Origin of the sequence: Castellaniella daejeonensis, assembly GCF_039523555.1 — a bacterium.
Taxonomy (GTDB): Bacteria; Pseudomonadota; Gammaproteobacteria; order Burkholderiales; family Burkholderiaceae_B; genus Castellaniella; species Castellaniella daejeonensis.
This window is the reverse complement of the sequence record NZ_BAAAFN010000007.1, coordinates 55364-111043: the sequence shown is the minus strand read 5'-3', so window position 1 is coordinate 111043 and position 55680 is coordinate 55364. Positions and strand designations below refer to the sequence as shown.

The 55680-nt window shown below is 65.9% G+C and carries 54 protein-coding genes, 2 tRNA genes and 1 riboswitch (2 of these 57 only partly in view); of the genes, 20 read left to right on the top strand and 36 right to left on the bottom strand.

Annotated elements, in window-relative coordinates; translation table 11 throughout:
- The 8 genes from pyk to ABD022_RS04815 form a co-directional block, all read right to left on the bottom strand.
- Positions 1 to 884 carry the 5' portion of a pyruvate kinase gene (gene pyk / locus ABD022_RS04850; RefSeq protein WP_325123679.1) on the bottom strand. It extends 559 nt beyond the left edge of the window, so 884 of the gene's 1443 nt are visible here — the first part of the coding sequence; it begins with the start codon at positions 882 to 884; its stop codon lies beyond the left edge, outside the window.
- Positions 885 to 897: 13 nt separating this feature from the next.
- Entirely contained in the window at positions 898 to 1368 is a 471-nt protein-coding gene (gene rlmH / locus ABD022_RS04845; protein WP_325123678.1) for a 23S rRNA (pseudouridine(1915)-N(3))-methyltransferase RlmH, read from the bottom strand.
- Positions 1365 to 1760 carry a ribosome silencing factor gene (rsfS, locus tag ABD022_RS04840; RefSeq protein ID WP_343820284.1) on the bottom strand — a complete coding sequence of 132 codons (396 nt, stop codon included), beginning with the start codon at positions 1758 to 1760 and terminating at the stop codon, positions 1365 to 1367. Before rsfS ends, rlmH begins: the two co-directional genes overlap by 4 nt.
- Complete coding sequence (gene nadD, locus ABD022_RS04835) at positions 1757 to 2362, bottom strand: nicotinate (nicotinamide) nucleotide adenylyltransferase (RefSeq protein ID WP_325123676.1); 606 nt, start codon at positions 2360 to 2362, stop codon at positions 1757 to 1759. The genes rsfS and nadD overlap by 4 nt, the downstream gene beginning before the upstream one ends.
- On the bottom strand, positions 2353 to 3255 hold the full coding sequence (gene hemF / locus ABD022_RS04830) for an oxygen-dependent coproporphyrinogen oxidase (protein WP_325123675.1): 903 nt from the start codon (positions 3253 to 3255) through the stop codon (positions 2353 to 2355). The genes nadD and hemF overlap by 10 nt, the downstream gene beginning before the upstream one ends.
- Before the next feature lie 23 nt (positions 3256 to 3278).
- Positions 3279 to 4577, bottom strand: a complete 1299-nt coding sequence (gene purD, locus ABD022_RS04825) for a phosphoribosylamine--glycine ligase (RefSeq protein ID WP_343820281.1) — start codon at positions 4575 to 4577, stop codon at positions 3279 to 3281.
- Positions 4574 to 5305: a YebC/PmpR family DNA-binding transcriptional regulator gene (locus ABD022_RS04820; protein WP_325123673.1), complete on the bottom strand. Its 732-nt coding sequence runs from the start codon at positions 5303 to 5305 to the stop codon at positions 4574 to 4576. Before ABD022_RS04820 ends, purD begins: the two co-directional genes overlap by 4 nt.
- A 63-nt stretch (positions 5306 to 5368) precedes the next feature.
- Complete coding sequence (locus ABD022_RS04815) at positions 5369 to 6226, bottom strand: DMT family transporter (protein WP_325123672.1); 858 nt, start codon at positions 6224 to 6226, stop codon at positions 5369 to 5371.
- Positions 6227 to 6280: 54 nt separating this feature from the next.
- On the opposite strand from ABD022_RS04815, the gene ABD022_RS04810 reads away from it, so the two are divergent.
- Entirely contained in the window at positions 6281 to 7273 is a 993-nt protein-coding gene (locus ABD022_RS04810) for a quinone oxidoreductase family protein (RefSeq protein ID WP_325123671.1), read from the top strand.
- 73 nt (positions 7274 to 7346) lie between these two features.
- Here ABD022_RS04810 and ABD022_RS04805 read toward each other — a convergent pair whose 3' ends face one another.
- Positions 7347 to 8357: a class 1 fructose-bisphosphatase gene (locus ABD022_RS04805; RefSeq protein WP_325123670.1), complete on the bottom strand. Its 1011-nt coding sequence runs from the start codon at positions 8355 to 8357 to the stop codon at positions 7347 to 7349.
- Positions 8358 to 8429: 72 nt separating this feature from the next.
- Positions 8430 to 11132 carry an aminopeptidase N gene (pepN, locus tag ABD022_RS04800; RefSeq protein WP_343820278.1) on the bottom strand — a complete coding sequence of 901 codons (2703 nt, stop codon included), beginning with the start codon at positions 11130 to 11132 and terminating at the stop codon, positions 8430 to 8432.
- A 252-nt stretch (positions 11133 to 11384) separates the two neighbouring features.
- Here pepN and ABD022_RS04795 point away from each other — a divergent pair, with 252 nt between their 5' ends.
- A complete protein-coding gene (locus ABD022_RS04795) occupies positions 11385 to 11978 on the top strand; it encodes a DUF4136 domain-containing protein (RefSeq protein WP_325123668.1) in 594 nt (197 codons plus the stop codon).
- 6 nt (positions 11979 to 11984) lie between these two features.
- Here the strand turns inward: ABD022_RS04795 and ABD022_RS04790 are convergent, their stop codons facing one another.
- The gene (locus tag ABD022_RS04790; protein ID WP_325123667.1) at positions 11985 to 12356 is read right to left on the bottom strand and encodes an H-NS histone family protein; all 372 of its coding nucleotides are present in this window, start codon (positions 12354 to 12356) and stop codon (positions 11985 to 11987) included.
- Between the two features lie 168 nt (positions 12357 to 12524).
- Here ABD022_RS04790 and ABD022_RS04785 point away from each other — a divergent pair, with 168 nt between their 5' ends.
- Both ABD022_RS04785 and tldD read left to right on the top strand, forming a co-directional pair.
- On the top strand, positions 12525 to 13346 hold the full coding sequence (locus ABD022_RS04785; RefSeq protein WP_325123666.1) for a carbon-nitrogen hydrolase family protein: 822 nt from the start codon (positions 12525 to 12527) through the stop codon (positions 13344 to 13346).
- A gap of 52 nt (positions 13347 to 13398) precedes the next feature.
- Positions 13399 to 14853 (top strand): metalloprotease TldD, encoded by a 1455-nt coding sequence (tldD, locus tag ABD022_RS04780; RefSeq protein ID WP_325123665.1) that lies wholly within the window; start codon positions 13399 to 13401, stop codon positions 14851 to 14853.
- A gap of 4 nt (positions 14854 to 14857) precedes the next feature.
- On the opposite strand, the gene pncB is transcribed toward tldD, so the two are convergent.
- On the bottom strand, positions 14858 to 16087 hold the full coding sequence (gene pncB, locus ABD022_RS04775; protein WP_325123664.1) for a nicotinate phosphoribosyltransferase: 1230 nt from the start codon (positions 16085 to 16087) through the stop codon (positions 14858 to 14860).
- Positions 16088 to 16319: 232 nt separating this feature from the next.
- A tRNA-Thr gene (locus ABD022_RS04770) sits at positions 16320 to 16395 on the bottom strand.
- Positions 16396 to 16615: 220 nt separating this feature from the next.
- On the opposite strand from ABD022_RS04770, the gene ABD022_RS04765 reads away from it, so the two are divergent.
- Positions 16616 to 16984: an MAPEG family protein gene (locus ABD022_RS04765; protein ID WP_343820275.1), complete on the top strand. Its 369-nt coding sequence runs from the start codon at positions 16616 to 16618 to the stop codon at positions 16982 to 16984.
- Here ABD022_RS04765 and ABD022_RS04760 read toward each other — a convergent pair.
- The 4 genes from ABD022_RS04760 to ABD022_RS04745 form a co-directional block, all read right to left on the bottom strand.
- Entirely contained in the window at positions 16968 to 18083 is a 1116-nt protein-coding gene (locus ABD022_RS04760; protein WP_325123662.1) for an AI-2E family transporter, read from the bottom strand. The genes ABD022_RS04765 and ABD022_RS04760 overlap by 17 nt on opposite strands.
- Positions 18084 to 18107: 24 nt before the next feature.
- Entirely contained in the window at positions 18108 to 19337 is a 1230-nt protein-coding gene (locus ABD022_RS04755) for a DUF3422 domain-containing protein (RefSeq protein ID WP_325123661.1), read from the bottom strand.
- A gap of 211 nt (positions 19338 to 19548) precedes the next feature.
- A complete protein-coding gene (locus tag ABD022_RS04750) occupies positions 19549 to 19770 on the bottom strand; it encodes a hypothetical protein (protein WP_325123660.1) in 222 nt (73 codons plus the stop codon).
- 283 nt (positions 19771 to 20053) lie between these two features.
- Positions 20054 to 20617, bottom strand: a complete 564-nt coding sequence (locus ABD022_RS04745) for a DUF488 domain-containing protein (RefSeq protein ID WP_343820272.1) — start codon at positions 20615 to 20617, stop codon at positions 20054 to 20056.
- Between the two features lie 112 nt (positions 20618 to 20729).
- On the opposite strand from ABD022_RS04745, the gene ABD022_RS04740 reads away from it, so the two are divergent.
- Positions 20730 to 21113, top strand: a complete 384-nt coding sequence (locus tag ABD022_RS04740; protein WP_343820270.1) for an RNA-binding S4 domain-containing protein — start codon at positions 20730 to 20732, stop codon at positions 21111 to 21113.
- A 16-nt stretch (positions 21114 to 21129) separates the two neighbouring features.
- Here ABD022_RS04740 and ABD022_RS04735 read toward each other — a convergent pair whose 3' ends face one another.
- The 6 genes from ABD022_RS04735 to ABD022_RS04710 form a co-directional block, all read right to left on the bottom strand.
- Positions 21130 to 21348 (bottom strand): helix-turn-helix domain-containing protein, encoded by a 219-nt coding sequence (locus ABD022_RS04735; RefSeq protein ID WP_325123683.1) that lies wholly within the window; start codon positions 21346 to 21348, stop codon positions 21130 to 21132.
- Between the two features lie 398 nt (positions 21349 to 21746).
- Positions 21747 to 21822 (bottom strand) — tRNA-Asn (locus ABD022_RS04730).
- Positions 21823 to 21872: 50 nt separating this feature from the next.
- Positions 21873 to 23498, bottom strand: coding sequence for a DHA2 family efflux MFS transporter permease subunit (locus ABD022_RS04725; RefSeq protein WP_325123684.1), 1626 nt, complete (start codon positions 23496 to 23498; stop codon positions 21873 to 21875).
- Positions 23495 to 24772 carry an HlyD family efflux transporter periplasmic adaptor subunit gene (locus ABD022_RS04720; protein WP_325123685.1) on the bottom strand — a complete coding sequence of 426 codons (1278 nt, stop codon included), beginning with the start codon at positions 24770 to 24772 and terminating at the stop codon, positions 23495 to 23497. The genes ABD022_RS04725 and ABD022_RS04720 overlap by 4 nt, the downstream gene beginning before the upstream one ends.
- Positions 24773 to 24791: 19 nt before the next feature.
- Positions 24792 to 26219, bottom strand: coding sequence for an efflux transporter outer membrane subunit (locus tag ABD022_RS04715; protein WP_343820267.1), 1428 nt, complete (start codon positions 26217 to 26219; stop codon positions 24792 to 24794).
- Positions 26220 to 26311: 92 nt separating this feature from the next.
- Positions 26312 to 26851, bottom strand: coding sequence for a MarR family winged helix-turn-helix transcriptional regulator (locus ABD022_RS04710; RefSeq protein WP_325123687.1), 540 nt, complete (start codon positions 26849 to 26851; stop codon positions 26312 to 26314).
- Between the two features lie 43 nt (positions 26852 to 26894).
- Between ABD022_RS04710 and ABD022_RS04705 the strand changes: the two genes are divergently transcribed.
- A complete protein-coding gene (locus ABD022_RS04705; RefSeq protein WP_325123688.1) occupies positions 26895 to 27815 on the top strand; it encodes a DMT family transporter in 921 nt (306 codons plus the stop codon).
- 34 nt (positions 27816 to 27849) lie between these two features.
- On the opposite strand, the gene ABD022_RS04700 is transcribed toward ABD022_RS04705, so the two are convergent.
- From ABD022_RS04700 to norR, 5 genes are all read right to left on the bottom strand, one after another.
- Positions 27850 to 29034 (bottom strand): patatin-like phospholipase family protein, encoded by a 1185-nt coding sequence (locus tag ABD022_RS04700; protein WP_325123689.1) that lies wholly within the window; start codon positions 29032 to 29034, stop codon positions 27850 to 27852.
- Positions 29021 to 29920, bottom strand: coding sequence for a LysR substrate-binding domain-containing protein (locus tag ABD022_RS04695; RefSeq protein ID WP_325123690.1), 900 nt, complete (start codon positions 29918 to 29920; stop codon positions 29021 to 29023). Before ABD022_RS04695 ends, ABD022_RS04700 begins: the two co-directional genes overlap by 14 nt.
- A gap of 108 nt (positions 29921 to 30028) precedes the next feature.
- Entirely contained in the window at positions 30029 to 30406 is a 378-nt protein-coding gene (locus ABD022_RS04690) for a SirB2 family protein (protein ID WP_325123691.1), read from the bottom strand.
- Between the two features lie 94 nt (positions 30407 to 30500).
- Positions 30501 to 32291, bottom strand: a complete 1791-nt coding sequence (locus tag ABD022_RS04685) for an ABC transporter ATP-binding protein/permease (RefSeq protein WP_343820264.1) — start codon at positions 32289 to 32291, stop codon at positions 30501 to 30503.
- Between the two features lie 118 nt (positions 32292 to 32409).
- Positions 32410 to 33987 carry a nitric oxide reductase transcriptional regulator NorR gene (gene norR, locus ABD022_RS04680; protein ID WP_325123693.1) on the bottom strand — a complete coding sequence of 526 codons (1578 nt, stop codon included), beginning with the start codon at positions 33985 to 33987 and terminating at the stop codon, positions 32410 to 32412.
- A gap of 195 nt (positions 33988 to 34182) precedes the next feature.
- Here norR and ABD022_RS04675 point away from each other — a divergent pair, with 195 nt between their 5' ends.
- A complete protein-coding gene (locus ABD022_RS04675) occupies positions 34183 to 36465 on the top strand; it encodes a nitric-oxide reductase large subunit (RefSeq protein ID WP_325123694.1) in 2283 nt (760 codons plus the stop codon).
- Positions 36466 to 36547: 82 nt separating this feature from the next.
- Here the strand turns inward: ABD022_RS04675 and ABD022_RS04670 are convergent, their stop codons facing one another.
- The 3 genes from ABD022_RS04670 to panD form a co-directional block, all read right to left on the bottom strand.
- Positions 36548 to 36988 (bottom strand): nucleoside deaminase, encoded by a 441-nt coding sequence (locus tag ABD022_RS04670; protein WP_325123695.1) that lies wholly within the window; start codon positions 36986 to 36988, stop codon positions 36548 to 36550.
- 101 nt (positions 36989 to 37089) lie between these two features.
- Complete coding sequence (locus ABD022_RS04665; RefSeq protein WP_343820261.1) at positions 37090 to 38355, bottom strand: purine-cytosine permease family protein; 1266 nt, start codon at positions 38353 to 38355, stop codon at positions 37090 to 37092.
- Between the two features lie 48 nt (positions 38356 to 38403).
- Positions 38404 to 38496: riboswitch (TPP riboswitch) on the bottom strand.
- An 80-nt stretch (positions 38497 to 38576) separates the two neighbouring features.
- On the bottom strand, positions 38577 to 38990 hold the full coding sequence (gene panD, locus ABD022_RS04660; protein ID WP_323026068.1) for an aspartate 1-decarboxylase: 414 nt from the start codon (positions 38988 to 38990) through the stop codon (positions 38577 to 38579).
- Between the two features lie 151 nt (positions 38991 to 39141).
- Here panD and ABD022_RS04655 point away from each other — a divergent pair, with 151 nt between their 5' ends.
- Positions 39142 to 40803 carry a SulP family inorganic anion transporter gene (locus tag ABD022_RS04655; protein ID WP_325123697.1) on the top strand — a complete coding sequence of 554 codons (1662 nt, stop codon included), beginning with the start codon at positions 39142 to 39144 and terminating at the stop codon, positions 40801 to 40803.
- A gap of 34 nt (positions 40804 to 40837) precedes the next feature.
- Here the strand turns inward: ABD022_RS04655 and ABD022_RS04650 are convergent, their stop codons facing one another.
- From ABD022_RS04650 to ABD022_RS04630, 5 genes are all read right to left on the bottom strand, one after another.
- The gene (locus ABD022_RS04650) at positions 40838 to 41020 is read right to left on the bottom strand and encodes a ribbon-helix-helix protein, CopG family (protein WP_325123739.1); all 183 of its coding nucleotides are present in this window, start codon (positions 41018 to 41020) and stop codon (positions 40838 to 40840) included.
- A 41-nt stretch (positions 41021 to 41061) separates the two neighbouring features.
- Positions 41062 to 41823 (bottom strand): lipoyl protein ligase domain-containing protein, encoded by a 762-nt coding sequence (locus ABD022_RS04645; protein WP_325123698.1) that lies wholly within the window; start codon positions 41821 to 41823, stop codon positions 41062 to 41064.
- Positions 41824 to 41827: 4 nt separating this feature from the next.
- Positions 41828 to 42298 carry a TM2 domain-containing protein gene (locus ABD022_RS04640; protein ID WP_325123699.1) on the bottom strand — a complete coding sequence of 157 codons (471 nt, stop codon included), beginning with the start codon at positions 42296 to 42298 and terminating at the stop codon, positions 41828 to 41830.
- 77 nt (positions 42299 to 42375) lie between these two features.
- Positions 42376 to 43869, bottom strand: a complete 1494-nt coding sequence (glpK, locus tag ABD022_RS04635; RefSeq protein WP_325123700.1) for a glycerol kinase GlpK — start codon at positions 43867 to 43869, stop codon at positions 42376 to 42378.
- Between the two features lie 10 nt (positions 43870 to 43879).
- Positions 43880 to 44644: a DeoR/GlpR family DNA-binding transcription regulator gene (locus tag ABD022_RS04630; RefSeq protein ID WP_325123701.1), complete on the bottom strand. Its 765-nt coding sequence runs from the start codon at positions 44642 to 44644 to the stop codon at positions 43880 to 43882.
- A gap of 132 nt (positions 44645 to 44776) precedes the next feature.
- Here ABD022_RS04630 and ABD022_RS04625 point away from each other — a divergent pair, with 132 nt between their 5' ends.
- From ABD022_RS04625 to motB, 11 genes are all read left to right on the top strand, one after another.
- Entirely contained in the window at positions 44777 to 45850 is a 1074-nt protein-coding gene (locus ABD022_RS04625; protein ID WP_325123702.1) for an ABC transporter ATP-binding protein, read from the top strand.
- A 1-nt stretch (position 45851) separates the two neighbouring features.
- Positions 45852 to 46931 carry an ABC transporter ATP-binding protein gene (locus ABD022_RS04620; protein ID WP_343820255.1) on the top strand — a complete coding sequence of 360 codons (1080 nt, stop codon included), beginning with the start codon at positions 45852 to 45854 and terminating at the stop codon, positions 46929 to 46931.
- Positions 46928 to 47821 carry a carbohydrate ABC transporter permease gene (locus ABD022_RS04615; RefSeq protein WP_325123704.1) on the top strand — a complete coding sequence of 298 codons (894 nt, stop codon included), beginning with the start codon at positions 46928 to 46930 and terminating at the stop codon, positions 47819 to 47821. The genes ABD022_RS04620 and ABD022_RS04615 overlap by 4 nt, the downstream gene beginning before the upstream one ends.
- On the top strand, positions 47814 to 48632 hold the full coding sequence (locus tag ABD022_RS04610) for a carbohydrate ABC transporter permease (protein WP_325123705.1): 819 nt from the start codon (positions 47814 to 47816) through the stop codon (positions 48630 to 48632). The genes ABD022_RS04615 and ABD022_RS04610 overlap by 8 nt, the downstream gene beginning before the upstream one ends.
- A 28-nt stretch (positions 48633 to 48660) precedes the next feature.
- Positions 48661 to 48969 (top strand): DUF2160 domain-containing protein, encoded by a 309-nt coding sequence (locus ABD022_RS04605; RefSeq protein ID WP_325123706.1) that lies wholly within the window; start codon positions 48661 to 48663, stop codon positions 48967 to 48969.
- Positions 48970 to 49310: 341 nt separating this feature from the next.
- Positions 49311 to 51044, top strand: coding sequence for an ABC transporter substrate-binding protein (locus ABD022_RS04600; protein ID WP_325123707.1), 1734 nt, complete (start codon positions 49311 to 49313; stop codon positions 51042 to 51044).
- 13 nt (positions 51045 to 51057) lie between these two features.
- Positions 51058 to 52668, top strand: coding sequence for a glycerol-3-phosphate dehydrogenase/oxidase (locus ABD022_RS04595; RefSeq protein ID WP_343820252.1), 1611 nt, complete (start codon positions 51058 to 51060; stop codon positions 52666 to 52668).
- Between the two features lie 462 nt (positions 52669 to 53130).
- Positions 53131 to 53451, top strand: a complete 321-nt coding sequence (gene flhD / locus ABD022_RS04590) for a flagellar transcriptional regulator FlhD (protein ID WP_325123709.1) — start codon at positions 53131 to 53133, stop codon at positions 53449 to 53451.
- Positions 53452 to 53454: 3 nt separating this feature from the next.
- On the top strand, positions 53455 to 54015 hold the full coding sequence (flhC, locus tag ABD022_RS04585; RefSeq protein ID WP_325123710.1) for a flagellar transcriptional regulator FlhC: 561 nt from the start codon (positions 53455 to 53457) through the stop codon (positions 54013 to 54015).
- Positions 54016 to 54121: 106 nt separating this feature from the next.
- Complete coding sequence (gene motA, locus ABD022_RS04580; protein WP_325123711.1) at positions 54122 to 54994, top strand: flagellar motor stator protein MotA; 873 nt, start codon at positions 54122 to 54124, stop codon at positions 54992 to 54994.
- A gap of 19 nt (positions 54995 to 55013) precedes the next feature.
- Positions 55014 to 55680 carry the 5' portion of a flagellar motor protein MotB gene (gene motB / locus ABD022_RS04575; protein WP_414647383.1) on the top strand. The gene runs 461 nt beyond the window's last position, so the window shows 667 of its 1128 coding nt (coding positions 1–667); its start codon is at positions 55014 to 55016; the stop codon falls past the right edge of the window.

Here is a 55680-nt window from a genome sequence, read left to right as displayed (position 1 = left end):
GGTATCGGGCTGGCGATCATGGACTCCATCATCTGGGTTGCGGTGATCACCAGCTTGTTCAGGGTGCGGGCATGCTGGATGATCCGCTTCTGGATGCCGGCGAGGCGGGCGTCGCCGATTTCCACGCCCAGGTCGCCCCGGGCCACCATCACGCCGTCGCTGGCGCGGATCAGGTCGTCCAGCGCGGCGTCGTCGGCCACGGCCTCGGCGCGCTCGATCTTGGCGATGATCCAGGCCGGGCTGCCGGCTTCGCGCACCAGCCGACGCGCCTGTTCGATGTCGGCTCCCGCGCGCGGGAAGGACACCGCCACGTAGTCCAGTTCGAGCTCGGCGGCCAGCAGGATGTCCTGGCGGTCCTTGTCGGTCAGGCTGGGGGCCGATATGCCGCCGCCGCGCCGGTTGATGCCTTTGTTGTTGGACAGCGGGCCGCCCACTTCGACCCGTGTGTGGACGGCGTCCGCATCCACGGATTCGACCCTCAGGATCACGCGGCCGTCGTCCAGCAGCAGTTCGTCGCCCGGCGCGCAGTCCTGGACCAGCGGCGGGTATTCGATTCCCACGATCCGGGCGGTGCCGGCGTCCAGGGGATGCCGGATCGACAAGGTAAAGACATCGTCCGGTTTCAGCTCGATGGGTCCGTCGGCGAAACGGCCGATGCGGATCTTCGGTCCCTGGAGATCGCCCATGAGGGCGATGTGGCGGTCGTTTCGCGCGGCGATCTCGCGGACCAGGCGGACCCGTTCGCGGTGGTCGTCGGGCGTGCCATGGGAAAAGTTCAGCCGGGCCACGTCCATGCCGGCCAGGATCAGGGCTTCGATGCGTTCCGGGCTGGAGGATGCGGGCCCCAGCGTGGCAACGATCTTGGTGCGGCGGCGAGTGGTCATGGTGGATGGCTCCTCAGGCACGGTGATAGGGATGGCCTGCCAGGATGGTCCAGGCACGGTAGAGTTGTTCGGCGAGCAGGATGCGGACCATCGGATGGGGCAGGGTCAGCGAAGACAGGCGCAGGGTCTGGCGGGCGGTCTGTTTCAGCGCAGGATCCAGTCCGTCGGGACCACCGATGATGAAGGCGATGTCGGTGCCGCCGGCACGCCAGGTTTCCAGATGGCCCGCCAGATCCCGGGTCGTCAGGTCGCGGCCGTGTTCGTCCAGGATGACGCGCCAGGCCTGCGCGGGCACGGCGGCCTCGATGCGCTGGGCTTCGGCGTGCATCAGCTGCTGGGCCGTCTTGCCACTGGTTCGGGGTTCCGGGCGGATTTCGTGCAGTTCCAGGGCGCAGTCGCGGGGCATGCGCTTGGCAAAGTCCTGCCAGGCTTCCTGGACCCAGGACGGCATGCGGGTGCCGACGGCGTAGACCTGGAGTTTCATTCGTCCTCGTCGAAGTCGGCCGGCTGGCTCGCCTGGGCCGGGCCGGTGGGCAGCAGGCGGACGCGCACCGGCTTGGCACCCCAGATTTCCTCCAGGTTGTAGTAGGCGCGGATGGCCGGCTGCATGCAGTGCACCACGATGTCGCCCAGGTCGATCAGCAGCCATTCCCCGGTATCCTCGCCTTCGTAGGCGATGACTTCCAGGCCGTGCTTCTTGGCCTGCTCGGCCACATGGCTGGCGACGGCGCGTGTATGGCGGTTGGACGTGCCGCTGGCGATGACGACGCGGTCGAACAGGCCGGTCAGGCCTGTGGTGTTGAAGACTTTGATGTCCTGGGCCTTGGTGTCTTCGAGCGCGTCGATGACGAGGCGTTGCTGTTTTTGCAGGTTCATGATGTTTCGGGGTCCAGGTAGAGGCGGTGGGCGCGGATGTAGTCCAGCACGCGCGGATCCAGCATCGTGTCGACGGGCCGCCCGGCCGCCAGATCCTGTCGGATCGCGGTGGCGGAAACCGGCTGCGGGGTGAAGGGGATCCGGACCAGGCCGCCGGGTGTCAGAGCCTGGGCCAGTTCGGCCGGTGGCGTGGCGGGCGTGCCGGGGCGTTCGGCCACCGCCAGCCGGACGTACTGCAGCAGATCGTGCCAGCGGTGCCAGGTGCAGAAGTTGGCCAGTTGGTCCGAGCCCAGGATCCAGGTGTAGCGGGCCGTGGGGGGCAGGGCGGCCAGCGTGTCGATGGTATAGGTATTGCCGGCGCGCTGCAGTTCGATGGGGTTGACGCGCAGGCGGGGGTCGCCGCTGCAGGCCAGTTCCAGCATGCGCAGCCGGTGTTCCGCGGCGGCACCCAGGCGGCCGCGCTGCCAGGGGCGCGCGGCCGGCAGCAGTTCGACGTGTTCCAGCCCCAGCGCGTCGCAGGCGGCCCGGGCCAGCGCGATATGGGCCCGATGAACCGGGTCGAAGCTGCCGCCCAGCAGCCCGACCTGGGGCGTCACAGCCATGCGCGGGGCCGCAGGTAGTCGGCCAGCACCGATTCGGGGGATCCGGGCTCGGGCGTCCAGTCGTAGCGCCATTGGGCGACGGGCGGCATGGACAGCAGGATGGATTCCGTACGGCCGCCCGATTGCAGGCCGAACAGCGTGCCCCGGTCGTAGACCAGGTTGAATTCCACGTAGCGTCCGCGCCGATAGGCCTGGAAGGCGCGCTCGCGCTCGCCGTAGGGCGTGTCCCGGCGGGCCCGGACGATGGGCGCATAGGCAGGAACGAAGCAGTCGCCCACCGCGCGGGTCAGCGCGAAGCAGGTGTCGAAGTCCGGCTCGTTCAGGTCGTCGAAGAACAGGCCGCCGACGCCACGCGTCTCGCCCCGGTGGCGCAGCAGGAAATAGTCGTCGCACCAGGCCTTGTAGCGGGGGTACTTGTCTTCGCCGAAGGGCGCGACGGCATCGTGGCACACCTGGTGGAAATGGCGCACGTCGTCATCCACCGGATAGTAGGGCGTCAGGTCCAGGCCTCCGCCGAACCAGAAGACATCGTCGGTGCCGCCCTGGCCGTGGGCGACGAACAGGCGCACGTTCATGTGCGTGGTCGGCACATGGGGGTTGCGCGGGTGCAGCACCATCGACACGCCCATGGCTTCCCAGCTGCGGCCTGCCAGTTCGGGGCGGTGGGCGCTGGCCGAAGGTGGCAGGGTGTCGCCGCGCACGTGGCTGAACAGCACGCCGGCGCGTTCGAAAACCGTACCGTTTTCGCAGTACCGGGCCAGGCCGCCGCCGCCTTCCGGGCGTGTCCAGGGGTCGCGGCCGAACGAAGCGCCTTCGAGATCCTCGAGGGCACGGACGATGCGCTCCTGCAGACCGGAGAATGTGTCGTGGACCAGGGAGATGGGAACGTGCATGTCGGGGCCCGCGCGAAGTCAGGTCAATCGTGCCGCTTGCCGGCGGCCAGGGCGCGCCAGCCGATGTCCCGGCGGAACTGGCGGCCTTCGAACTGGGTCTGGTTGACGGCTTCGTAGGCGGCCTGCTGGGCGCGGCGGATGGAGTCGGCCAGCGCCGTGACGCACAGGACGCGGCCGCCGCTGGTGCGCAGCGTGCCGTCTTCGGCCGAGGTGCCGGCGTGGAAAGTGACGCAATCGGCGGTGTCCGGTGCCAGCGCGGTGATCGGATCCCCCTTGCGGGGAGCGTCCGGGTAGCCGGCTGCCGCCAGCACGACGCCCACGGCGGTGCGCCTGTCCCAGTCGATCTCGGCCTGGTCCAGCGTGCCGTCCAGGGCGTGTTCCAGGGTTTCGGAAAAATCGCTCTTCATGCGCAGCATGATGGGCTGGGTTTCCGGGTCGCCCAGGCGGCAGTTGAATTCCAGGACCTTCAGGCTGCGGGTGGCATCGGGACCGGGACCGATCATCAGGCCGGCGTAGAGGAACCCGGTGTAGGGGATGCCGTCGCGCGCCATGCCCTGGATCGCCGGCTGGATGATCTCGCGCATGATGCGGTTGTGCAGCGCCGGGCTGACGATGGGCGCGGGCGAATAGGCGCCCATGCCGCCGGTATTGGGGCCGGTGTCTCCGTCCTGCAGGCGTTTGTGGTCCTGGCTGGTGGCCAGGGGCAGGACGTGCTGGCCGTCGCACATGACGATGAAGCTGGCTTCTTCGCCCTGAAGGAATTCCTCGATCACCACGCGTGCGCCCGCCGCGCCGAAGGCACCGTGTTCGCCCAGCATGTGATCGATGGCGCCCAGTGCTTCGTCGAGGTTCTGCGCCACGACCACGCCCTTGCCGGCGGCCAGGCCGTCGGCCTTGACGACGATGGGGGCGCCTTGGGCCCGGATGTAGTCACGGGCCTGGCCGGCGTCGGTGAAGGTGCCGTACGCCGCGGTGGGAATGCCGTGGCGCACCATGAAGTCTTTGGCATAGTCCTTCGAGCTTTCGAGCTGGGCGGCTGCCCGGGTCGGCCCGAAGATGCGCAGCCCGGCGGCGCGGAAGGCGTCCACGATCCCGGCGGCCAGCGGGGCCTCAGGTCCGACGACGGTGAAGGCGATCTTTTCCCGGCGGGCGAATTCGATCAGGGCGCTGGTGTCCTGCAGGGGCAGGTTTTCCAGGTTCGGCGTGCGGCCGGTGCCGCCGTTGCCCGGGGCCACGTAGACTTTGTGCACCCGGGGCGATTGCGCCAGGCGCCAGGCCAGGGCGTGTTCGCGGCCGCCGGAGCCGATGACGAGCAGTTTCATTCGGCCTCGTCCAGGACGGCGGTGGTATAGACTTCCTGGACATCGTCCAGGTCTTCCAGCAGATCGATGATCTTCTGCATCCGCTCGGCATCTTCGCCGGACAGTTCGACCTTGGACAGGGCCTTCATGATCACGCCGTGGATCTCGGCCTCCAGGCCTGCGGCGTCGAAGGCCTGCTTCAGGGCGGTATAGCCGCCGGGTTCGCAGGTGACTTCGATCACGCCTTCCTCGTCCGTCTGGACGTCGTCGGCGCCGTTTTCCAGGGCGATTTCCATGACCTGCTCTTCCGAGGTGCCCGGAGCGAAGATGAACTGGCCGCAGTGCTTGAACATGAACACCACGCTGCCGTCCTGGCCCAGGTTGCCGCCGTGCTTGGTCAGCGTGTGGCGCACTTCGGATACGGTGCGCTGGCGGTTGTCGGTCATGCAGTCGATGATCAGGGCGGCGCCGCCCACGCCATAACCCTCGTAGCGGATTTCCTCGTAGTTGACGCCTTCTTCGGTGCCGGCCCCGCGCTGGATGGCGCGCAGGATGTTGTCCTTGGGCATGTTGGCCGATGTGGCCTTGTCCCAGGCCAGGCGCAGCGCGGGATTGGCGTCGGGATCGGGCCCACCGGCACGGGCGGCCACGGTGATTTCACGGATGATCTTTGTCCAGAGCTTGCCGCGCTTGGCGTCTTGGCGCCCTTTGCGGTGCTGGATGTTTGCCCATTTGCTGTGTCCGGCCATGATTGTGTCGAGTTCAATAGGGGTGCATTCAACGAACCCTGGATTTTAACGCCTTGGGCCGATTCAGTCTGCGGCGGCGCGCCGCCAGCCCGACCAGACGATCGCCCCGATGATCAGGGTGCCGCCCGCCAGCGCGCGCACCGATGGGTATTGCGCGAACAGAAGGGCCGCGAAGAGAATGGCATAGACCGGTTCCAGTGCGATGACGATCCCGGCGGTGCGGGCATTGAGCCTGGCCAGGCTGGCGACCAGCAGTGCATGGGACAGCGCAGTGCAGAACACGCCCAGCATGAACAGCCAGACCCAGTCCACGGCCCGCAGCCCGGTGAATTCGGCCAGGCACCAGGGCAGGGTCAGCAGGACGACGACGCCGTTTTCCCAGCAGGCCAGTTCGCGGGCGGGCACGAGGCCGACGGCCTTGCGGTTGGCCAGGGTGAACAGGGCGAACGACAGGCCCGATGCCACTCCCCAGCCCAGGCCGGCAGCGGCCCGATCGCTGAAATCGAAGGATGGCGCGACCAGGGCGAGGCCGGCGGTCACCAGGGCGACCACGGCCCATTCCGCAATCCGGGTGCGCTCCTTGAACAGAAAGCCTTCGAACAGGGTGATGAAGGCGGGAAAGCTGGCAAAGCCCAGCGTGGCAACGGCGATGCCGCCGGTCTTCACCGCGACGAAGAAGGTCGTCCAGTGGATCGCCAGCAGGACGCCGGCTGCCAGCAGCACCGGCAGGGCGCGGCGTGCGGGACGCACGGGGCGATGACCCGTGCGGGCCATGAAAAGCAGCAGGGCGACCGTGGCAAAGGCGGCCCGGCCCGCCGTGATCAGGGTGGCGCTGGCCTGGATCAGTTCGCCGAAAATGCCCGTCAGCCCGAACAGGACGGCGGTGATGTGAATGGCCGTCGTGGCCTGGCGGGAATTCATGCTAGTCTGATCCGGTTCTGAACTTTAGGTCCGACGGGGCCGGAGGTATCTACGGTGGAAAAAGAAGAAAAGGCACGGGCGATCCGTGTTCATGAGCATGGCGGGCCGGATCGGATGCGGCTGGAAGAAGTGGTGGTGCCGCCCCCCGCGCCGCACGAGGTCCGCATCCGCCAGAAGGCGGTCGGCCTGAATTTCATCGATATCTATTGTCGCACGGGGCTGTATCCGCATCCCTTGCCGCATGGCCTGGGATTCGAGGCTTCGGGCCTGGTCGAATCGGTTGGCGCCGAGGTGACCCACCTGCGTCCCGGCGACCGCGTGGCCTACGGGCAGAGCCCGATTGGCGCCTATGCCGATCTGCGCAATGTGCCCGCCGACCGGGTCGTGCGGATCCCCGACGGCGTCAGTTTCGAGCAGGCCGCCGCGCTGATGCTCAAGGGCCTGACGGTGCAATACCTGTTTCGCCAGACCTACAGGCTGCAGGGTAACGAGACGATCCTGTTCCATGCCGCCGCGGGCGGTGTCGGGCTCATCGCCTGCCAATGGGCCAGGGCCCTGGGCGTGCGCCTGATCGGGACCGCGTCCACCCCGGAAAAGGCCGCGCTGGCGCGCCGCCACGGTGCCTGGGAAGTGATCGATACCAGCCGCGAGGACATCGTCGCCCGGGTCAGGGAACTGACCGAGGGGCGCAAGGTTCCGGTGGTCTACGACGGCGTGGGCAAGAGCACCTGGGAAATCTCGCTGGACTGTCTCCAGCCGCGCGGCCTGATGGTCAGCTTCGGCAATGCGTCGGGCCCGGTCGAGGGCGTGAACCTGGGCGTGCTGGCGGCCAAGGGTTCGCTGTACGTCACCCGCCCGACGCTCGCCGCCCACGTGCCCACCGCGCAGGCCATGCAGGCGGCCGCCGACGAGGTGTTCGACCTGGTGACGAGCGGCAAGCTGGACATCGTCATCGGCCAGCGGTTTGCTCTGGCGGATGCCGCGAAGGCGCATGAGGCGCTGGGTTCGCGCGGCACGACCGGCGCGACTGTGCTGACCCTGGACTGAGCCGCGGCCCCTGGCCCATCGCCGGTCGCGGCGCGTGCGGGGCTGGCCGGCCAGGGCCGGCCGGCCCGCAGGCTCAGGCTTCCTGGTGGTATCGCTGCAGGCGCTCGACTTCCTCGCGCGAACCCAGGATCACGCCGATGCGCTGGTGCAGGGCATCGGGCTGGATGTCCAGGATGCGGTTGGCGCCGTCGATGGCCAGCCCGCCCGCCTGTTCCACGAGAAAGCTCATGGGGTTGGCTTCGTACATCAGGCGCAGCTTGCCCTTGCGGCCGGATGCTCGGGCGTCACGCGGGTACATGAAGATCCCGCCGCGCGTCAGGATGCGGTGCACGTCGGCCACCATGGATGCGATCCAGCGCATGTTGTAGTTCTTGCCCAGAGGGCCGGTCTCGCCTTGCAGGCATTCGTCGATGTAGCGGCGCACGGGGGCTTCCCAGTGCCGCATATTGGACATGTTGATGGCGAATTCCGCGGTCTGCTCGGGCAGGCGGATGTCTTCGTGCGTCAGCAGCCACGACCCCATTTCGCGGTCCAGCGTGAAACCCATGACGCCAGCGCCCACGGTCAGCACCAGCATGGTCTGCGGACCGTAGATGGCATAGCCGGCGGCGACCTGGCGGGTGCCGGGCTGCAGGAAATCCTCTTCGGCGATTTCCCGTCCGGCGGCTTCGACGGGGGCCTGCAGCACGGAAAAGATCGTGCCGATGGACACGTTCACGTCGATGTTCGATGAGCCATCCAGGGGATCGAACAGCAGCAGGTTCTGGCCCTTGGGGTAGTGGGTTGGGATGCGGTGAATGGTCTGCATTTCCTCGGAGGCCATGGCCGCCAGGTTGCCGCCCCATTCGTTCGCTTCCAGCAGGATCTCGTTGGACAGCACGTCGAGTTTCTTCTGGACTTCGCCCTGGACGTTTTCCGTGCCCAGGCTGCCGAGCACGCCGCCCAGGGCGCCCTTGCTGACGGCGTGGCTGATCGCCTTGCAGGCGCGCGATACGGTTTCGATCAGCAGGCGGACGTCGGCCGACACGGCCTTGTGTTCACGCTGCTGTTCGACCAGGTATTGAGTCAAGGTCTTGTATTTCAAGTGAATCCCCCGAGAAAAAAGAAAGGGTGGCCGGGTGCATCCCACGGTGCGGCCCGGCGGCATGAAGAGGCATCAGGCGCCGAGCGCCTTCGAGACGATCTCGCGGACGTTGCGTGACAGGCCGGGCGCATCCAGCACGCGCTGCAGGGCGGCCTGCATGCCGGCCCGGGCGACGGGCTCGTAGCGCGCCCAGTTGTCGAAGGCGCGCGACAGCCGTGCTGCGATTTCCGGATTCAGGGCGTCGAGCGCCAGCACTTGCTCGGCCCAGAAGTCGTAGCCTTCCAGGGTGTGCAGGTTGCCGGGATTGTCCATGCAGAAGCGGAAGACGACGGCGCGCGCGCGATTGGGGTTGCGCAGCGAGAAATCCGGCAGGGCCATCAGGGCGCGCACGCCGGACACTGTGCAGCCCGGCGCGCTGGCCTGGGCGCCGAACCAGCGGTCCAGCACCAGGGGGTCGTCGCGCCAGCGCTCGTGGAAGTCGGCCAGCGGCCCGGAGGCATCCTGCGGGGCATGTTGCAGCAGGGCGGTGAGTGCGCCCAGGCCCTCGGTCATGTTGCGAGCCTGGCGGTATTGCGCCAGGGCCAGCTCGGCTGCGCCGGATGCCTGGCCGGCCAGCAGGTTGTCCAGGGCCAGGTTGCGCAGGGCGCGGCGGCCGGACGAGACCGGATCGGGCGAATAGGGGCCGCCGTCGTCTGCCATGGCGTCGTAGAGGGTACGCCAGGCATCGGCCAGCTGCGCGCCCAGGGTTTGCCGGGTGCGGGTCCAGGCCGCCACGGCGGCCCGGGGATCCATGGGATCGCCTCGGTCGATGACCTCGCGCAGGGCTGGCAGGGCCAGCAGCCGCGCCCTGTACGCGGGCGACAGCGTTGGGTCGATCAGTGCAGTACGCCAGATCTCCAGCAGGTCGTCCAGCGCCGGTTGGGGATTGCCGTCGCGGTCGGCCTGCATGCAGGCCTGCAGGTGCCGGTGGGCCGTTTCCTGGACAGCGTCCCAGCGGGCGAAAGGGTCGGGATCGTGGCGCGCCAGCAGGGCCAGGTCGTCGGCCGTGCGGTCGGTTTCCAGGATGACGGGCGCTGAAAAATCGCGCAGCAGCGACAGGACGGGCGGGCGCGGGATATCCGTCAGGGTCCAGGTCTGGCTGGCCTCGCGCAGTTCCAGAACGACGGTATCGCGGGTTTCGTCTTCCCAATGGATAGGCAGGGAGCGGCCGTCCGCATCGATCAGGCCGATGGCAAAGGGGATGTGCAGGGGGGGCTTTTGGGGCGGAGGAGTCTGCCGGGCTTCCAGGCCCGCTGGTGCGCAGCGTTGTTCCAGCGTGATGCGGCAGGTGCGGTTTTCGGGATCGTAATGCGAGCGTACTCGCACGCGCGGGGTGCCTGCCTGCTGGTACCAGCGCCGGAAGATGGAGAAATCCTTGCCGGGGTGCCGTTGCACGTAGACGGATTCCATGGCGTCGACGAAATCGTCGCAGGTGACGGCCTGGCCATCGTAGCGACGGAAATACTCGTCCATGCCGGCGCGGAACCCGTCTTCGCCCAGCAGGGTGTGCTGCATGCGGATGACTTCCGCGCCCTTTTCATAGACCGTGGCGGTGTAGAAATTGCCGATTTCCTGGTAGCTGTCGGGCCGGATGGGGTGGGCCATGGGGCCGGCGTCTTCGGGGAACTGCGCCAGCCGCAGGGTGTGCACGTCGTCGATGCGCTTGACGGCCCGGGCGCTGGCGGCCTCGGCGGGCGGCAGGCCCTCGGCCAGCATGTCGGCGGAGAATTCCTGGTCGCGGAAGACCGTCAGTCCTTCTTTCAGGGACAACTGGAACCAGTCGCGGCAGGTGACGCGGTTGCCGGTCCAGTTGTGGAAGTATTCGTGGCCGATCACGGCTTCGATGCCGCGGTAGGCGGCGTCCGTGGCTGTGTCGGGGTCGGCCAGGACGTAGGCGGCATTGAAGATGTTCAGGCCCTTGTTTTCCATCGCCCCCATGTTGAAGTCGCGCGCCGCCACCACCATGAAGCGATCCAGGTCCAGTTCCAGGCCGAAGCGCCGTTCGTCCCAGTGCAGGGCGCGTGCCAGGCAGTCCAGCGCCCAGCGGGTCTGTTCGCGGCAGCCCTTGTCGCTGTAGACCTGCAGCAACACTTCGCGGCCGCTGCGGGTGGTCTCGGTGCGCTCGATGCAATCGAAATCGCCGGCCACCAGGGCGAACAGGTAGCAGGGCTTGGGATGCGGATCGCGCCACAGCGCCTGGTGACGGCCATCGGGCAGTCCGGCCTGTTCGATCAGGTTGCCGTTGGACAGCAGCAGCGGATAGACGGCGGGATCGGCGCGCAGCAGGACCTCGAAGCGCGCCATCACGTCGGGCCGGTCCGGAAACCAGGTGATGCGGCGAAAACCCTGGGCTTCGCACTGGGTGAAGAGCTTGTCGCCCGAGACGTACAGGCCCATCAGCGTGGTGTTGACGGCCGGGTGGCACAGGCTGACGATTCCAATGGAAAAAGGTTTGCCGTGTCCGGGCGGAACCAGGCTGAGCGTGTCGTCGGTCAGCTGGTATTCATCGGCCGCCAGCGGCCGGCCATCCAGACGGACCTCGACCAGTTCGAGGTCTTCGCCCTGCAGCACCAGCGGTGTGCCCGGCGCGGTGCCGGGCGCGGGTTCGAAGCGCAGTTCGGATCGCACCTGGGTTGATTCCGCCGCCAGGTCGAATTCCAGCCGGACTTGCGGCAAGCGGTAGGGGTAGGGGGTGTAGTCCTGGCGGAAAATGGTGGGGGCGGTATCCGTGCGCATGAGTCTGTTTCCGAAAAGCGTTCCGTGCGTCTCCATTGTAGTCGGCCCGACGGCCCGTGGCCGGGCTGTATCGGAGTGCAACGGGCGGCTGTTCGGGGGGCGCGGCAACGCCTATGATGGCTGGTGAGGCCGGATGCGCCATGGCCCTCGGGGGTGGTGCGGCATCCGGTGGTTGCTGGAATCGTTTTATGGATCGGTATGCGTGCGATGAAGGGTGGTGGTAGGTTGGGTGCGCAAATCGGGCGTGCGTGGATGCGGTTGTTTTCCGGCTTGTGCCTGGCGCTGATGCTGGGCGGGTGCGCCTCGGTGTTTTCCGCGCAGGTCACCCGGTATCAGCAGTGGCCGGAAAATACCCTGGGCGCCACCTACTGGATCGAGGCAGACGAATCCCAGCGCAATAATCTGCAGTTCCAGAATTATGCCGATACGGTGCGCGCCGCATTGGGGCCGACCGGGCTGGTGGAAGCCAGTTCGGCGGGTGCGGCGCGTTTTGCGGTGCATATTGAATATGCCAGTTCACGCGAACGCGAATGGCGCCAGGAATTCGTCGATCCCTACATGTATCCCGGTTTCTACGGGCCGTATGTTGGTTTTCATCATCCCCACTGGGCCTGGGGAATGGGGCCGGCGATCCAGACGGTCGCAGTGGACGTCTATCGCCTGACTTTGTCGGTCAGGATCGACGACCGGACTCACCAGGGGCGCGAGGTCTATCGCGCCACGGCGGTGGCGTCCAGCCGCGAGGACCAATTGGGCGCGGCCATGCCGTATCTGGCGCGCGCCCTGTTCGACCGGTTTCCTGGCCGGAACGGCCAGGTGGTCGAGGTGCGGTATCCTGTGAAATGAATCCGATCAGGCGGATTCTGCGGCAATCAGGAAGGCATCACGCGAGGTGCCGGCCGCTTCGGCATCGGTGATCCAGCGCGGCGCCTTGCCGCGGCCCGTCCAGGTGGCCTGGGTTTCGGGGTGGCGGTATTTCGGGGCGATCACGCGTTTCGTCGTGGCGGCGGCCTTGCGGGGCGCAGAGGGTGCCCGGCCGGCCGTCTTGCGGTTGAATGCAGCGGCGATCTCTTCCGGGCTGATATCGTATTCGCGCATCGCCCGCACAATCTCGGCGACCTTTGGTTTGCGCTCTTTTGCCTGCAGCGTCTGGATTTTTTTCTGGAGCTTGGCCATTTCTTTTTCGAGACGGGATTTTTCGGTGTTATAGCTGGTACGGGTCATTCATGGCTCCGTTTGGGTTCTGTCGATTGGCTGGATTCATATACGAGGGTATTGGAAGAGGCTTGAATCCAGGAAGCGATTTTAAACTGGTTTCTGAAACCATGTGCAATATCCGTCATTTCCACATGTGACGATGCTGCGACATACATTCGATAATCGGGAGCATACATGAGCAATGAGGACCGTTCGATGCGGGTTGCAGCCGTGCAGATGGTATCCGGCATGACGGTGGAAGATAATCTGGCACAGGCTGCCGGGGAAATAGAAACCGCAGTTTCCTCGGGGGCAGGGCTGGTGGCGTTGCCTGAATATTTTTGTTTCATGGGAAAACGCGACTCGGATAAACTGCCGCTTGCTGAAACGCCGGGAAACGGGCCGATCCAGGCGTTTCTTTCCGATCAGGCACGCAGCCACGGGATTTGGCTGGTGGGCGGCACGCTGCCATTGCGCAGCCCGGATGCCGATCGCGTCTATAACACATGCCTGGTTTACGATCCGCAGGGCCGATTGTGCGCCCGTTATGACAAGATTCATTTGTTCAGTTTCCAGCGCGGTCAGGAATCCTATGATGAATCCCGGGCCATCCGCCCGGGGGATGAGTCGCCCCAGGTATTCGACATGCCGTTCGGGCGCACGGCATTGGGCATCTGCTACGACCTGCGTTTTCCCGAGTTCTTCCGCGCCCAGGGCGACGTGAGGCTGATGGTGCTGCCGGCGGCTTTTACCTGGACCACGGGTTCGGTACACTGGGAAGTGCTGCTGCGCGCACGCGCCATCGAGAACCAGTGCTATGTGCTGGCCAGTGCCCAAGGAGGCACGCACGCCAATGGCAGGCGCACCTGGGGTCATTCGATGCTGGTCGATCCTTGGGGCGAGATTCTCGATTGCCTGCCCGAAGGCCCGGGTGTGGTTGCTGGCACGCTGGACGCGGATCGCTTGTCGGCGGTGCGGGAATCCCTGCCCGCGTTGCGGCATCGGGTGCTGCGGTAAGTCACAAGCCCGCGCGGGCGCGGCACGAAGATTGATGGATGAATGGTGTCAGATGAAACTTGTTGAACCGGGCCTGGATGCCCTGAATACCGCCCGCACGCTGCTGCTGGAACCTTGGGGTCTCGACGAATCCCATTTGGCGCGTGCGCTGTCCGATATTCACAGCCACCGTGTCGATTATGCCGACCTGTATTTCCAATACAGTTGCTCCGAAGGCTGGAGCCTCGAGGAAGGCATCGTCAAGACCGGCAGTTTCTCCATCGACCAGGGCGTGGGGGTGCGGGCCGTCAGTGGCGAAAAGACCGCCTTTGCCTATTCCGACAGCCTGTCGCCCCAGGCCCTGATGTCCTCCGCTCGTGCGGTGCGCACCATTGCGCGCCAGGGTGCGGGCCGGCGCCGCGTCGACGGCGGCGTCGATCGGCCACATGAGCTGTATGCGGCGGTCAACCCGGTGGACTCGCTGTCCGCTCCGGACAAGGTTGCCTTGCTGGAACGGGTCGAACGCATGGCGCGTGCCGCCGATCCGGAAATCATTCAGGTCATGGCCGGCCTGGCGGCCGAATACGACGTGATCCTGGTGGCCGGCAGCGATGGCCGCCTGGTGGCCGACGTGCGCCCCCTGGTGCGCCTGTCCCTGACCGTCATTGCCGAACGCAAGGGCCGGCGGGAAATGGGCCACGGTGGTGGGGGCGGGCGTACCGGCCTGGCCTATTTCACCGACGAGGTCCTGCGCGGCTACGTAGAGCGTGCGGTTCACGAGGCGCGCGTCAATCTCGAGGCCCGGCCGGCCCCGGCAGGGCAGATGGCCGTGGTGCTGGGCTCGGGCTGGCCGGGCATCCTGCTGCACGAAGCGGTCGGCCACGGCCTGGAAGGCGACTTCAACCGCAAGGGTTCCAGCGTGTTCTCCGGCCGTATCGGCGAACGCGTGGCGTCGCGCGGCGTCACGGTCGTGGATGACGGCACCCTGGCCGATCGGCGCGGTTCGTTGAACGTGGATGACGAGGGTCATCCCACCCAGCGCACCGTCCTGATCGAAGACGGCATCCTGCGCGGCTACATGCAGGATTCCATGAACGCTCGCCTGATGAAGCAGGCGGTCACCGGCAACGGGCGGCGCGAGTCCTATGCCCATCTGCCCATGCCGCGCATGACCAACACCTACATGCTGGCCGGCCGCGACGATCCCGAGGACATCATTGCCTCGGTGGATCGTGGCCTCTATGCCGTCAATTTCGGTGGCGGCCAGGTGGACATCACCAGCGGCAAGTTCGTTTTCTCTGCCTCCGAGGCCTACATGATCGAGAACGGCCGCGTCACCTACCCCGTCAAGGGCGCCACACTGATCGGCAGCGGCCCCGAGGCCATGGGCCGGATTAGCATGATCGGCAACGACCTGGCCCTGGATTCAGGGGTGGGCACGTGCGGCAAGGAAGGTCAGAGTGTCCCTGTGGGAGTCGGCATGCCGACCTTGCGCATCGACGGCCTGACCGTCGGGGGCACGGCCTGAAGCTTCAGGCGCCGGCCACGCCGGCGCGCGGGGCGTCGCGGCCGAACACCTGACGCAGATAGGCCAGGAATGTCTCGTCGGTGCAATGGACCTTGCCGGGGCTGTCGGGCAGCTTGGCGGTCGGCATTCCATTGCACTGGAACAGCTTCATGACGATGTTCAGCGGCCGGGGGCCCAGGTCGTTGGTCAGGTTGGTTCCGATCCCGAAGGCGGGCTGCACCCGGTCGGCGAAGTGGCGATACAGGGCCAGTGCGCGCGGGATATCCAGTCCGTCGGAAAAGACGAAGCGCTTGCTGGCCGGGTCCACGCGCAGCGACCGGTAGTGGGCGATCGCCTGTTCGCCCCAGGCAAACGGATCGCCCGAGTCATGGCGCAACCCGTCGAAGAGCTTGGCGAAATACAGATCGAAATCCGCCAGGAAGGCATCCATGCCCACCACGTCGGTCAGGGCGATGCCCAGGTCGCCCCGGTATTCCTGCACCCAGTCTTCCAGTGCGGCTCTTTGGAAATCGCGCAGCCGCACCTTGCCGAAGGCCTGGTAGGACTGCAGGTATTCATGTGCCATGGTGCCCACCGGCGTCAGGTCGTATTTCCGTGCCAGGCATACGTTCGAGGTTCCGGTGATGTATTGCGGTGCTTCCCGGCGCAGGGTCTGCAGGACTTCTTCCTGCCAGGTGCGTGAAAACCTCCGCCGCAGGCCGAAATCCGAGATCAGCAGGGGGAAGCGCCGCGCAGGTTCGCGGCCGAAATCCCGCAGCAGGGCGATCTTGTCCGTCAGCCGGCGCCGGCCTTCGGCCAGCACGCCCGGCGTCTGGTCGGGCCGGAAATACAGTTCGTTGACGATGGCCAGGACGAAGACTTCGAAGGCCATGACATGGACCTGCGGGCCTTGTGCCACGATCTCCAGTTCGTCGCCGCGTGTCGAAACACGGATGAAGTGGCGCTGGAAGTGAAACAGCGACAGGAAGTCGACGAAGTCGGACTTGATGTAGCGCAGTCCGCGCAGATAGTCGAGTTCCCCGGGCTGGAAGCGCAGGGCGCACAGGTGGTCGAGTTGCCGCTCGATTTCCGGTGCCAGTGCAGCCAGCGGGCGTTCCGGCCGGTCGCGGCAGATGAAGCGGTATTCGGCCTGCGCAGCCGGGTGGCGGTGCAGCATGGCCTGCCACATCGTGAATTTGTACAGATCGGTATCCAGCAGGGATTCGATCACGGGGACGAAGGGTTCTGTCGGCATGCTGGGTGCGTTTGTCGGGCGGGTTCGAATGCCCGCCCCGGACGCCCGGGGATGTTGGATGAACGGACGGCCCATGGGCGGGCGATGCGGACCATGTTAGCGGATTCGGAAGCGTAACCCCAGAAGCGGTATTCGCCGCTGCTGTGTCCGGCATCGGAAATATGGTCCCTGCCGCTGCGCCTGCCGGAAAGCAGAAGGGCCTGTCCGGATGGACAGGCCCTTCTGGGTGAATTGGTGCCGGCTAGAGGAGTCGAACCCCCGACCTTCTCATTACGAATGAGCTGCTCTACCAACTGAGCTAAGCCGGCGACGGCGGCCGCGTGCCGCCGATTGGCCGATGATCGCAATTAGCGCCCATCACCAAAGCCAGCCATTGTACATGAATTTTCCTGGTTTTGAAGCAGCGTACCGTGCGGCCTGGCGGCCGTGCGTGACGAGGCATCGACCGGGCTGTGTCCCGGCGTCGCTTGCCTGCACATTGCACCGTCATAATACGCATGTCGACTATCGGATAGAAAGGGGGCCGGAATGAGCTGGGTGCAAGGATTGATGGTGGCGGCGGCGGCGCTGCCCTACGGTGCGGCGCTCGCAGCCAAGGCCGGTGGTCGCCGGTTCGACAACGACGACCCGCGGCCCTGGCTGGCCGCCCAGCAGGGATGGCGGGCACGCGCCAACGCGGCGCAGGCCAATCTGTTCGAGGGCCTGCCTTTCTTCTATGCCGCCGTGCTGTATGCCTTGTACGCGGGGGTCGAGCCAGGCCGCCTGGCGGGTCTGATGGGCGTCTGGGTGGCCCTGCGGGTGCTGTATGTGCTGGCCTACATCCTGGGGTGCGGCACGGTGCGCTCGATCATCTGGAGTGCCGCGCTGGTGGCGAACCTGGCTATTCTGTGGGCCTGATTCCCGGGGAGCCGTCCTCGGATTGCCGGGTTTCCTGGTGCAGGCCTTGCTGGTGCAGGGCGATGGCGTCGGGAAACAGATCCCAGCAGGCCATGAACAGTGCGGCAAACAGCGGGCCGATGACGAAGCCGTTCAGGCCGAAGACCGACAGGCCTCCCAGGGTGGAGATCAGGACCACGTAGTCGGGCAGTTTGGTGTCCTTGCCCACCAATATGGGGCGCAGCAGGTTGTCCAGCAGGCCGATGACCAGCACGCCGAACAGGATCAGGACGATGCCTTGCCACAGGGCCCCGGTGACCAGGAAGTAGATGGCGACCGGCACCCAGATCAGCGAGGCACCCACGGCGGGCAGCAGGGACAGGAATGCCATCGTCACGCCCCAGAACAGGGCGCCCTGGATGCCCAGGAATGCAAACATCAGGCCGCCCAGCAGTCCCTGGGTGGCGGCGATGACGATGTTGCCCTTTACCGTGGCGCGCACCACGGTGGCGAATTTCTGGAACAGGCCGTGGCGGTGCGAGTCCTCGAGCGGGATCAGGCGCCTGAGCCGAGGCACGATGATCGCACCGTCGCGCAGCAGGAAGAACAGCAGGTACAGCATGATGCCCAGCCCGACCACGAACTGGAAGGTGTTCTGGCCGATGTTGACCGCCTGCTTGGCCAGGAACTGGCTGGCCTGCAGGGCGCCGGCGGAGAGCTTTTCGCGGATGCTGAGCAGATCGCCCAAGCCGAAGGAATCCAGCCAGCCGTGCACGGACGGCGGCAGGGCGCCCACGATCTGCTCGTAGTAGCCGCCCAGGTTCAGTTGACCGGAATTGATGCGGGTATACAGCCCGGCGACCTCGTTGGCGAGCGAGGCGGCGATGAACAGCATCGGCAGGATCACGATCAGCGTGATGCACAGCAGCGTCAGGAATGCCGCCAGGTTGGGGCTGCGCCCCCCCAGCAGACTCAGCAGGCGCCGGTGCAGGGGGGTGAAGATCACCGCCAGCACGCCGCCCCAGAAGATCGCCGCGTAGAAGGGCAGCAGGATGCTGATGAAAGCGATCGAGATGGCGGTCAGCAGCAGCAGGAAGCTGCGGAAGTGCAGGGTGGGCATGGTCGTGAGGTGGTGTCGGGGGCGTTAGTGGCGCCGGGCGTTGCGGATGCGATAGGCGATCGTGCCGATGATCAGTACCGCCAGCGGCATGCCCGCCAGCAGGGCCGTGCGGGGCGCCAGTTCGAATCCCAGCGTGAGCACGCCCTGGTACAACAGCTTGAACAGGCTGAACAGATAATAGCTGATGGCGATGATGGACAGGCCTTCCACCGCCTTCTGGATCTTGATCTGGGTTTCGGCCCGGGTGCTCAGGTTCTTCAGGATCTGGCCGTTCTGCTCTTCCATTTCGACCTGGACCCGGGCCTGCAGCAGGTTGCTCAGGTGGGATACGGCGCTGCCGATGCGGCTCAGGCGCTGGTCGGTGGAGGCGCAGTAGCGCACTGTGGGACGGAATCTCTGGGCGATGAATGTGCCCAGCTGCTGGCAGTCTCCGGTGCGGCTTTCATGCAGTTCTGCGATGCGCTCGAAGACGAGCTGGGCATAGGCTTCGGTGGCACTGAAGCGCAGCCGCGTACGGGCGCTGGTCTGCGATATCCGGGCCGACAGGCGGGTGATGCGTTCCAGCAGGGCCTTGATGTCCTGGGGTTCGGACCGGGCATTGGCGTCCGACAGGGCAGCCAGTTCTTGTTCGTATTGCCGCAGTTCGGTTCCCAGCGCGCGGGCGACGGGCAGGGTCAGGGATGCCATCAGGCGGTAGGTCTCGACTTCCAGCAGGCGGCGGACCATGCGGCCCAGCCGCCTGCCGTCGAACTGCCGGTTGAGCACCAGCATGCGGTTCAGTCCGTTGCCGTTCAGCCGCAGATCGCTCCAGACGGTGGCCTTGCCGCCATCCAGGTTGGAGCCGACCGGATCCTTGAAGCCATAGTCGTCGACCGTCCCCCGCCAGGTGGACTCGGATTCCACGCAGACCTGGTCGGCGTTGATCAGCAGGGCGCTGTGGGCTTCGGCGATTTCTGCCAGCACGGGTGGCAGAGCCGCCCAGGGTGTGGCCTGGGCGCCGGGCAGCACCAGCGTCAGGGTCAGGAATTCGGTGTGCCGCTCCCACTTGAGCCGCGCGCCGCCCACCGGGAATTCGCCCTGGGGCAGCGAGGGATCGGCCAGCGCGACATGGCGGTCGCACAGCGAACGAACGATGGTTTCCGCAGACTCGTGCTCGTCCAGGAAGGCCAGGTGGAAGACCTGGGCCGGCGCGTCGAAGTACATCGAGGGGCGGGCGTGCAGTTCGTTGTGCAGGGCGTGGCGGTGCGGATGCATGCGGCGAGTCGGTAGGGAAAACGGAAAAGAAACCCAGTGTATCGGAAGTCCCTGCCAGTCTGTATGAAAAAGGGGCGCGTTTCGCTGCATGGACGTGGACCATGCTTCGCGTGCCATCACGCCGTCCGGGGCAAGAAAAACGCCGCGGGCATGGCCCGCGGCGCCGAGGCATGGCCGGGCGCGCGGCAGGCCGCGCGCCGGGTCCGGTGCATCAGGACGCGGCTTTCCCGGGCTTGGCTTGCTTCTTGTGCATCTTCGTCACCTGGGCGTGGCCGGCTGGCGACTTGGCATGGTGAGAGGACATTTTCTTGCCGGCATGCTGCGAGGCGGATTGCGCGGCGGGTGCTCCGGCGGCAAAAGAGGGTGCCGTTGCAAGGCCCAGAGCGGCAGCAGAGCAGGCAACCAGGAAAGCAATGCGGGAACGTGTCGTCATGACATCAACTCCTGAGAACGCCCGGGCACCCCTGTGTCCGGGCCGGTGGCGGACCACCTGGAACTCAGAGCTGCATGCCGGCACGGAAGTTCTTTGCGTTCCGGCCGGCATGTGTAATGACGTATTTCATCGCTTGCCGCCCGGGCAGGCATGGAACCAGTCCGGGTGCGGATTTCGGCCGCGGCTTCGGCGGCAGGCGGATGCAGGTGTTTACGAGCTTGACGGCCAGTTGAATGCTTGCGCTCCAGCCACCTGCGCGGGTCCGCCGCCACGGGGCCCGGCGTCAGGGCGAAGCCGTCGCATTCTCCGCCGCAGCCGGACCGGGGTACATGACCGTGCCGTCGTCACGGATCACGGCGCCTGGCGTCAGATTGGCTGGGTCGAGCCGTCCCGCGCCCATGATGTGAAACACGGGGATGCCCAGGGCGATCAGGTGGTCGGCGACGATGCGCCGATGGCAGCGCCACCAGACCGATTCCGAGCACATCATGGCGGTGGGCTGTGCCTGGCCCTGTGCGATGAGCGCCGACAGCCCCTGGCGGAAGGCTGCGCTAAGGGCGTAGTCCGCATAATGATGGAAGCTGTCGTTTTCCCAGTAGCCGTTGACATCGGGCGGGACGGTCTTCGATTTGCCGCGCAGTCCGCCCAGGTCGGCCATGTGCCCGTAGGCGATGCCATGGACAGCCAGCGCCGCGGGCAGGGTGTCGCGGTTGAATTGAGGATTGGATCGTGAGCGCGGCACGGTGCGGATGTCGATCAGGCGCTCGATGCCGGCGCCGGCCAGCAGGGTGATGAAATCGTCCAGGCTTCTGGTCGAGTGGCCGATGGTATAGAGTGGATTCGCCATGGATCGACGATAATCCCTACCTGGGGCGGGGGACAAGCCGGGCGGCATGTTCCGGGTGTCTCTCCCGCACGCAGCGGGCCCCGGGGCCGCGTACAGGCTGGATGGATGAGCGATGGATCGGATGCGACTGGACAAATGGCTGTGGGCTGCCCGTTTCTTCAAGACTCGCAGCCTGGCTGTGCATGAAATCGGTGCCGGCAGGGTGCTTGTCGGCGGGCAGCCGGCCAAGCCTGCCCGGGAAATCGCCGTGGGCGACCTGATCGAGGTGCGCCGGGCGGGGAGTCCCCCGGTGCAGGTCGCGGTTCGCGCGCTCAGCCTGGTGCGTGGGCCGGCGCCCCAGGCTGCGCTGCTGTACGAGGAAACCCCCGACAGCGTGGCGGCACGGGAACGGGCTACTGAAATGCGCCGCCTGGCGCCCGAGCCCGCCCGGGATTTCGAGGAAGGGCGTCCGACCAAGCGCGATCGGCGCCAGATGGATCGGTGGCGGGGGCGATGAAGTCCGGGAACCGTCCTCAGGCCGGATCCTGGATTTCCCGCAGCGCTTCCCACAGGTCCGCGCCCAGCGCCCTGGCGATCCGGGTGGCGGTGTCCAGGGTGGGACAGCGCACCCCGAGCTCGATCATGCTGATGCAGCTTTGAGAAAGCCCTGCCCGGCGAGCCAGTTGCTGCCCGGTCCAGCCTCTGGCCAGGCGGCGGGCGCGTACCCATTGTCCGAAGTTATTGCTGTCTATGATTCCCTCGGCGTGCAGTCAAAGGCTGTACGTCATAGGGGGCATCTTGCCAGTACAGCGGCAGCGGTGCGGTTGCAATGGCAATCATATGTATCTGTCGAGCGGCTTCGGTCACGGCTTCGGCCGTCAGGCGGTCGCCCGGGGCCTGGTTGGTTTTCTGCCGTTTCTTTTCAATCTCGAAAGACTGGAATGGAAACAGAAACGATCCTCGAAAACCCGTGTCAGTCCCCCGTGTCAGCCGTGTGATCGATGTGGTCTTGCAGGATGAAAATAGCCTGCTCTGCGGCGGGCGGCAGACAGCGCCATAAAGGCGGTACCCGATGTCTCGGGCAGATCGCAGCAATCGGACAGGAGCAAATGAAAAGGGCCCAGACTTGCGTCTGGACCCTTGAATTTCTTGGCTCCCCGACCAGGGCTCGAACCTGGGACCTGCGGATTAACAGTCCGTCGCTCTACCGACTGAGCTATCGGGGAACTGCGAAGAAGCGAAACTATAGCATAAATTTTCGTGTGTGCGCAAAGGCTCAGTGCGCGCCTGCAGAGGCCCCCGCTCCACCATGCGCAGCCGACTTCGGATGGGCCAGCCAGATCAGTCCGATGAGGACCAGGAAGATCAGCGCCGAAGCATAGAAGATGTCGGTGGCCGACATGGTGTAGGCCTGCTGATTGATCACTCTGTCCAGCAGGCTGGCACCGCGCTGCGGGTCCAGCCCCAGGCCCTGCAGCCCGCCCATGATGTGGTCGAAGGCCGGTTCGCCGGGCAGGGCGACTTCCGTCAGACGGCTGTGATGCAGCGTGGCGCGGTTGTCCCAGATCGTGGTGGTGATCGAGGTGCCGAAGGCCCCGCATACAAGGCGGAAGAAGTTCGACAGACCGGCGGCGGCGGGGATCCGGTCTGGGCTCAGGCCCGACAGGGAGATCGTCGTCAGCGGGATGAAGAACGTGGCCATGGCCGCGCCCTGGATGAAAGTGGGCAGCATCACGGTGTACAGATCGACGCTGGTGTTGAACTGGGCCCGCATGTAGCTGATCAGGGCGAAGATCAGGAAGGCGACCGTGGCGATCGGCCGCGGGTCGTAGCGGGCGAGCAGCTTGCCCACCATGGGCGACAGGATGATGGCCAGGATGCCGACCGGGGCCGAGGCCACGCCCGCCCAGGTGGCCGTATAGCCCATGGTGTTCTGCAGCCACAGGGGCAGCAGCACGACAGTGCCGAAGAACACACCATAGGCGACCGACAGGGCGACGGTGCCGGAGGTGAAGTTACGCTGCGCGAACAGCGTCAGGTCGACCACCGGATGCGCTGCGGTCAGCTCCCAGATCACGAAGTAGACGAAAGCCACGGCCGTGACCACGGCCAGCACGCAGATCAACGGGCTGGCGAACCATTCCAGTTCCTTGCCCTTGTCCAGCATCAGCTGCAGGGCGCCCACCCAGACGACCAGCAGGAACAGTCCCATGCGGTCGATGGGCAGGTGGATGCGGCGCGATTCCCGAGATTTGTAGACCTGCCACGAGGCCCAGCCGGCCAGCAGCCCGATCGGCACGTTGATGTAGAAGATCCAGGACCAGGCGTAATTGTCCGAAATCCAGCCGCCCAGCAGCGGTCCGGCGATCGGGCCGACCAGGATGGTCATGGACCAGAGGGCCAATGCCATGCCGGCCTTGGCCCTGGGGTAGCTGGCCAGCATCAGGGACTGTGACAGCGGGATCATCGGGCCGGCCACCGCGCCCTGCAGCACGCGGAAGAACACCAGGGATTCCAGTGACCACGCGAATCCGCACAGCCAGGAACTGATGACGAACATCAGGACCGACAGCACGAACAGGCGGACCTGGCCGAAGCGCTGCGTCAGCCAGCCGGTGAGCGGCACGGTGATGGCGTTGGCCACGGCGAACGAGGTGATCACCCAGGTGCCCTGGGTGGCGCTGACTCCGAGGTCGCCCGCGATGGTCGGGATGGAGACGTTGGCGATGGACGAATCCAGCACATTCATGAAAACGGCGGCCGACAGGGCGATCGTCCCGAAGGTGCGAGCGCTGCCTTCCAGGGGGGGGTAACCCCCTGCGGGCGGCTGGGCCGGAGCGGCGGGCGCGCCGTCCGGCTGCCGCTCCGCCCCGTTGTCCAGCGTGTCGGGTGTGGCGCTCATTGCGTCTCCTTGGCGTTGCGCGCCGCCGCTCCGGAGGAATTCCCGCCTTCGTGGCCAGGCTCACCCGCCGCGCCGATGTTGTCCTGGATGATCTGGCGGATGCGGGCGTCGATTTCGGTCGCATCATGATCGTAGACCGGCGTGCTCAGGGCGGGCCCGGTCGCCCGGGCGCCGTTGTCCTGTCCGTTGCCGTCGGCTTGTTCGGGGGTGGAGGACAGGTCGACCTCGACCGTCATGGACAGGCCCACGCGCAGCGGATGTGCCTGGAGCTCTTTCGGATCCAGGCGGATGCGCACGGGCACCCGCTGGATGACCTTGATCCAGTTGCCGCTGGCGTTCTGGGCCGGCAGCAGGGCAAAGGCGCTGCCGCTGCCTGCGGCCACGCCGACGACCGTGCCGTGATAGACGGTCTTGCTGCCGTACAGGTCGGAGATCAGCGTGGCCTTTTGTCCGGGTCGCATGGCGTCGAGCTGGTTTTCCTTGAAATTCGCTTCCACCCACAGGCTGTCCAGCGGCACGATGGTCATCAGCGGCGCGCCCGGCTGGATGCGCTGCCCCAGCTGGACGGAGCGCTGGGCGACCATGCCGCCTACCGGCGCCAGAACCTGCGCGCGGACGCTGGCCAGCCAGGCCTGGCGAACCTGGTCCGCTGCCTGCAGCACGTCGGGGTGGGTGGCCACGGAACTGCCCCGGGTCAGGGCCTGGTTCGTGGCCAGCTTGGCGCGCGCGGCTGCCAGGCCTGCGCGTGCCTGGGCCAGGCTTGCCTCGGCGGACTTCACGGCAACCTGGGCATGCAGCAGTTCTTCGCCGCTCACGCCGCCGGTGCCGCGCAGCGCATTGCGCCGCTGCAGATCGTTGCGTGCCTTGCTCAGCTGCGTTTCGGCCTGCGCGACGTTGGCTTCGCCCACGGCGACATCGGCCGCCAGGGCGTCGTTCTGCACGAACAGGGTCTGGGTGTGGCGCACGGTCTGGGCCAGGGCGGCCTCGGCCTGGGCCAGGGCCAGGCCGGTGTCGCTGTCGTCCAGGGTCACGAGGCGCGCGCCCTGGGAGACTTCCTGGGTTTCCTCGGCGTCGATGGCCACCACCGTGCCGGGAATCTGGGCGCTGACCTGCACCAGGTTGCCGTGGACGTAGGCGTCGTCGGTCGATTCGTAATGGGCGGCGAAGAGCAGCCACCATGCGCCGTAGAGCAGGGCGGCCAGGACGAATGCGCCGGTCGACCAGAGCATCAGGCGGGTGCGGGCGGGGGAGTTGCTGGGGCTGGTTGCGGTCATGATGCGATCAAAGAAAAAGTCATTGTCGGGACAGGTTCGATGCGAAGCGGCGCGTGCCGTCGTCCTGGACATAGCCGCCGCCCAGGGCGGTTTCCAGCTGCACGTCCAGGATGTAGGCGCGGGCATGCAGATCCGTGGTCTGCACGGTCTGCTTCAGGGCTTCGCTCTGGGCCAGCAGCACTTGCACGAAATCGCCCAGGCCGGCCTTGTAGCGGCTCAGGGCCACGTCGTAGGCTGAAGTGATGGCTTTCATGCTGGCTTCCTGGTGGCGGATCTGTTCGCGCAGCGACTGGATCGAGTCGCGGGCATCGGCCACTTCGCGCAGGGCGCCCAGAACGGTTTCGTTGTAGCGGGCGATGGCCTCGTCGCGTTCCGCACGGCGGCCTTCCAGGCGGGCATTCAGGCCGCCCGCATTGAAGATCGGCAGGGTGATCACGGGGCCGACGCTGTAGTTCTCGCTGCTGCTGCGCACCAGCTTGTCCATGCCCAGCGACAGGTAGCTGGCTGCGGCCGACAGGTCGATGTTGGGCAGGAAGTCGGCCTTGGCCGCCGAGACTGCGGCGCCGGCTGCTTCGGCCTGCAGCCGGGCAGCCGTGATGTCGGCGCGCCGGCCCAGCAGGGCCATGGGCAGGCGTCCCGGCACGTCGGGGGGCAGCGCCGTGCCGGGGCGCATGGCCAGTGCCGGCAGTTGCTCGGTAGATTGACCCACCAGGGCGGCGAGCTGGTTGTGGAGCAGCTGGACGTTGTTGCGGGCCTGGCTGAGCTGTACCCGGGCGGCAGAGACCGCCGAGTCGGCCTGATCCACGTCCACCTGGGTGCCCAGGCCATTCTTGTAGCGGCCGCGGGTGATGTCCAGGGCTTCCTGCAGCTTGCTGGCGATGTGGCTGATCGCCTGGGCCTGGGCCTGGGCATTCTGCAGCTGGAAGTAGGCCTGGGCCACGGCAGAGACCAGCAGCACGCGCGCCTGCTGGCGGCTGGCTTCGGCGGCCGCGGCCTTCCGGGCGGCGGCGCTGGCCAGCGCGCGCTGGCGGCCCCACAGGTCCAGGTTGAAGTTCAGCTGCAGGCCCAGGCTGGTGTCCGTGTCGTACGAACCGCCCAGGGGAGGCGGGTAGATGTAGTTTTCGCTATAGCGCTGCCGCGTGAAATGATAATTGGCGTTGACTTGGGGCCATTGCACGGCGCGGGCGCCACGCGCCGCAGCCTGGGCGATGCGCACGCGCGCGGCGGCGGCTTCCAGGGACGGATTCGATTGCAGGGCCTGATCGATCAGGCCGTTCAACTGGGTGTCCTGGTACCGTGTCCACCACCGGTCTCCTGGCCAGGCGATGGTGGCGTCGGACAGTTCCAGGGCCTGGGCGTCCAGCGCCCGGGTGGCCGGAGTCCCGGGGTCCATGGGGGCGCAGGCGGAAAGCGACAGGGCGAGCAGCAGGGGAATGAGGGGTTTCATGCTGACAGGAAGCTGAATATAGTTGATGGGGTCTGTATCTGACTAGACAGTTATATGGCGCAAGAAGACAAATCCGATGGGAATGATGGCTTTCAGGAGTTGTCGGGGCGGTCCGCGGCTTGCTGGAGATACTGCTCGCCGTTCGCGATCATGCGTTTGAGCAGGGCGATCAGCATGCGGATTTCGTCTTCGGAGAAACCGCTCAGGTGGATGTTCAGGGTCTGCGCGATGGTGGGCAGGATCCGGTCGGCCACCGCGCGGCCTTCGTCCGTGAGCACGATCTTGACGACGCGCCGGTCTTCGGGCACACGTTCGCGCCGCACGAAGCCTTTGGATTCCAGGCGGTCCAGCATGCGCGTGGTGGCACCCGTGTCCACATCCAGGGCGCGGGCAAGCTCGGCCGGGGTATCGATGCCCCTATGCAGGATCAGCAGCAAGGGGCGCCATTGATTTGCCGTCAGGCCCATGGGGCAGGCGTGCAGGTCGATGACTCGATGCAGCAGGATGTGCACATGCTTGATGAGCAGGCCGACATTGCGTTCGGGGCTGAGATCGCCGGGAATGCTGCCGTAATACTGGCAGGAGCCGTCTTGCGTGGCGGGGGGTAGGCCGTCTGGCCGGGTGTCTTGCATGTTAAAATGCTATCACATCAATATCTGACTAGGCAAGTAAAAAATGACGATGCCTTCCCGCGGCATGTTCTGGACCGGTTTCGTGCTTGCGGGGCTGGGGGCCGTACTGTTCTCGGCCAAGGCAATCGTTGCCAAGCTGCTGTACTTGCATGGCGTGGATGCGCTGGATGTGATTGGTTTTCGCATGCTGCTGGCGCTGCCGTTCTTTGCGGCCATCGCCCTGGTCCAGATGTCGCGCGCGCGCCGCGGGCTGCTCGAGCGGCTGAGCCGGCGCGACGGCCTGCGCATCGCGGTGCTTGGCTTCATCGGCTACTACCTGTCCAGCTTTCTGGATTTCCTGGGGCTGCAGTACATTTCAGCCGGCCTGGAGCGCCTGATTCTTTTCCTGGCCCCCACGTTCGTGCTGCTGTTCTCGGCCTGGTTCCTGCGCAAGCCCGTTTCTCCGCGCCAGTGGCTGGCCATGGCCCTGGCCTATGGCGGGGTGGCGCTGGTCTTCTGGGCCGATCTGTCGATCACGGGCGACGACGTGGTCCTCGGCTCCGCCTGCGTGCTGGGTGCGGCGTTTTCCTATTCCATGTACCTGATCGGCTCGGGCGAATTGGTCGAGCGGGTCACGGCCACCCGCCTGACAGCCTATGCGATGACGGTCTCGGCCGGGGTGACGATGGTGCACTTCTTCGCAGTCAAGGGGCTGTCCGGGCTGGACCAGAGCCTGCCGGTCTACGGCTTGTCCCTGATCCACGCGACGGTGAACACGGTGCTGCCGACGTTCATGATCATGTGGTCGGTGGCGCGCGTCGGTGCGCCTCTGACCGCCCAGCTGGGTCTGCTGGGGCCCGTCTCGATCCTGTTCCTGGCCTGGCTGTTCCTGGGCGAGCCGATCACGTGGCTTCAGGTGGCCGGCACGATCCTGGTGGCAATTTCCGCCATCGTGCTGGGACACCGGCCCAGGTCGGAAGACTGAACCCGCACCGCCGGTTGCCTGGCGGCCAGGCCGTTCATTTCATGCCTTCCTCGATCTCGTCGCGGTGCACGTCATGGGTGATGAATCCGGCCGCGTTCCTGGGCATGGCCAGGTACTGGGGATGGGCCAGCGTCTTGCGGATGTCCTGCAGGCCCGTGGCCCAGTGTTCCCGCATGGTCGCCAGGCCGAATTGATAGTCGCGGAAATGCTGTTCGTAGGGCTTGTCCCGGTAGATCAGGTGAATGATGTTGCTGCGCTTGTCGCTGGCCAGCGCCGCGGCCTGCCTGCAGGCAGGGTCGCTGCCGCGCTGTCTCGCGGGCACCTTGTCCAGGACTTCGCGCAGCAGGCGCTGCATTTTCCGGTAGGCCTGCATCTGGTCGGTCACCAGCCGGGTGCGGCTGGAATACCTGATGTCCTGGACGCGGTCGCCGACCTCGCTCAGGCTGCGGGGCACAGGGCCTCGCGCCGACCATAGATCCACCTGGAACACCAGCGTGTCCCTGGACAGGTTCTGTTCCAGCACCCGGGATAGCGGCGTATTGGAGACCAGGCCGCCGTCCCAGTAATACTCGCCGTCGATCTCGATGGCGGGAAAGGCCGGGGGCAGGGCGCCCGAGGCCATGAAATGCTCGGGCCGCAGGCGGGTGCGCCGGTTGTCGAAATAGACGAAATTGCCGGTGCGCACATTGACGGCCCCGATCGACACGCGCAGACCGCCATCGTTGATGCGGTCGAAATCGCACAGGGACTCCAGCGTATCTTTCAGCGGGCGCGTGTCGTAGTGGCCCACGCAGGCGGGGTCCAGGGCCGAGGAGAGGGCTGCGGGCGGGAAGCGCGGACGGAAGAAGCCTTTCTGGCCCACCATCAGGGCGCTGCCGGCATGCACAGCGCCCAGGAACTGACGCGCCAGGTCGTTGATCTGGAACAGGCTGTGTTCGATCAGGGGGTTGGATACCGGGCCGACGTAAGGCTGGCAGATGGTGTCCCAGAAGGCGTGGAGCCGTTCGACGCACCGTTCGGGTGGGTTGCCGGCGATGATGGCCACGTTCAGGGCGCCAATGGAAATGCCGGCCAGGTCCGTCAGCTCGATGCCTGCTTCTTGCAGGCCCTCGTAGACGCCGGCCTGGTAGGACCCCAGGGCGCCGCCGCCCTGGAGAACCAGGGCGCGGGTTTCGTAGGCCCGGGCTGCGTCGGCCGGGCGGGATTCAGTCTTGGACATGGGGCGTGGCCTTCAGGGATTGCAGGAACGCTTCGATCAGGGCGCCGCGGTAGCGGCTGCGGTGCAGCACGATGGACAGGCGCCTGTCCAGCCGCAGGAACGGCGTGCGCAACACGCGCAGACGGCCCGTGGCCACTGCGTCCAGGGTTGCGGCATAGGGCAGGCAGGCGATGCCCAGGCCGGCGATCACTGCCTGCTTGATGGCCTCGATCTGCCCCAGTTCGAGCAGGATGCGTCCGGGGGGCAGCGCGGACATGGCCTGCTCGGTCAGGCTGCGGGTGGCCGAGCCGCGTTCGCGCAGGATCCAGCGGGCATCCGCGAAATCCTCGGACCGCAGCCGCGCACGCTGCGCCAGAGGATGGGCCGGGGCCGCGCAGACCACCAGCGCGTCGTTGCGCCAGGGCAGGGTTTCGAGCTGGGCATGGTGCACGGGGCCTTCGACGCAGGCGACATCGACGGCGTGGTCGAGCAGCATGCGCGTGATGACGCGGGTGTTGTCTACGGTCAGATGCAGGGCGACCGAAGGATGGCGCGCCGTGATGGGGCCCAGGAGCTCTCCCACCAGGTAGTTGCCGACGGTATTGCTGGCGCCGATGCGCAACTCGCCTTCCAGGTCGCCATGGGCGTCGCGGTGGCGGCGCTGCATGTCGCTCAGGCGTTCCAGGATTTCGCGGGCCAGGGGCAGCTGTTCGGCGCCCCGGGCGTTCAGCCGCAGGCGGCCGCGCTCGCGGTCGAACAGTGCAGCGCCCAGCTGGCGTTCCAGCTCGCCCAGAGCCATGCTGATGGCCGGCTGGGTCAGGTGCAGCTGGTCCGCGGCCTGGCGCACACCCCCGGCCGTGGCGACCGCGACGAAAACTTCAAGCTGGCGAATGCTGAGGCCGAGCATGGTGGTCGGGTCCCCTGGCAGATATCAGCTTTACTTATATCATGTCCCGCTGGTTGCAGGATCGGCTGATGGGGATTGCGGTTGGCCGGCGTGTTTGCTGCCTGCGCTTCAGGCGAACCAGGATGCGGGACTCTTGCTCAGGGCCACCCCGACGATGTAGGCGAAGATCGCCACGGCGAACACGGCCGCGATCAGCCGCGCCCGGGGGGTGCGGCCGCGCTTGATGGCGTACGAACCCACGCCGATATAGGCGATCAGGAGCACGATCTTGGTCAGGATCCAGGGCTGCTCGGGGCCGATCATGGCCGCCAGGATCACGCCGCAGGTCAGCAGCACGGTGTCGATCACGTGCGGCAGGATGCGCACCAGGCGGTGTTGCAGCAGAGGCGATCCGGTCACGGACCAGTAGGCCCGGATCAGGAAAAGGATGATGCTCAGGCTGACGGCGGTGACGTGCAGGTGCTTGATGGGAAAGTAGTAATTCATGGCATTGGGATTGGGTGCGCGAGCCGGAGCGGACAGGGCGAGTGTACCGTACTGCCGCAGGCAGGGTCGCCATGGCCCGGCCTGCGGAGAGGCTTCATTCGATCGGTTTCAGGGTCCAGCCGCCGCTTTCGCCTTGCAGCGACAGCTCGAATCCATGGTGCCGACGCAGGGTGCCGCGGTGCCCCACGCTGATGATCCGGGCTTCGGGCAGTTGTTCGAGAAGCAGGCGGTACATGGCGTCTTCCAGGCCCTCGTCCATGGCGGACGTGGCTTCGTCCAGGAAGGCGGCCTGCGGCCGGGCGATCAGCAGGCGGCCGAAGGCCAGGCGCTGCTGTTCCCCCAGCGACAGGATGCGGCTCCAGTCGTCCTCGACGTCGAGCCGGTCGCGCAGATGGCCCAGCTGGACGCGATCCAGGATGGCTTCATCCTGGCCTGGCGGGACTGCGTCGGCGGGCTGCGGGTAGTGCAGGGCCTGGCGCAGGGTTCCCAGGGGCAGGTAGGGCTTCTGGGCCAGGAACAGGGCAGAGGAATCCGGGCGGATGATCTCGCCCGATCCGTGCGGCCAGATGCCGGCGATCATGCGCAGCAGCGTGGTCTTGCCCGAGCCCGACGGGCCGCGCACCAGCAGTGGCTGGCCGGGCGAGACTTCCAGGCTCAGGTCGCGGATCAGTGCATGGCCGTCGGGGCGGTTCACGGTCACGCCCAGCAGCGCCAGACGGCCGCCGTCCTGGCGAGTGTGCGGCAGTTCCATGGCGCGTGCCGCGTCGATGGCATCGTCGAAACCGGCCAGACGCTCCAGCGTGGCGCGGTAGGTGGCGAAGCTGTCGTAGATGTTGCGGAAGAAGGACAGGTTGTCCTGCAGGCGGCCGAAGGCCTGGGCGGTCTGGATCAGGTCGCCCAGGCTGATCTGCTTGGAAAAGAAGCGCGCCGCCTGGAGGATGAAGGGGAACACCACGGCGGTCTGGGTGACGACGAAGTTGAAGCCCAGGAATTTCAGGGACCGGTGGATGATGTCCCAGGCGTTGCCGATCACCTGGGCGAAACCACTGCGCAGTGTCCGGCCCTCGACGCGCTCGCCCCGGTAGAAGGCGATGCTTTCGGCGTATTCGCGCACGCGCACCAGGGCGTAGCGGTAGTCGGCGTTCAGCTTTTCGTTCAGGAAATTCAGCCGGATCAGCGGCTTGCCGATCCAGATGGCCAGCAGGGTGGCCACGAACACATAGATGAAGACCAGGAACACCATGGCCCGGGGAATCTCGTGGCCCAGCACGGTCATGGGGCCGGACAGGTTCCACAGGATCACGGTGAAGGCAATGGTGGAGACGAGGGCGTTGATCAGCCCCACGGCCAGGGTCATGGAATTCTGGGCAAAGCTGGTGATGTCCTGCTGGATCCGCTGGTCGGGGTTGTCGGCCAGATGGCTGAGCGATTGCGAGCGGTAGTAGGCCTGCCCCTGCATCCAGCGGCTCAGCAATTGCTCATTGAGCCATTCACGCCAGTGGACGACGAAGGCCTGCTGGACGTAGAAGTCGAACAGGGATCGGACCACGTGTACGGCGGCCAGCAGCGAGAACAACAGCATGGCTGCCCAGAATCCAGGCTCGTCCAGCGCCTGCAACGCGCTGTACATGGTGTTGTACCAATTGGAGAACAGCACATCCAGGCGCACGGCCGCAAGCGTCAGCAGCAGGATCAGCGCGACGCCGGCCAGCGGTTTCCAGCTGCGGCGCAGGGAGAAATACCCGGCGCTCAGGCGCCGGAACTGGCGGCCCCAGCGCGTGAAGCGCGTCAGCCCCCAGACGACGATGGCGCCGACCACCAGGGTGAGCGCGTAGGCCTTGGCCAGCCACAGGCCGCTTTCGATCAGGACTTCTTGCCATTGCATGGGGTGCGGTTCCTTGAAGGGTGATCGGATGCGCCCGCCGAACCGGGCCGAGCGTGAGGATTGTAGTTGGAGGCGGGGGGTTGCGGAATAGTTCCGGCCGCGGCGGAGCGGGGCCGGGTCAGGACGCGATGCCCGATTCGTGTTTCATGCCCAGACGGCGCGCGAGCTTGTGCAGGTTGCTGGGGTCCAGCCCCAGCGCCCGCGCGGCCTGGGCCCAGTTGCCTTGGGTGGCCGCCAGGGCTTCGCCGATGGCGCGCCGTTGGCATGCCTCGACGCTGTCGCGCAGCGGCGCAATGGCCCCGGGGTCCGTTGCAGCGGCCGGCGGCGCGGCCTCGCTGGCGACGAGCTGGGGCGATGCTTCGGCGGGAGGCTCGGGCGGGGTGATGTCCAGGTCCAGCAGTTCCGGGCCGATGGTCAGCACCTGGTCGCGCGATGCGCCGCGGCTGAGCATTTTCAGTGCGGCGCGGCTGATGACGTGTTCCAGTTCCCGGACGTTGCCGGGCCAGGGGTACTGGCGCAGGGCTCGCTCGGCCTCATAGGACAGGCGCACGCCGCGCAGGCCCAGCCGGGCGCGGCTGAACTCCAGGAAGTGGCCGGCCAGGATCAGGACGTCGCGGTCGCGGTCGCGCAGCGGCGGGATCGGGATGGGGTAGACCGAAAGCCTGTGATACAGGTCGGTGCGGAACAGACCCGCCTGGGTGTTGGCTTTCAGGTCGCGGTTGGTGGCGGCGATGATGCGCACGTCGGTCTTGATGACCTGGTCGGTTCCCAGCCGCTGGATTTCGCCGTTCTGCAGCACGCGCAGCAGCTTGGCCTGCAGGCTGAGCGGCAATTCGCCGACCTCGTCCAGGAACAGGGTGCCACCCTGGGCCGCCTCGAAGCGGCCCGGCCGGTCGGACGTGGCCCCCGAAAAGGCGCCCTTCACGTGCCCGAAGAGTTCGCTTTCGGCCAGGGATTCGGGCAGCGCCGCGCAGTTCACCTGGATCATGGGTTGCTGGCTGCGGCGCGAGCGCCGGTGCAGGCGGCGCGCGAACAGATCCTTGCCCACGCCGGTCTCGCCCAGCAGCAGGATGGGCAGGTCGGAGTCGGCCACGAGGTCCAGTTCATGGAGCAGCGACTGGATGGCTTCGCTGTGCCCCAGGATCTCGGTGGCCTCGCCGATGTGTTCCAGTCCCTGCTGGGTGCTGCCCAGCTGGCGCAGCTGGCGGTTTTCGCGTTCCAGGTCGGTGACCCGAACAGCGGCCTGGAGGATCAGGCCCAGTCGCCGCAGCCGCGCGCGCGCGGCCTCGTCGAAGGCGCCGGTGGCAAGCGCGTCCAGGGTCATGATGCCCCAGGGGCGGTCGTCGCGGTAAAGGGTCATGCCCATGCAGTCATGCACCGGCAGCGGCGAGCCCTTGCGGTCGTCCAGCAGGCCGTCGTAGGGATCGGGAAGCACGCTTTCGGGATCGAACCAGGTGGGTTCCCTGCGCGACAGGATGGTGGCGAAGCGCGGGTGCTGGGCAACGACGAAGCGCCGTCCCAGGGCCTCGTGGGCCAGGCCGGAGGCGGCGACCAGGTGCAGGGTGTCGGCGGCGTCCAGCATCAGCAGCCCGACGGCGTCGCAGGCGAAGGCCTCGCGAATGGCCGTGGCGGCGCGCTGCAGACGTACGCCGTCGGGGAGGTCCGCGGACAGATCGTTCAGTAACAAGGCTTCCATGGGGTGATTTATACCATCTAAAGGTATTTTTTACCCAATTAAAAAAGGTAAAAAGTACCGTTTTTGATCTATATCAGTAGTTTCCCTAGGTAACGGAATTGGCACATTTATTGCTTGTTGGAGAGTGAAGCAAAAACGTGGTGCCTTTCAGGGCGCCTTATCCGGAACCTCTCGCGGCTGCAGAAGGAGCGCAGAATGGGTGAGTACAAGAAGTTATGGTGGGCGCTGATCGGCGTCCTTGTGGTGGCATTCGGCATCCTGGGATGGATGGGCAAGGAAGTCTACAACCAGGCGCCGCCCATTCCTGCGCAGGTCGTCACGGCCGACGGCCAGGTCGTGATGACCCAGGAGCAGATCCTGGACGGCCAGAGCGCCTGGCAGTCGGCGGGCGGCATGACGGTCGGCTCGATCTGGGGGCATGGCGCCTACCAGGCGCCGGACTGGACCGCCGACTGGCTGCACCGTGAACTGTCCGCCTGGCTGGACCTGGCTGCCCAGGCGCAGTACGGGCTGAACTTCGCCCAGCTGGACGGAGACGCCCAGGCCGTGCTGCAGCGCCGCCTGAAGGAAGAATACCGCAAGAACACCTATGACCCCGCCACGGGCGTCGTCACGGTGTCCGACCGGCGCGCCAAGGCCATCGCCGAGACGGCCTCCTATTACGACAAGCTGTTCGGCGACGATGCCTCCTTGCATTCGTCGCGCAAGAGCTTCGCCATGAAGGAAGGTACGCTGCCCTCGCCGGAAGCGCGCGCCCGCCTGGCGAACTTCTTCTTCTGGACCGCCTGGGCCGCCTCGACCGACCGGCCGGGCACCGAGGCCAGCTACACCAACAACTGGCCGCACGAACCGCTGATCGATAATGTGCCGACGGCGGAAAACATCATCTGGTCCGTGATGAGCGTGATCATCCTGATCGCGGGCGTGGGCCTGCTGGTCTGGGCCTGGGCCTTCACGCACAAGGAGCACGACGATGTGGGCGCCGCGCCGGCCCGCGACCCGGTGCTGCAGATTCCCCTGACGGCGTCGCAGCGCGCCCTGGGCAAGTACCTGTTCCTGGTGGTGGCGCTGTTCGTGTCGCAGATCTTCATCGGCGGCTTCACCGCGCACTACACGGTCGAAGGCCAGACCTTCTACGGCATCAACGTGTCCGAATGGCTGCCGTATTCTCTGGTGCGCACCTGGCACATCCAGGCGGCGCTGTTCTGGATCGCGACCGGCTTCCTGGCGATCGGCCTGTTCGTGGTGCCGATCCTGAACGGCGGCAAGGATCCCAAGCACCAGAAGCTTGGCGTGGACGTCCTGTTCTGGGCGCTGATCCTGGTGGTCGTGGGTTCGTTCACCGGCAACTTCGCCGCCATTGCCCACCTTCTGCCCGCCGAATGGAACTTCTGGCTGGGCCACCAAGGCTATGAATACGTCGAACTCGGCCGCCTGTGGCAGATCGGCAAGTTCCTGGGCATCGTGTTCTGGCTGTTCCTGATGCTGCGCGGCATCGTGCCCGCGCTCAAGCAGAAGGGCGACAAGAACCTGCTGGCCCTGTTCAGCGCTGCGGTGATCTGCATCGGCCTGTTCTACGGTGCCGGCCTGGCCTATGGCGAAAAGACCCACCTCTCCGTCATGGAATACTGGCGCTGGTGGGTGGTTCACCTGTGGGTCGAAGGTTTCTTCGAAGTGTTCGCCACCACGGCGCTGGCCTTCATCTTCTCGACCATGGGTCTGGTGTCCAAGCGCGGCGCCACGATTGCCAGCCTGAGCTCGGCCGTGCTGTTCATGCTGGGCGGCACCCCGGGCACCCTGCACCACCTGTACTTCTCGGGCACCACGACCCCGATCATGGCCATTGCCGCCTCGTTCAGCGCCCTGGAAGTCGTGCCGCTGGTCGTGCTCGGCTACGAGGCCTGGGAAAACTGGCGCCTGAAGGAACGCGCGCCGTGGATGGAAAACCTGCGCTGGCCGCTGAAGTTCTTCGTTGCGGTGGCGTTCTGGAACATGTTCGGCGCCGGTGTGTTCGGCTTCATGGTCAACCCGCCGATCGCCCTCTACTATATCCAGGGCCTGAACACCACGGCGGTGCACGCGCACGCGGCCCTGTTCGGCGTGTACGGCTTCCTGGCCCTGGGCTTCACCCTGTTCGTGCTGCGCTACCTGCGTCCCAGCATGCAGTTCAATGAAAGCCTCATGAAGACGGCGTTTTGGTGCATGAACATCGGCCTGGTGATGATGATCTCCCTGAGCCTGCTGCCGATCGGCCTGATGCAGTTCCACGCCAGCTACAGCGTGGGCACCTGGTGGGCGCGCGGCGAAGCCTTCATGCAGCAGGACATCCTGCAGACCCTGCGCTGGACGCGCACCTTCGGCGACGTGGTGTTCATCGTCGGCGGTCTGGGCGTGATGTGGCAGGTCGTGACCGCCCTGTTCGACGGCAAGGCCGCCGCGCCGGCAGTCGACGCAGGCCTGGCTGCGCAGCGGACCTGAACCTTCTTGCAGTAGGGGACCCGAAACGGGTTCCCGGCCTGGCCCGCCTCGGAAGAGGTGGGCCTTTTCATTTCGTGCGGGTTCAGACCCCGATGTCCTCGTTCCAGAGGCTCGGGTGTTCGGCAATGAAGCGGCGCATCAGCTCCAGGCATTCCGGGTCCTGCAGGACTTCGATCCGGACGCCGCGTGAGCGCAGCAGTTCTTCTTCGCCCATGAACGTCTGGTTCTCGCCGATGACCACGCGGGGGATGCCGTACAGCAGGATCGTGCCGCTGCACATGGCGCACGGCGAAAGGGTGGTGTAGAGCGTGGACTCGCGATAGACGTCGGCCGTCCTGCGACCGGCGTTCTCGAGCGCGTCCATCTCGCCGTGCAGAATCGCGCTGCCTTTCTGGACGCGCTGGTTATGGCCGCGGCCGATGATCTCGCCGCGGTATTCGATCACCGAGCCGATCGGGATGCCGCCCTCGGCCAGCCCGCGGCGTGCTTCCTCGATGGCTGCCTGCATGAAAGGATTGCTCATGGCTTCGTCTCCGCGAAAGTCGTCGAAGCCTGCATGATACGGGCGTGCGGGCGCCGGGGAAAGCAGCGGCCGGCGCCATGGCCGCCGGCCGTTTCGCGGCTTCAGGCCGCGTGCGCGGTCCGCGTGCCGATGCGTGCGCCGAGCGCGCCCAGGACGAAGGTCAGCAACAGGGTCGGCAGGGCGCTGCCGTAGTCCGGTGCCCATTGCGCGAGTGCGTGGTAGACCGCGATGCCCAGCACCCAGGTCAGGGCGGGGGCGGGGTGCAGGGCGCGCGGTGCGTCGGCCAGGCGGGCAGGCTGCGTGCCCAGGCGCCCGAGGATGGTGCCGAACAGCGGCACGAAAACAGAGCTGAGCGTCAGCAGGAAAGGTTCCAGCGTGTGCATGGGCAGCACCATCGCCAGCCCGATCGAGACCGCGGCCAGGGTCGTTCCCCAGGTTTTCAGGCTTGCGCCTTGCCACAGGCTGTGGGCGGACACGGAACCCGAATACAGATCGCCGTAGGTGTTGTCGAGCTCGTCGATCAGGATCAACCCCAGCGCCACCAGACCTCCCTGGGCCAGGAGCAGCGCGGCGACCATGTCGAGGTCGGGGCCGGTGACGGTGATCACCAGTACGCCCAGCGCGTAGCACCAGATGTTGGCGATTGAATAGCCCAGCCAGGTGCCGCCCAGGGCACCCCGCCCGCTGCGGCCGTGCCGTGCGTAGTCCGCCACCAGCGGCAGCCAGGATACCGGCATGGCGATCACCAGATCGAGTGCCTGGAATGCGTTCATGCTGCCGTCGCCGGCGCGCAGCCACAGGGTGCGCAGTCCCTCGGCATCCAGCCTGAGCGCGAACTGGACGCTTAGCCAGATCAGCGACAGGATCACCAGAGGCAGGCCGATGCGGCTGACGATGCGCCGCACCAGGGTGATCATGGAACCTCGCAGCAGGGCCAGGACGACCAGGCCCCAGAACAGCGTCGGCAGCACCAGGCCCGTGTCCAGGCCCAGCGCCTGGTGCGCGATGGCCGCGGTGCCGTCGCGCATGACCACCAGTTCGAAGGTGGCCCAGCCGAGCAGCTGGACGATGTTCAGCAGCACGGGCAGCCGGGCGAAGCGCTGGCCGTAGACGGCGTGGATCAGTCCGGCACTGGACAGTCCGCTGTCGCAGCCCAGGCGTGCCACCCAGGCCAGCAGGCCGGCCCCCAGGATCGAGCCGACGACCACGGCCGCCAGGGCGTCGCGCGTGCCCAGCGCGGGAACCAGGTAGGCGCCGACCTGGATGACCAGCAGGCCCACGCCCAGGCTGAACCACAGGGCGGCATGGTCGTGCCAGCCGAACACGCGTTCGGGAGCGGGGGATATTGGGGAAGCGGATGTCTGCATGGCGTGCCCGTGGAAAAGGCAGTAGGCAGACGCGGGCAGCAGGAAAGCCGCCGCTGCGAGCTGCTTTCCTGCGCGAGGATGATCTCAATCAGGTTCGAAGGGACTGTCTCAGCCGCCGTGGCGGCACCCCTAGCGAGGCTCGGTAAAAGGCGAATCGGATCCGATTGTAGGACCCGGCCGGCTGGCGGGCAAGCCGGCGTCCATCCGCTTTGCGGCCGGGTTCAGTCGAAATGGACGATCTCGAAGCTGAGCCGGCCCTGTTCGTCGCGACCGACGGAATAGCCCAGGTGTTCGCGCACGCTGTTGTCGGGGTGGAAGGTCAGCACCACCGGCTTGATGTGTTCAAGCTCGCTTTCCTGGATGTATTCTGAGTTGGCGATGATGACTTCGTCGCCGCGCTGGCAAGTGCGCGCCGCGGCGCCGTTCAGGATGCAGCAGCGCGAACCGCGTTCGCCGTAGATCACGTAGGTGCTGATGCGCGCGCCGGAATTCTTGTTCCAGATGTCCACGAATTCCATGGGAAGGATGCCGGCGGCCTCGCAGTGGTCGGGATCCAGGGTGATGGAGCCATGGTAATCCAGGTCGGCCCCGGTGACGCGAATGCCATGCAGTTTGGCGCGGACGATTTTTCTCACTTGAAATCCGGAGGAAGAAATTGAGCAGGCGACATTCTAGCGCGTTGCGCTGCAGCATCGGTTTCAAGTGGACACATGGCCCCGGGCATGTGCGCTTCATTATAATGTGATGATCATTCCACCGGGCATTCGTGCTGCGCTGACGGCACGGATGCCCGGTTCTGCTTGCGGATCTATCGGACGGAACACTATGTTTGCTGCGCGGGAAGCCTGGAGGGCGGGGTTGTGGGCACCCAGGCATTGGGCGGGTAATATTGCTGCGGGCGTGATCGTCGGCGTCGTGGCCCTGCCGCTTGCCATGGCTTTCGCGATCGCTTCCGGGGTCAAGCCCGAACAGGGCCTGTACACCTCGATCGTGGCGGGGGTGGTGGTGTCCCTGTTCGGCGGCAGCCGGGTCCAGATCGCGGGGCCCACCGGCGCCTTCATCGTCATCCTGGCCGGAATCGTCGCCGAGCACGGCGTCGTCGGCCTGCAGCTGGCCACCCTGATGGCCGGCCTGATCCTGTGCGCATTCGGCCTGGCTCGCCTGGGGGGCGTGATCCGCTACATCCCCCTGCCGGTGATTCTGGGTTTCACGGCCGGCATCGGCATCATCATCTGGGTCGGGCAGTGGCAGCCTTTTTTTGGATTGCCGGCGGTACAGGGCCATTTCTTCCACGAAAAACTCTGGTTCCTGCTGCGAAACCTGCCGGCGCTGGATCCGGTAACCACGGCCTTCGGATTCGGCTCGCTGGCGCTGGTGCTGCTGCCTCGCAAGGTGGATGTCCTGCGGCGCATCCCCGGCCCGCTGCTGGCCCTGGTCGTGGCGACGGCCGTGCAGGGGCTTTTCCAGTTTCCGCAATTGGCCACCATCGGCAGCACCTTCGGCGAATTGCCGCGCGGGCTGCCGCTGCCGCATTGGCCCGGGGGCGGGCTTGACCAGATCGTGCCGCTGATCGGCCCGGCGTTCACCATCGCCCTGCTGGGAGCGATCGAGTCCCTGCTGTCGGCCGTCGTGGCCGACAGCATGGCGGGGACACGGCACAATTCGAATGCCGAGTTGTTCGGCCAGGGCCTGGCCAACGTACTTACCCCGCTGTTCGGCGGTATCGCGGCCACGGGTGCCATTGCGCGCACGGCCACCAGCATTCGCAATGGCGGAACCGCACCCCTGGCCGGCGTGGTCCATGCCGTGGTGCTGGTGCTGGTCCTGCTGGCGCTCGCGCCGCTTGCGCGCAATATCCCCCTGGCCACCCTGGCCTCGATTCTGTTCGTCGTCGCCTGGAACATGAGCGAAGCGCACCGTGTCGTGCGCCTGGTCCGGCATGCCCCGCGCGCGGATGCCGTCATCCTGTGCCTGACCCTGCTCCTGACGGTCTTCGCCGACCTCGTCGTGGCGGTGAACATCGGCATCGTGCTGTCCGTCCTGCATTTCCTGCGCCGGATGGCTTCCAGCGTCGATGTGGCGCCGATGGCGATCCCGGACGGGGCACACGGGAAAGAGGGGGTGCGCGCGCTGCAGGTCCGTGGGCCGTTGTTCTTCGCGGCCGTCGAATCCTTGCGGGAGGCGTTCCGAAGTGAATCCTCGCCCGTGCTGGTCCTGTGCCTGGACCAGACGCCGTTCGCCGATGCCACGGCGCTGCAGGCGCTGGACGACGAGATCGCCGCCGCTCGGACGCGTGGCACGCGGGTGATCCTGTGCGGGGCCGATGCCCGGATCCGCGCCAAGCTGAGCCGCATGGGTACGCTGTCCCGGCTGGGTGCGGGCGATTTCCAGCCCGACCTGGCGGCGGCGCTGGAGGCGGCGGACGGCCCGGACCCGAAAGCCGCCTAGCGCGCCGGCGCGTTCCGGCGCGGCTGCGAATGCGCTATGGCCGGGCGCGCGGCGGCTTGCTGGGCGTCCAGGCCACGTCGTGCCTGGCCAGATATTCGCGGATCAATTGACGGACCACCTGCGATGGCGTCAGGTCCTGGCGGGCGCAAAGCTGCTCGAAGGCCTTTTTCTTGTTCGGGTCGATCAGTACTGTCAGGCGGGCGGTCTTGTTTTCCAGCGGGGTCGGGCTCATGGTTTTGGTCTTGGGCCTGTTCACACTCATTTTGAATATCCCGTCGGGGTTCGGACCGGCATGGCGTCCGGCAACGGCGGTCGGGTCCGCAGGGTCTCTCGCAGCCGGGCCTCCAGGGCGTCCGGAAAAGCCGGGCGTTGGTCCGGGGGCAGCAGGCTGTCCAGCGATGCGATCCGGTCGGCTTCGTAGCGGCGGGTCGCCCCGAGCGCCGTTTCCAGCGCATTGGCGCGTGCCGTCAGCTCGACGGGATCGCATTGTGCCAGGATCAGGGCATGGACGAGCCCCACGTGGCGGTCGGGCGCCTGTCCCGGGATGCGCCGCCAGACCTGGGCTGTGCCGACGATCTTGCGGTCGGGCGCCGGCACCGCCAGATTGTACCGGCCATCGCAGAATGAGCCTTCGACCGCCTGTGTCCGGGTCTCGATGTCGAAAGCGGCCAGGGCGTCGCTTATCAGCGCGCACAGGTGCCTGTAGAGAATCTCGGAGTGATCGAGCGGCCGGCCGGTGAATGCCTGCGCCAGGCTCAGGTTCAGGATGCCAGGCCCCTGGGGCACCACGCCGCCCCCTGATTGCCGCACGTGGATGGGGCAGCCGCGTGCGGCGAAGCTGGCCTGGACCCGGGCGAATCCCGCACGGGCCGCGTAGGTGCGCGGCACCACCAGCCCCGGTGGTGCCCGCCACAGGCAGGCGACCGGTTCGTGGGCAGCGGGGGCCAGCAGGATCTCGTCGGCCAGCGGCCCTGCGTCCGGCGGCGCATCCAGCTGGCGGTAGGCAACGGGATCCGGCATGGCTTCAGGACAGCTGGGTTGTCGCGAAGGTGTCGTCGTCCATGAACAGGTAGCGGATCGCGTCGATCAGGCCCAGCACGACGGCCAGCGGCATGAAGATCCAGCAGATGACCAGCATGCCCAGGCCCCAGCCGACCTGGCCCAGGTAGAAGCGGTGCGCGCCCAGCCAGCCCAGGAAGATCGCCAGCACGATGGCGATCTTGCGCTGGCTGGCCGGACGGCCCAGGGCCTCGCCGCGAGAGCGCAGGATCCACAGGCTGGCGGGGATGGTAAGGATGATGGCCAGCAGGACCTTGCCGGTGTGGGCGCGCAGATAGTCGGCTGCGGCGTGGTACAGATCGCCGAAATTGCGGATCAGCAATCCCGTCAGGGACGAGATCCAGGCGAAGACTTCGTGGAACACGGTTTCCCCGAAACTCAGTGCGAGCAGGATGACGAGGAAGATCGCCACGACCAGGATCAGTTTCTTGAGCATGTGAGTTCTGTATAGGGACCGGACAGGCATGGGCGCCGGCCTGCCGGGCCGGCGCAAGGCCCCATTCTATCGGGATTTCAGCGTGCGCAGGCCTGGCGGATCGCGTGATCCCACTGCGCCAGGCGCCCGGCCGCCTCGTCGCGCGGCATGGCCGGTTCGAAGCGCCGCTCGACGCGCCAGAGCGATTCCAGTTCCCCCAGGTCGGCATAGACGCCGACCTGCAGGCCGGCCAGGAAGGCCGCCCCCTGCGCCGTGGTCTCTACCATGGTGGGGCGCAGTACGGGGATGCCCAGCAGGTCGGCCTGGAATTGCATCAGCAGGTCGTTGACGCAGGCGCCGCCGTCCACGCGCAATTCCTTCAGGGGCGCCGCGCCCGCCGCCTCGGCGTCGCGGCTCATGGCCTGGAGCAGGGCCGCGCTCTGGTAGGCGATGCTTTCCAGGGCGGCCCGGGCAATGTGCGCCATGGTGGTCCCGCGCGTCAGGCCCGTGATGGTGCCGCGCGCGTCGGGATCCCACCAGGGTGCGCCCAGGCCGGTGAAGGCGGGCACGAACATCACGCCGCCCGAGTCCGGCACGCTGCGGGCCAGTTCCTCGATGTCGCTGCTGCGCACGAAGGCGCGCAGGCCGTCGCGCAGCCACTGGACCACGGCACCGCCCACGAAGATGCTGCCTTCCAGTGCGTAGGCGGGCCGGGTATCGGGCTGCGCCGCGCTGGTCGTCACCAGGCCGTTGCCGGATACCTGGAAGCGCTCGCCCGTGTGCATCAGCATGAAGCAGCCCGTGCCGTAGGTATTCTTGGCCATGCCGGGACGGAAGCACGCCTGGCCGAACAGGGCGCTTTGCTGGTCACCGGCCACGCCGCATATGGGCACGGCATGGCCCAGCAGGTCGGGGTCGGTGGCGCCGTAGTCGGCCGAGGAGGGCAGGATGCCCGGCATCATGCGGGCCGGCACGTCGAGCCGGTCGAGCAGCTCCGGATCCCAGGCGTTGCGGTGCACGTCCATCAGCATGGTGCGCGCCGCGTTGCTGACGTCTGTCAGGTGATGGCGGCCGCCGGTCAGTTTCCAGATCAGCCAGCTGTCGATGGTGCCGAACAGCAGTTCGCCCGCCTGGGCGCGGGCGCGCGCGCCGGGCACATGGTCCAGGATCCATTTCAGCTTGGTGGCCGAGAAATAGGCATCGATGCGCAGGCCTGTGCGGTTCAGGATGTCGGGTTCCAGGCCCTGCGCGCGCAGTTCGGCGCACGTCGGCTCGGCGCGGCGGTCCTGCCAGACGATTGCCGGATGGATCGGCTCCCCCGTGCGGCGGTCCCAGACCACCGTGGTCTCGCGCTGGTTGGTGATGCCGATGGCGCGGATGTCGCGTGCGGCGATGCCCGCCCGATGGATGGCCTCGCTCATGGTGTCGTGCTGCGTCCGCCAGATTTCCAGTGGATCGTGCTCGACCCAGCCTGGCTGGGGATAGTGCTGGGTGAATTCCCGCTGCGCCAGTCCCAGGATGCGGCCCTGGCGGTCGAAGACGATGCTGCGGGTGCTGGAAGTGCCCTGATCCAGGGCGAGCAGATAGGTCATGGCGAAATCCTCAGGGGGCGATGACGCAGTCCACTCCGGCGGCCTTGAGCAGACCGGGGAAGGGATCCGGGGGACGGGCATTGGTGAACAGGCGACCGATCTGGGACAGCTCGCCCAGGCGGACCATCGCCGGCCGGTGGAATTTGCTGGTGTCGGCAGCCATCCAGACTTCCCGGGCCGACTGCATGATGGCCTGGGACACCTTGACCTCGCGGAAGTCGTAGTCGCGCAGCGTGCCGTCGGCCTCGATGCCCGAGATTCCCATCAGGGCGATGTCGGCGCGGAACTGGCGGATGAATTCCACCGTGGCTTCCCCCACGATGCCCAGGTCGCGCGAACGCACGCTGCCGCCGGCCAGGATGACTTCGCAGCCGGGCTGCTGGCCGAGCGTGCAGGCCACGTTGACGTTGTTGGTGATGATGCGCAGCCCCGTGTGGCCGGACAGCGCCCGCGCGATTGCTTCCGTGGTGGTGCCGATATTGATCAGCAGCGAACAGTCGTTGGGGATTTCGCGTGCGATGGCGCGCGCGATGCGTTCTTTTTCGGCGGCGTGCAATTGGGCGCGCTGCCGGTAGGCGATGTTCTCGATGGTCGAGTTGGGCAGACGGACCCCGCCATGGAAGCGCACCAGCAGATTGGCCTCGGCAAGGCGCTGGACGTCCCGGCGGACGGTTTGGACCGTGACGTCCAGGTCGTTGGCCAGGGTTTCCAGGCTGCAGGAACCCGTGCCTTGCAGACGATTGAGCAGCTTGATCTGGCGAGGATTGGGATGCATGGGATCGGCCCTTTTCATGACCGACACACTGTACAGCGAAAGAAAAGGAAAGAATCTTAGGGTTTATATGGACAGTAAAAAGAGTAGAAACGAACAATAATTCACAAAAAGGAACTTCTGGAGCAAGGCCTCATGCAACTCAAGCTGGTTCGTGTCGGCAAGAAGGTCGGTGCCGAAACCTGGCTCCATCCGCTGGATCTGGCGCCGCGGGAATCCGCCGTCACGGTCTTGCTTGGGGTGACCCGTGCCGGCAAGACCAGCCTGATGCGGCTGATGGCCGGCCTGGATGCGCCCACTTCCGGCCAGGTCATGGTCGACGATGTGGACGTCACCGGCCTGCCGGTGCGCCGTCGCAATGTCGCCATGGTGTATCAGCAATTCATCAACTATCCCTCCATGACGGTTGCCGCCAACATCGCCTCGCCCCTGCGGCTGCGCGGCGAGACCGACTTCATGCCCCGGGTGCGCGAAATCGCGCGCACCCTGCACATCGACGAATTCCTGGACCGCCTGCCGTCCGAGCTGTCCGGGGGCCAGCAGCAGCGCGTCGCGCTGGCGCGTGCCCTGGCCAAGGACGCGCCCCTGATGCTGCTCGACGAGCCGCTGGTCAATCTCGACTACAAATTGCGCGAGGAATTGCGCGAGGAGCTCGGCGTCCTGTTCGAGCAAGGCCGCTCCACCGTCGTCTATGCCACGACCGAGCCGGGCGAGGCCCTGCTGCTCGGGGGCTATACGGCCGTGCTGGATCAGGGCGAGCTGCTGCAGTACGGACCGACGCTCGACGTGTTCCAGCGGCCTGCGTCGATCCGGGTGGCCCGGGCGTTCAGCGATCCGCCCATGAATTTCCTTGCGGCGCGCGCCGGCCGAGAGGCCGTCAGCCTGCAGACGCTGGCCGACGTGCGCCTGCCGGGCGGTCAGGATGTGCCCGACGGCGAGGTAACCATCGGGCTGCGGGCGGCCGACCTGTCGTTGCGCGACCAGGGCGGGGATTGCCGGATTCCGGGCCGGGTCCAGCTTGCCGAGATCTCCGGTTCCGCCACGTATGTCCACGCCGACACGCCTGTCGGCAACCTGGTGGCGCAGGTGCCGGGCGTCCAGCACCATGACCTGGGGGACGCCGTCACGCTGCACTTCTCCAGCCGCCGGGCCTATGTGTTCGGGCCCGATGAATCCCTGCTGCGGGCGCCCCAGGCGCGGGAGTCCTGACATGGCGCGTATTGACCTCCAGCTGGCGCACAGCTACGCACGCACGGTCCGCTCCGATGCCGATTACGCACTGCTGCCTCTGGACATCGTCTTCGAGGACGGCGGCGCATATGCCTTGCTTGGGCCGTCGGGCTGCGGCAAGACCACCATGCTCAACATCATTTCGGGCCTGGTCACGCCGTCGCACGGCTCCATCCGTTTCGACGGCGTGGACCGGACTCGCGCCACGCCGCAGGAACGCAACATCGCGCAGGTATTCCAGTTTCCCGTCATCTACGACACCATGACGGTGGGCGAGAATCTGGCCTTTCCCCTGCGCAATCGCAAGGAACCCGAAGACCGGATCCGCGAGCGCGTCGGGCGTATCGCGGAAATGCTCGATCTCTCGGGCCAGCTCGATCAGCGCGCGGCCAATCTGGCTGCCGACGCCAAGCAGAAGATATCCCTGGGGCGCGGACTGGTGCGCGCCGACGTATCGGCGGTGCTGTTCGACGAGCCGCTGACGGTGATCGATCCCCACCTGAAATGGGAATTGCGGCGCAAGCTCAAGCAGATCCACCACGAACTGGGCCTGACGCTGATCTACGTCACCCATGATCAGGTCGAGGCGATGACCTTCGCGGACCAGGTCCTGGTGATGGCGCGCGGCCGGGTCGTCCAGCAGGGCACGCCGGAGGAATTGTTCGAACGCCCGAGCCACACTTTCGTGGGGCATTTCATCGGTTCGCCCGGCATGAACCTGCTGCCGGTCGAGATGCGCGAGGACGGCAGCCTGTGGCTCGACGGACAGCGCCTGGGCCGGCCCGAAACGCACCAGTTGCCCGCCGGACCGCTGACTCTGGGCATCCGTCCCGAATACCTGCACCTGGCTTTCGGGAGCGGCCCGGACACCGTGCCGGCCACGGTGTCCCAGGTGCGCCACGTGGGCACCGGCCAGTTGCTCAGCGTCCGGGTCGGCGGCCACGAGGCAAAGGCCTATCTGCCGGCCGATGCGGTTCCACCCGCCGAGGGCGCCGTCGTGCATCTGGCCCTGATCGGCCCGCATACCTGCTATTACCGCAACGAGGAGCTCGTGGCATGAGCACTATCGTCAAACCCGTCAATCAGAAAGCCTGGTGGCTGATCCTGCCGGTCATCCTGTGCGTGGCGTTCTCGGCCATCATTCCGCTGATGACCGTCGTCAACTATTCCGTCCAGGACATCATTTCGCCGGACAACGCGGTGTTCGTGGGCACGGAATGGTTCGCCAGCATCATGCGCGACGAGGACCTGCACGCCGCCTTGTGGCGGCAGCTGCTGTTCTCCGGCGCGGTGCTGTGCATCGAGATTCCATTGGGTGTGGCGCTGGCCCTGTCGATGCCGTCGCGCAGCTGGCGGGCCTCGGCCGTGCTGGTGATTGTTTCCCTGTCGCTGTTGATTCCCTGGAACGTGGTGGGCACGATCTGGCAGATCTTCGGCCGCACGGATATCGGCCTGTTCGGCTGGACGCTGGCCCGCCTGGGACTGGACTACAGCTACGTCGGCAACCCCGTCCACGCCTGGCTGACCGTGCTGTTGATGGATGTCTGGCACTGGACGCCGCTGGTGGCCCTGCTGGCCTACGCCGGGCTGCAGTCCATTCCCGAGGCCTACTACCAGGCTGCCAGCATCGATGGCGCCAGCAAATGGGCCGTGTTCCGCTACATCCAGCTGCCCAAGATGCGCGGGGTGCTGATGATCGCCGTGCTGCTGCGCTTCATGGACAGCTTCATGATCTACACCGAGCCCTTCGTGCTGACCGGCGGGGGGCCGGGCAATTCCACCACCTTCCTCAGCCAGTACCTGACGCAGAAGGCGATCGGCCAGTTCGACATGGGCCCCGCGGCCGCCTTCTCCCTGATCTATTTCCTCATCATCCTGATGTTCTGTTTCGTGCTGTACAACTGGATGCTGCGCGTCGGCACCAGGGATTCGGGAGCCAGCCATGACTGACCGCTCTTTCCTGCCGCGCAAGCGCACTGTCTTCCTGGTTCTTTACCTGGTTTTCGCCCTGGTCCCCATCTACTGGATGGTGGTCATGAGCTTCAAGACCAACCAGGGCATCCTGGCCGAGTTCTCGCTGTTTCCCCGCGAATTCACGCTGGACAATTACCGGCTGATCCTGTCCGATCCGTCCTGGTACATGGGCTATGTCAACAGCCTGATCTACGTCTGCATGAACATGGTGATGGCGATCGCCGTGGCGCTGCCGGCGGCCTACGCCTTCTCGCGCTACTCCTTCCTGGGCGACAAGCATGTGTTCTTCTGGCTGCTGACCAACCGGATGACGCCGCCCGCGGTCTTCCTGCTGCCGTTCTTCCAGCTCTATACGACCCTGGGTCTGATGGACACGCACTGGGCGGTGGCGTTGGCGCACCTGCTGTTCAATGTGCCCCTGGCGGTCTGGATCCTCGAAGGCTTCATGAGCGGCATTCCCAGGGAAATCGACGAGACTGCCTATATAGATGGCTACAGCTTCCCGCGTTTCTTCCTGACGATCTTCCTGCCGCTGATCAAGTCGGGCGTGGGTGTGGCGGCCTTCTTCTGCTTCATGTTCAGCTGGGTGGAACTGCTGCTTGCCCGCACGCTGACCAGCGTCGACGCCAAGCCCATCGTGGCCATCATGACCCGCACGGTCTCGGCCTCGGGCATGGATTGGGCCACGCTTGCGGCGGCCGGCACCCTCACCATCGTTCCCGGCGCCATCGTCATCTGGTTCGTGCGCCACTACATCGCGAAGGGCTTCGCGATGGGCCGGGTCTGAGCCCCGGCACCCACTAAAGGAATACGCCATGTTTGCCTGGATGGTCTGGACCACCCCAACCGCCGTGTTCTTCATCTGCGTCGCGCTGATGCTGGTGGCCATGACGGTCTGGGAAATCCGCTCGCCCACCGTGCTGCGCAAGGGCTTCCTGCCCATGGCGACCACGCGGGGCGACCGCCTGTTCATCGGCCTGCTAGTGGCCGCCTACATCAACCTGGCCTTCCTGGGCCTGGGAGAGACTTTCATGGATTGGTTCGCCCTGGACGAGGAACCCTCCGTCTGGATCAGTTTCGTCCTGTCCATGGGTGTCCTCACACTAATCATGAGGAAGGGATGAGCCAGGACACGGACCAGTCCCTGCGGACTGGTCCGTGCCTGGCGAATCGGAGCCGCTTGCAAGCGGCGACGTGGAGAGATGTCACGGCGGGAGATGGTCCGCCTGGCGAATCGGAGCCGCTTGCAAGCGGCGACGTGGAGAGATGTCACGGCGGGAGATGGTCCGCCTGGCGAATCGGAGCCGCTTGCAAGCGGCGACGTGGAGAGATGTCACGGCGGGAGATGGTCCGCCTGGCGAATCGGAGCCGCTTGCAAGCGGCGACGTGGAGAGATTTCCGGCGCCGCCTATTTCCCCGGGCGGCGCCGGCCGGCAGGGCAGGGGACATATGAGAGGAGAACATGATGAGATTCCGCCACACCGCCTTGGCGCTGGCCGTCGCCTGCGCCCTGGGAAGCCAGGCCGCCTGGGCCGGCACCGCCGAGGCGCAGAAATGGGTCGACAGCGAATTCCAGCCGTCCACGCTGAGCAAGGATCAGCAGATGGCCGAGATGCAGTGGTTCATCGACGCCGCCGCCAAGCTCAAGGCCAAGGGCGTCAACGAGATCAACGTGGTGTCCGAAACGATCACCACCCATGAGTACGAATCCAAGGTCCTGGCCAAGGCATTCGAGGAAATCACCGGGATCAAGGTCAACCACGACCTGATCCAGGAAGGCGACGTGGTCGAAAAGCTCCAGACTTCCATGCTTTCGGGAAAGTCCATCTACGACGGCTGGATTTCGGATTCCGACCTGATCGGCATGCACTACCGCTATGGCGAGGTCCTGTCGCTCACCGACTATATGGAAGGCGCCGGCAAGGAATACACCAATCCCGGCCTGGACCTGAAGGACTTCATCGGCACGTCCTTCACCACCGCGCCGGACGGCAAGCTGTATCAGTTGCCCGACCAGCAGTTCGCCAACCTGTACTGGTTCCGCTACGACCTGTTCAACCGGCCCGACCTGAAGGAAAAGTTCAAGGCCAAGTATGGCTATGAACTGGGAGTGCCGGTGACGTGGACCGCGTACGAGGACATCGCCAAGTTCTTCTCCGAAGACGTCAAGACCCTGGACGGCAAGCCGATCTATGGCCACATGGACTATGGCAAGAAGGATCCTTCGCTGGGCTGGCGCTTCACGGATGCCTGGCTGTCGATGGCGGGCTCGGCCGACAAGGGCACTCCCAACGGCATGCCGGTCGACGAATGGGGGATCCGCGTGGCCGACGACAAGTGCACGCCGGTGGGCGCATCCGTGGCGCGCGGCGGCGCGACCAATTCGCCGGCCGCTGTCTACGCCCTGACCAAATACATCGACTGGATGAAGAAGTACGCGCCCAAGGTGGCGCTGGGCATGACCTTCTCCGAAGCCGGTCCCGTGCCGGCCCAGGGCGAGATCGCCCAGCAGATCTTCTGGTATACCGCCTTCACGGCCGATATGACCAAGAAGGGACTGCCGGTGGTCAATGAGGACGGCACGCCCAAGTGGCGCATGGCGCCGGCCCCTCACGGCCCCTACTGGAAGGACGGCATGCAGAACGGCTACCAGGACGTGGGCTCGTGGACTTTCTTCAAGAACCACGATCCGAACAAGGTTGCCGCCGCCTGGCTGTATGCCCAGTTCGTGACCAGCAAGACGGCCTCGCTGAAGAAATCCATCGAGGGGCTGACCTTCATCCGCGACAGCGACATCCACAGCGACTACTTCACGAAAAATGCCGACAAGTACGGTGGCTTGATCGAGTTCTATCGCAGCCCGGCTCGGGTGGCCTGGACGCCAACCGGCACCAACGTGCCTGATTATCCGAAGCTGGCGCAATTGTGGTGGCGCAACGTATCCCAGGCCATCGCAGGGGAAAAGACGCCGCAGCAGGCGATGGACAATCTGGCCAACGAGATGGACAAGGTCATGGCACGCCTGGAGCGTGCCGGCATGAAACGCTGCGCGCCCAAGCTCAATGACAAGAGCGATCCGGCCAAGTGGCTCAGCGACGAACACGCGCCCTGGAAGAAGCTTGCCAACGAGAATCCCAAGCCGGAAACCGTGTCCTACGATTCTCTGCTGCAGGCCTGGAAGGAAGGCCGCGTCCGCTGAGGGGAGTGAAACGATGTCCCAGACCGCTGCCCAGCCGCCCGTCACGACGGATCGGGATCGACTGCTGCATGATCTCGAGACCTTGTCCGAGGTCGACCTGATCGTTGTCGGGGGAGGGGCCAGCGGCCTGGGCGTTGCCCTGGATGCCCGGCTGCGGGGCCTGTCGGTCCTGCTGCTGGAATCCCACGATTTCGCCGGCGGCACCTCTTCGCGCGCGACCAAGCTCGTGCATGGCGGGGTCCGTTATCTGGCCCAGGGCGATATCGGCCTGGTACGGGAGGCCTTGCGCGAGCGCCGGGCGTTGCTGAACAACGCACCGCACCTGGCTCAGCCCCTGGCTTTCGTCATGCCGGCGTACCGGCCCTGGGAAGTGCCGTTCTACGGAACCGGCCTGAAGATCTACGATGCCCTGGCCGGTTCCGCCAGCCTGGGCCGCACCGAATGGCTGGGGCGTGCCGCCACGGCAGCCCGGCTGCCGGGCGTCAATGCCGCCGGGTTGTACGGCGGCGTCCAGTACTGGGACGGCCAGTTCGATGATGCCCGTCTGGCCCTGGCGCTGGCCCGTACGGCCGCCGCGCAGGGGGCCCTGGTGCTGAATTACTGTCCGGTCGTCGATGTGCTGCACGAGAACGGCCGGGTCGGGGGCGTGCGCTGGCGCGATGCTCTCGACGCCGATGGCCGCCGCACTGGCACAGTCCGGGCTCGCTGCGTCATCAATGCCACGGGCGTCTGGGTCGACGACTTGCGACGCCTGGACGATTCGGCCCGGGGACAGGGTACATCGCCCATGGTGGCGCCCAGCCAGGGCGTGCACCTGGTGGTCGACCGCTCTTTCATGCCGTCTTCCGAGGCCCTCCTGGTTCCGCGCACCCGCGATGGCCGGGTGCTGTTTGCCGTGCCCTGGCTGGGGCACCTGATCCTGGGGACCACCGATACGCCGCGCGATGCCGTAGCGCGCGAACCCCGGGCGTTGCCCGAAGAGGTCGCTTTCATCCTGAACGAGTCGGCCCACGTGCTGGCGCGCGCGCCACAGGCGGAGGATGTGCTCAGCATCTGGGTCGGGTTGCGGCCACTGGTGCGGCCCCCGCACGAGGACGAAGGCGGCACCAAGACCATCAGCCGGGAGCATACCGTCCAGGTCAGTCCGTCGGGATTGGTGACCGTCACCGGGGGCAAGTGGACCACCTACCGGTCCATGGCCGAGGACGTCCTGCGCCACTGCGAGGCAGCGGGGCTGCTGCCCGGCTTGCCGCCGTGCCGCACGGCTCGCTTCCCGTTGCTCGGGGCGCCGCCGCCTGCTGCCGCCACGGTCCGCCTGACGGAGCCGCCGGGGCTGCAGGCCTATGGCACCGAGGCGGCCGATGTCCTGGCGCTGCCGGGCGCCGACAATGAACTGGGCCTGGGGTTGACCGCGGCCATGGTCCGGCATGCCGCGCGGCGCGAATACGCGCGGACGGTCGAGGATGTCCTGGCACGGCGCCACAGAATGCTTTTTTTGCATGCAGACCGGGCAATCCAGGCGGCGCCCGCCGTCTCCCGCATCCTGGCCGAAGAAATCGGTTCTGACGGCGATCCAGAAGCCTTCCTGGCCCTGGCCGCGCAGTACCGTAACATTCCGGCCTGATCCCTCCCTGCTGCGCATCTCTCGTGCGCCTGTCTTCCGTGCATCCGTCGTGCGCCAGGCCGGGTGCAGCCGGTTTCCATGCTCCGTGAGCCTGAGGAAATCAGCAGCGGACGTTCCTGTGCATTCTGGTGTTTCCTTGCTTGCGGATATGGCATGTTGCTGATCGGCAACGCTGATTAGGGTAAGCCATTAACAAGCTATGGTTTTCCCTGAATTTATTTACATTTATACACAAAAATTTCTTTTGTTAATTGTTAAGTAGCGTCAAGATTCAGGACAGTTAAGGCTATACTCCTACCGTTCATGTCAAATATGCATGAAAATGTATTTTTGATGTCTGGATTTAATTGTTGTGACTGGTAATTTGTGACAATTGATTCAGGAGCAGGCGGCGCCCTCCAGCGTACCTGCGACGAGCCGGTTTCCAGATATAGAGTCCGGTAATTGCCAAAAAGGGGTCCCATGTCCAATCTCGATTCCACGCTGTTGAATGACATCCGTGAGGTCAATCTGTCCTATCTGATGCTGGCCCAGCGCCTGCTGCGTGAAAATCTGGCCGCCGGCATGTTCCGACTCGGCTTCGACGCCGATGTCGCGGAAATCATCCTCAATCTGTCTCCGGCCCAGATCGTCCGGCTGGCCGGTTCCAATTCCGTGTTGTGCGCCTTCCGCCTGAACGACGCCCAACTACTCAATTCCCTGACGCACGAAGTCCTGGGTGGCGTGCTGCAGCAAGCACATTCCACCATCCTGATGGCCCGGCAGGAAACCGTTTCCGCCTGAGCCATGTCCAAAAGCGTTTCCCGCGAAGCCGACGACATCCTGCTTGCCACGGACATGATCCGCCTGGGGGCACGCCTGCAGGTGCTGCAGGCCGAAACATCCCTCAGCTACGACCGGCTGGCGCGCCTGTACCGCGAGGTCAAGGGTGCCTCCCCTCCGAAGGGCATGCTGCCCTTCTCTGTGGAATGGTTCATGACCTGGCTGCCGAACATCCATTCCAGCCTGTTCTACAACATCTACCGTTACATGGACACCTTCACCCCGGCGAAAAAGTCGCAGGCGCTGGTGGAAGCGTATCGGTTGTACCTGGAGCAATCCTCGGTGGGCCTGCAGCCCGGCGAGGGGAGCGACGAGCCAGTGCTCAGCTTCACGCGGGCCTGGATGCTGGTGCGCTTCTTCGAAAGCGGTCTGGTGCAGCTGTCCTGCTGCCAGCAGTGCAGGGGGCTGTTCGTCGCCCACGCGCACGATCCTGAGTCCGGATTCGTCTGCGCCATCTGCAAGCCGCCGCCCCGGGCGGGCAAGACCCGCGCGCGCCGCCGGTCGGCTGCGCGCGTGCCTGCCTGACCGAGCAGACAGGGGATTTGTGGACAAAAAGACCTGTTTAACCGTGCTTTTGAATGCAGGAAAACAGGGGATGATGGCGGTATTCTGACTCTCGAGGCGTGCGCACGTGTTTATTATCCTGGGATACCTGATCGTAGGGGCAGGGGTCTTCGTCAGTTACGTCGCGATGGGAGGCCATCTCGGCGCCCTGTACCAGCCCTTCGAATTCACGCTCATCGGCGGTGCGGCGCTGGGTTCGTACATTGCTTCCAGCAATGGCGCCTCGGTCAAGCTGCTCGTCGAGGCTTTTCCCAAGGCCATCAAGCGCAACCCCTACGGCAAGCCGCTCTACATGGAGCTGCTGGCCCTGCTGTATACCTTGCTGAACAAGGCCCGGCGAGACGGGTTGATGTCGATCGAGTCCGACATCGAGGATCCCAAGTCCAGCGCCATCTTTTCGCACTATCCCCTGATCCAGAAGGACGCCAAGCTGATGGAGTTCCTGACGGACTACCTGCGCATCATGATCAGCGGCAACATGAACTCCTTCGAGATCGAGACGCTGATGGATCAGGAAATCGAGGCGCTGCACAATGAAAATCACACGCCCGTCAATGCAGTGCGTGCCGTGGCCGACGCGCTGCCGGCCTTCGGTATCGTGGCGGCGGTGCTGGGGGTGGTGAAGGCCCTGGCGGCCGTCGATCAGCCGCCGGCCATCCTGGCCGACCTGATCTCCAAGGCCATGGTGGGTACTTTCCTGGGCATCCTGCTGTCCTACGGTTTCTGCGCGCCGTTCGCTTCGGCGGTCGAGCGCCAGTCGGTGGCTGCGATCAAGGTGCTCGAATGCATCAAGGTCACCCTGCTGGCCAGCATGAACGGCTATCCGCCGCCGCTGGCCGTCGAATTCGGTCGCAAGGTCCTGTTCTCGTCCGTCCGCCCCTCGTTCTCCGAACTCGAGGCTCATGTGCGGCAGGTGAAGAGCCAGGCCGCGGGCCGCTGACGCGAGGGGGCAAGGGGGTATGGCCAAGCATGATACCGGCCGCGTCGTCGTCCGCCGCAAGCGGGCCTACGGCGAATCCCATCACGGGGGCAGCTGGAAGATCGCCTACGCGGACTTCATGACCGCGATGATGGCGTTCTTCCTGGTGATGTGGCTGCTGCTGCTGGTGCCGAAGAAGGATCTCCAGTCCATCGCGGAATACTTCCGCATGCCGCTGATGACGGCGATCACGGGCGGCGAAAAAATGGACAACAGCCAGTCCAAGATTCCCGGCGGCGATCCCAGCGTGATCCCCAATCCGCATCCCTTGCCCTCGGCCTCGTCCGAAAGCGATTTCGAGTCGCGAGCCGACAGGGCCGACCAGGAAAACCTGGAAAACCTGAAGCAGAAACTCGACAACCTGATCGAGCACAATCCGGTGCTGCGCCAGTTCAGGCCCCAGCTGCTGCTCGACATGACGCCCGACGGTCTCCGGATCCAGATCCTGGACCAGCAGAATCGTCCGATGTTCACCACCGGCAGCGCGGTGGTGCAGACCTATATGCGCGACATCCTGAGAGAACTGGCTCCGCTGATCAGCCAGTTGCCGAATTCGATCACGATTTCCGGCCACACCGATGCGCTGCGCTATGCCTCCGGCGATCGTAACTACAGCAACTGGGAACTGTCGGCCGATCGTGCCAACT

Coding starts and splice junctions, on each gene's coding strand:
- rlmH (WP_325123678.1), bottom strand. CDS start 1,368: ATGAAACTCCAGGTCTACGCCGTCGGCACCCGCATGCCGTCCTGGGTC.
- rsfS (WP_343820284.1), bottom strand. CDS start 1,760: ATGAACCTGCAAAAACAGCAACGCCTCGTCATCGACGCGCTCGAAGAC.
- nadD (WP_325123676.1), bottom strand. CDS start 2,362: ATGGCTGTGACGCCCCAGGTCGGGCTGCTGGGCGGCAGCTTCGACCCG.
- hemF (WP_325123675.1), bottom strand. CDS start 3,255: ATGCACGTTCCCATCTCCCTGGTCCACGACACATTCTCCGGTCTGCAG.
- purD (WP_343820281.1), bottom strand. CDS start 4,577: ATGAAACTGCTCGTCATCGGCTCCGGCGGCCGCGAACACGCCCTGGCC.
- ABD022_RS04820 (WP_325123673.1), bottom strand. CDS start 5,305: ATGGCCGGACACAGCAAATGGGCAAACATCCAGCACCGCAAAGGGCGC.
- ABD022_RS04815 (WP_325123672.1), bottom strand. CDS start 6,226: ATGAATTCCCGCCAGGCCACGACGGCCATTCACATCACCGCCGTCCTG.
- pepN (WP_343820278.1), bottom strand. CDS start 11,132: ATGCGCACGGATACCGCCCCCACCATTTTCCGCCAGGACTACACCCCC.
- ABD022_RS04795 (WP_325123668.1), top strand. CDS start 11,385: ATGCGGTTGTTTTCCGGCTTGTGCCTGGCGCTGATGCTGGGCGGGTGC.
- ABD022_RS04790 (WP_325123667.1), bottom strand. CDS start 12,356: ATGACCCGTACCAGCTATAACACCGAAAAATCCCGTCTCGAAAAAGAA.
- ABD022_RS04785 (WP_325123666.1), top strand. CDS start 12,525: ATGAGCAATGAGGACCGTTCGATGCGGGTTGCAGCCGTGCAGATGGTA.
- tldD (WP_325123665.1), top strand. CDS start 13,399: ATGAAACTTGTTGAACCGGGCCTGGATGCCCTGAATACCGCCCGCACG.
- pncB (WP_325123664.1), bottom strand. CDS start 16,087: ATGCCGACAGAACCCTTCGTCCCCGTGATCGAATCCCTGCTGGATACC.
- ABD022_RS04765 (WP_343820275.1), top strand. CDS start 16,616: ATGAGCTGGGTGCAAGGATTGATGGTGGCGGCGGCGGCGCTGCCCTAC.
- ABD022_RS04760 (WP_325123662.1), bottom strand. CDS start 18,083: ATGCCCACCCTGCACTTCCGCAGCTTCCTGCTGCTGCTGACCGCCATC.
- ABD022_RS04755 (WP_325123661.1), bottom strand. CDS start 19,337: ATGCATCCGCACCGCCACGCCCTGCACAACGAACTGCACGCCCGCCCC.
- ABD022_RS04750 (WP_325123660.1), bottom strand. CDS start 19,770: ATGACGACACGTTCCCGCATTGCTTTCCTGGTTGCCTGCTCTGCTGCC.
- ABD022_RS04745 (WP_343820272.1), bottom strand. CDS start 20,617: ATGGCGAATCCACTCTATACCATCGGCCACTCGACCAGAAGCCTGGAC.
- ABD022_RS04740 (WP_343820270.1), top strand. CDS start 20,730: ATGGATCGGATGCGACTGGACAAATGGCTGTGGGCTGCCCGTTTCTTC.
- ABD022_RS04725 (WP_325123684.1), bottom strand. CDS start 23,498: ATGAGCGCCACACCCGACACGCTGGACAACGGGGCGGAGCGGCAGCCG.
- ABD022_RS04720 (WP_325123685.1), bottom strand. CDS start 24,772: ATGACCGCAACCAGCCCCAGCAACTCCCCCGCCCGCACCCGCCTGATG.
- ABD022_RS04715 (WP_343820267.1), bottom strand. CDS start 26,219: ATGAAACCCCTCATTCCCCTGCTGCTCGCCCTGTCGCTTTCCGCCTGC.
- ABD022_RS04710 (WP_325123687.1), bottom strand. CDS start 26,851: ATGCAAGACACCCGGCCAGACGGCCTACCCCCCGCCACGCAAGACGGC.
- ABD022_RS04705 (WP_325123688.1), top strand. CDS start 26,895: ATGACGATGCCTTCCCGCGGCATGTTCTGGACCGGTTTCGTGCTTGCG.
- ABD022_RS04700 (WP_325123689.1), bottom strand. CDS start 29,034: ATGTCCAAGACTGAATCCCGCCCGGCCGACGCAGCCCGGGCCTACGAA.
- ABD022_RS04695 (WP_325123690.1), bottom strand. CDS start 29,920: ATGCTCGGCCTCAGCATTCGCCAGCTTGAAGTTTTCGTCGCGGTCGCC.
- ABD022_RS04690 (WP_325123691.1), bottom strand. CDS start 30,406: ATGAATTACTACTTTCCCATCAAGCACCTGCACGTCACCGCCGTCAGC.
- ABD022_RS04685 (WP_343820264.1), bottom strand. CDS start 32,291: ATGCAATGGCAAGAAGTCCTGATCGAAAGCGGCCTGTGGCTGGCCAAG.
- norR (WP_325123693.1), bottom strand. CDS start 33,987: ATGGAAGCCTTGTTACTGAACGATCTGTCCGCGGACCTCCCCGACGGC.
- ABD022_RS04675 (WP_325123694.1), top strand. CDS start 34,183: ATGGGTGAGTACAAGAAGTTATGGTGGGCGCTGATCGGCGTCCTTGTG.
- ABD022_RS04670 (WP_325123695.1), bottom strand. CDS start 36,988: ATGAGCAATCCTTTCATGCAGGCAGCCATCGAGGAAGCACGCCGCGGG.
- ABD022_RS04665 (WP_343820261.1), bottom strand. CDS start 38,355: ATGCAGACATCCGCTTCCCCAATATCCCCCGCTCCCGAACGCGTGTTC.
- ABD022_RS04655 (WP_325123697.1), top strand. CDS start 39,142: ATGCCCGGTTCTGCTTGCGGATCTATCGGACGGAACACTATGTTTGCT.
- ABD022_RS04645 (WP_325123698.1), bottom strand. CDS start 41,823: ATGCCGGATCCCGTTGCCTACCGCCAGCTGGATGCGCCGCCGGACGCA.
- ABD022_RS04640 (WP_325123699.1), bottom strand. CDS start 42,298: ATGCTCAAGAAACTGATCCTGGTCGTGGCGATCTTCCTCGTCATCCTG.
- glpK (WP_325123700.1), bottom strand. CDS start 43,869: ATGACCTATCTGCTCGCCCTGGATCAGGGCACTTCCAGCACCCGCAGC.
- ABD022_RS04630 (WP_325123701.1), bottom strand. CDS start 44,644: ATGCATCCCAATCCTCGCCAGATCAAGCTGCTCAATCGTCTGCAAGGC.
- ABD022_RS04625 (WP_325123702.1), top strand. CDS start 44,777: ATGCAACTCAAGCTGGTTCGTGTCGGCAAGAAGGTCGGTGCCGAAACC.
- ABD022_RS04620 (WP_343820255.1), top strand. CDS start 45,852: ATGGCGCGTATTGACCTCCAGCTGGCGCACAGCTACGCACGCACGGTC.
- ABD022_RS04615 (WP_325123704.1), top strand. CDS start 46,928: ATGAGCACTATCGTCAAACCCGTCAATCAGAAAGCCTGGTGGCTGATC.
- ABD022_RS04610 (WP_325123705.1), top strand. CDS start 47,814: ATGACTGACCGCTCTTTCCTGCCGCGCAAGCGCACTGTCTTCCTGGTT.
- ABD022_RS04605 (WP_325123706.1), top strand. CDS start 48,661: ATGTTTGCCTGGATGGTCTGGACCACCCCAACCGCCGTGTTCTTCATC.
- ABD022_RS04600 (WP_325123707.1), top strand. CDS start 49,311: ATGAGATTCCGCCACACCGCCTTGGCGCTGGCCGTCGCCTGCGCCCTG.
- ABD022_RS04595 (WP_343820252.1), top strand. CDS start 51,058: ATGTCCCAGACCGCTGCCCAGCCGCCCGTCACGACGGATCGGGATCGA.
- flhD (WP_325123709.1), top strand. CDS start 53,131: ATGTCCAATCTCGATTCCACGCTGTTGAATGACATCCGTGAGGTCAAT.
- flhC (WP_325123710.1), top strand. CDS start 53,455: ATGTCCAAAAGCGTTTCCCGCGAAGCCGACGACATCCTGCTTGCCACG.